We start from the raw sequence: 56,893 nt of genomic DNA, 5'->3' as shown, positions 1-56,893 counted from the left end.
GGCCGGTCTCGCCGCGCGGCAGGACCGGGACACCGAGGAGGGTGAAGCGGCGGCGGCCGGTGAGCCGCTGGTAGTTGCGGTCGCCTCCGCAGCCCGGGCAGAAGAACTCGCCGTCCCCTACGGGCGTCCACGCGGTGCGGGTGCCCAGGAGGCGCGCAGGCCTGGCGGCTCGGCCGTTTCGTCCCCGTACTGGCAGCACGTCGCACCTCCGTAACGGCACGGCAACATCGCCGTACTGGCGTGATGTTAGCCACATCGACCAGGCGTAGTCAGCACCCCGGAAGAGACCTTTCCGTGACCTCCACGTCGAGGTGGCCGAAAAAGAACGGGGCCCTGATCGCCGTATCCGATGATCAGGACCCCGAAACCGCCGGTCAGAGGGGCTATCGAGCCGCGCGGTTGACCGCCGAGACGACCGCCTTCAGGGACGCACGCGTCGTGTTCGCGTCGATGCCGATTCCCCACAGGACCTTGTCGTCGATCGCGCATTCGATGTAGGAGGCGGCCTGCGCGGAGGCGCCCTCGCTCATCGTGTGCTCCTGGTAGTCCAGCAGCCGGGCGTCGATGCCGACCTTCGCCAGCGCGTCGAAGAAGGCCGAGATCGGACCGTTGCCCGAGCCGGTCAGGACGGTGTCCTCGCCGTCGACGGTGGCCTCGACGCGCAGGGTGTCCACGCCGTCGGTGTCGGTGGTCGACTGGCCGTTCCTGACCTGGATGCGGCCCCACGGGTTCGCGGGGTTGGGCAGGTACTCGTCCTGGAAGACCGCCCAGATGTCGGAGCCGGTGACCTCGCCGCCCTCGGCGTCCGTCTTCGCCTGGATGAGCTTCGAGAACTCGATCTGCATCCGGCGGGGCAGGTCCAGCTTGTGGTCGTTCTTCAGGACGTACGCGACACCGCCCTTGCCGGACTGCGAGTTGACGCGGATGACGGCCTCGTAGGAGCGGCCGACGTCCTTGGGGTCGATCGGCAGGTACGGCACGGCCCACTCGATGTCGTCGACCGTGACGCCCTTGGCGGCCGCGTCGGCCTCCATGGCGTCGAAGCCCTTCTTGATGGCGTCCTGGTGGGAGCCGGAGAAGGACGTGTAGACCAGGTCGCCCACGTACGGGTGGCGCGGGTGGACCTCCATCTGGTTGCAGTACTCCCACGTACGACGGATCTCGTCGATGTCGGAGAAGTCGATCTGCGGGTCGACGCCCTGCGAGAACAGGTTCATGCCCAGGGTGACCAGGTCGACGTTGCCGGTGCGCTCGCCCTGGCCGAACAGGCAGCCCTCGATGCGGTCGGCGCCGGCCATCAGGGCCAGCTCGGCGGCGGCGACGGCGGTGCCGCGGTCGTTGTGCGGGTGGACCGACAGGCAGACGTACTCGCGGCGGGTCAGGTTGCGGCCCATCCACTCGAAGCGGTCGGCGTGCGTGGACGGCGTCGAACGCTCCACGGTGGCGGGCAGGTTGAGGATGATCTCGCGGCCCGGGCCGGGCTGGTAGACGTCCATCACCGCCTCGCAGACCTCCAGCGCGAAGTCCAGCTCGGTGTCGGTGAAGATCTCGGGGCTGTACTGGTAGCCGAACTCGGTCTCCGGGCCCAGCAGCTTCTCCGCGTACTCCATCACCAGGCGCGTGCCGTCGACGGCGATCTGCTTGATGTCGTCCCTGGAGCCGCGGAAGACCACACGGCGGAAGACGGGAGCCGTGGCGTTGTACAGGTGGACGGTGGCCCGCTTGGCGCCCTTCAGGGACTCCACGGTCCGCTCGATCAGGTCCTCGCGGGCCTGGGTCAGTACGGAGATGGTCACGTCGTCGGGAATCGCCCCGGGCTCTTCGATGATCGACCGCACGAAGTCGAAGTCCGTCTGGCCCGACGCCGGGAAGCCGACCTCGATCTCCTTGTAGCCCATTTTGACCAGCTGGTCGAACATCCGGCGCTTGCGCTCGGGCGACATCGGGTCGATCAGTGCCTGGTTGCCGTCGCGCAGGTCGGTCGACAGCCACCGGGGGGCCTGGGTGATCCGCTTGTTCGGCCAGGTGCGGTCCGGGATGTCGACCTGCTCGTAGCGGCCGTACTTGTGGATCGGCATGCTGCTGGGCTGCTGGCGGTTCGCCATGATTGCGGGGCTCCTCTTGGTGTCCGGAAGGACGGCCGACGACGCAACGCGAAGCTCCGCGGGGAGGGAGTCGACCTGGCTTACAGGCCCTCGCCGCGGCAGCTAAGAAGAAGCAGCCCGAAACGCATGATGCGAAGCATGCTAGCCGAGCCGGTCCGGACAGGGGGCCCCGTATCAATATGCGGGACCGCAGCGCCCCTGAAAGGGGCGCGGGAACTGCGCGAGCAACCACACACGGCTGGAGGTGCATAACACAGAGCAACCAACAACGGCGGGAGCATCCCCATATTTCACCAATCATGGTCGCACCTAGTGACACGCAGCTAACGCAGTGCAATGGTGCCGGGCATGACGAAGACCAACGGGGGCTTCGAGCCCGTCTTCTGCACCGTCGTACCGCCCCATGTCCTCGACAAGCTGGCCCAGCACGAGGACCCGGCGCTCGCGAATCCCGCTCGCAAGACCCTCGAGCGCGACGCCTACGAGCGCACCCACCGCCGGCTGACCACCGTCCTCGGCGCCCCGGCCGTCGCGGCGCCGCCCGGAGCCGCGTCCGACCAGCCGCACCGCACGATCTACGACGCCCGGCACGGCACCGACCTGCCCGGCCGCAAGGTCCGCGGCGAGGGCGAGGACCCCGGCAAGGACGCCACCGCCAACCGCGCCTACGCGGGCCTCGGCGCCACCTTCGAGCTGTACCTGAAGGCGTACGAGCGCCAGTCGATCGACGGCAACGGGCTGCCGCTCGACGCGTCGGTCCACTTCGACCGGGACTACAACAACGCCTTCTGGAACGGCGAGCAGATGGTGTTCGGCGACGGTGACGGGGAGATCTTCCTCGACTTCACCATCCCGATCGACGTCATCGGCCACGAACTCACCCACGGCGTCACGCAGTACACGGCCAACCTCACCTACTTCGGCCAGCCCGGCGCCCTCAACGAGTCGCTGTCGGACGTCTTCGGCACCCTCATCAAGCAGTACACGCTCGGTCAGACAGCCGCCGAGGCCGACTGGCTGATCGGCGCCGGGCTGCTCGCGCCGCGCGTCACGGGCAAGGCGCTGCGCTCCATGAAGGCGCCCGGCACGGCGTACGACGACGACGTCCTCGGCAAGGACCCGCAGCCGGCGACCATGGACGACTTCGTGCGCACGGGCCGCGACAACGGCGGCGTCCACATCAACTCCGGTATCCCCAACCACGCCTTCTACCTGGTGGCCACGGCCCTCGGCGGCCACGCCTGGGAGAAGGCGGGCCAGATCTGGTACGACGTTCTGACCGGCGGCGAGCTGAAGAAGGACGCCCTGTTCACGGACTTCGCGTCGCTGACCGTGAGGGCGGCCAAGGCCCGCTTCAGCGAGGGCGACGAACTTCAGGCCGTACTGAAGGCCTGGGAGCAGGTCGGGGTGCGCACGACGTAGTTCCGTACTAGACACGGACCCATGCGTATTCGAGTGAGGCGCACGGGTGGATTCGCGGGCATCGAGCGCTGCGCCGAGGTGGACACCTCGGGGCGGCCCGACGCCGTCGAGTGGCAGGCCCTGGCCGAGAAGGCGATGTCCGCCGGCCGGGGCCGGCCGTCCGTCGGGGTTCCCGACGGCTTCAACTACGAGATCACCGTGGACGGCAGGACGGTGTACGCCGCCGATCCGCGGCTGAGCGAGGAACAGCGGCAGCTGATCTCCAGGGTGCTGAAGGAAGGGGCATGAGCGCGTAACAGGTCGTTCATGCGCGGGCGTTGACTTCCGTTACCGCCGGTAAGGATGATCCGCGCATGACGAACCCGATACCTCAGTTCCCGGCCGGCTTCCTGTGGGGCGTGTCGACCTCGGCCCATCAGATCGAGGGGGCCGTCGACGAGCGCGAGCAGTCCGTGTGGGACGCGTTCACGGCCGAGCCGGGACGGGTGAAGGACGGCTCGACGGCCGCGGTCGCCTGCGACCACTACCACCGCTACCGCGAGGACGTGGCGCTCCTCGCCGACCTGGGCGTGGACGCCTACCGCTTCTCGGTGTCCTGGCCCCGGGTGCGCTCGCCCGAGGGCCTGGACTTCTACGACCGCCTCGTCGACGAACTGTGCGCGGCGGGCGTACGCCCCGTCCCGACGCTGTTCCACTGGGACCTGCCGGTCGCGCTGGACTGGCTGCGGCGGGACACCGCCGAGCGCTTCGCCGAGCACGTGTCGGTGGTCGCCGAGCGGCTGGGCGACCGGGTGACGAAGTGGATCACCCTCAACGAGCCCGCCGAGCACACCCTGCTGGGGCACGCCCTGGGCGCGCACGCACCGGGCCGGCAGCTGATGTTCGACGCGCTTCCGGTGGCCCACCACCAGTTGCTGGCCCACGGCCTCGCGGTACGGGCCCTGCGCGCGGCCGGCGCCGCCGACGTCGGGATCGCCAACTCCCACGGGCCGACCTGGCCCGCGTCCGAGGAACCCGCCGACGTCGAGGCGGCCGCCTTCTACGACCTGCTGCTCAACCGCCTCTTCGCCGACCCGCTGATCCTGGGCGAATACCCGGAGGGGCTGGGCGAGTTGATGCCGGGGGACGTCGAGGCGGACCTGAAGGTCATCGCGGAGCCGATCGACTTCTACGGCGTCAACTACTACGCGCCGACCCGGGTGGGCGCCCCGCAGGGCGCGGACATCGAGTTCGGCGGGCTGACCATACCGGCCGAACTCCCCTTCTCCGTCAGGCAGATCGAGGGCGTCCCGGTGACGGACTTCGGCTGGCCGGTCGTCCCGTCGGGGCTGACGGAACTGCTCACCGGGTTCCGCGAGCGCTACGGGGACCGGCTGCCGCCGGTCGTCGTCACCGAGAACGGGTGCAGCTACCCGGGCCTCGACGACCAGGACCGGATCGCGTACCTGGACGGGCACGTCCGGGCCCTGCACGACGCGGTCGAGGCGGGCGTGGACGTGCGCGGGTACTTCGTGTGGTCGCTGCTGGACAACTTCGAGTGGGCCGAGGGCTACGAGCGGCGGTTCGGGCTGGTGCACGTCGACTTCGAGACGCAGAAGCGCACCCCGAAGTCCTCGTACGACTGGTACCGGCAGCTGCTGCGGGCGCAGAGATGACGGCCCCGCCGCGGGACCGGGACGGCGACCGGGAGCAGGACCCCTCGGCGGCCCTCGCCGAGCCCGTCCTGCGCGTCGGCCGCGCCTGGACGGCGGCCCTCTCCCTGGCCAACGGGGCCATCTGGGTCGGCTGGTTCGGCCCCCTGCAGATCCTGCTGGCCTCGCAGGCGAAGGACTTCGCGCCGGGCACCGGCATGTCGAAGGAGACGATGCTGGCGTGGGTGACCGGGATCGGCGCCGCGGTGTCCCTGGTCGCCAACCCGCTCTTCGGCGCGCTGTCGGACCGGACGACGTCCCGCCGTGGCCGCCGTACGCCGTGGATCGTGGCCGGAGCCGCGGGCGGGGCGCTGTCGTTGCTGCTGCTCGCGGGCGCGGGCGGCCTGTGGACGATGACGCTCGGCTGGTGTCTGGTCCAGCTGACCCTGAACGCGGCCTTCGCGGCGGTCACGGCGGCCGTCCCGGACCAGGTGCCCCGGCTTCAGCGCGGCTCGGTCGGCGGCTGGCTGGGCGCGGCGCAGATCCTCGGCGTGGTCGGCGGCACGGGGCTGGCGACCGCCGCGGGCGGGACCGGCGCCGGGTACGTGGCGTGCGCGGTGTTCACGCTGGCGGGAGTGCTGCCGTACGTGCTCGGCCACCCGGACCTGCGGCTGGGGCCGGCGGACCGGCCGGCCTGGTCCTGGCGCTCCTTCCTCGCCGGGTTCTGGCTCAGCCCGCGCCGGTACCCGGACCTGGGCTGGGCCTGGCTGACCCGCTTCCTGATCAACCTGAGCAACGCGCTGGTGCTGCTGTACCTGCTGTACTACCTGCGCGACCGTCTGCACCACCACGACCCCGAGCAGGGCGTGCTGGTGCTGACCGCGGTGAACGGCCTCACCCTGCTCGCCACGGTCGTCGTCGGCGGGGTGTGGTCGGACCGGGTCGGGCGGCGCAAGCCCTTCGTGATCTGGTCCGGCGTGCTGATGGCGGTCGCGACGGGCGCGCTGGCCGGCTGGCAGACCTGGCCGGGCGCGGTCGTCGCCGCGGCGGTCCTCGGGATCGGCTTCGGCGTCTTCACCTCGGTGGACTTCGCGCTGATGACGGACGTCCTGCCCGCGGCCCTGGACCGCGGCAAGGACCTGGGCGTGATCAACGTGGCCAACGCCCTGCCCCAGGTGGCGGCCCCCGCCCTCGCCGCGCCGATCGTCACCTACCTCGGCGGATACCGGGTGCTGTACGTGGTGGCGGCGGTCATCGGGCTGGCGGGGGCGGTGCTGGTGGGCCGGATCAGGGGTGTGGAGTGACCGGGCGCCGGGTGACCTACAGGGCGCCGGCGTCGCGGGCCGCGTACACCGACGGGTACCGGGGCCGGTAGCCCAGCTCGCGGCGGATGCGGTCGGTGGACATGATCACCAGCCAGGGGTCGGGGTCGGTGCGCTCGTGCAGTTCGGCGGGCACCTCGGCCCCGTTGAGCTGGTGCAGCTCGACCGCCGTGACGGGGGCGTCGTCGGCGATGTTGTAGATCCGTCCGGCGATGCCGGGGGCGTGCAGGACGCGCAGCAGGCCCTGGGCGACGTCCGCGTGGTGGCCCATGTGCAGGCGCTGGGTCGCCGCCCACTGCCCGGCCCAGCGCAGCGACTGGGCGAGGTGCGGGTCGCCCTCGCCGTAGACGAAGGGCAGCCGGGCGATCCGCACGTCCAGGCCGTCCATCGCCAGCAGCTCCCGTTCGGCCTCCGCCTTCGACGCGGGGTAGGCGCCCCACATCGCGCCGCCGGGCCGGCTCTCGTCCTCCTCGGTCACCGGACGGCCCCGCCCCGTGCCGTACACCAGTCCGGTGCTGACCTGCACGAAGCGCCCGACGCCGGAGGCGAGCGCGGCCCGTCCCAGCTCCACCGCCGCGTCCCGGTTGACGGCCCGCGCCTCCTCGTCGGGCACCCCGCGGAAGGCGGCGGCGACGTTCACCACGGCGTCCGCCCCGGCCACCGCCTTGCCGAGCACGTCCGCGTCCCGCAGATCCCCGACCACCACTTCGGCGCCCAGCTCCGCGAACGGCTCCCCGCGCGCCGCGTCCCGTACCAGGACCCGCACGGTCTCCCCCGGGCGCAGCTGCGCCAGCAGCCTCGGCACGAAACGCCGTCCGACCTGCCCTGTCGTACCCGTGACCAATGTCAGCATGTTCTGCTCCTCTCGTCCCCACCCACCCTTCAGGGAGACGCCCGCCACCGGGAGAGACCTTCCGATCAGGGGACCGGCAGTCCCTGGATAAGCCGGACGGCGTCCCGCACGCTGGAGAGGTGAACCGAGCCGAACTCGCCGACTTCCTGCGCCGCGGCCGCGCCCGCCTGGAGCCCTCCGACGTGGGCCTCGCGCCCGGCGCCCGCCGCCGCACGCCGGGCCTGCGCCGCGAGGAGGTGGCCCAGCTGGCCGGCATGTCGGTCGACTACTACACGCGCCTGGAGCAGTCCCGGGGGCCGCGCCCGTCCCGCCAGATGCTGTCGGCGATGGCGCGGGCGCTGCGGCTGACGGCCGCCGAGCACGACCATCTGTTCCATCTGGCCGGGGAGGAGCCGCCGCGGCGCGAGACGGCGTCGGCGCACGTCCGGCCGGGGCTGCTGCTGATCCTGGACCGGCTGTACGACACCCCGGCGCAGCTGGTGAACGACTGCGGCGAGGTGCTGGCGCAGAACGCGATGGCGAAGGCGCTGGTCGGCGACGTCATGTCCCGGCCGCGGCGGGAGCGGAACCTGGTCCGGCGGTTCTTCCTGGACCCGACGGCCCGCTCGCTCTTCCTCGACGACGACCACGCACCGCACGCCCGCTCGCACGTGGCCAACCTCCGCGCGGTGACCGCGGCCCGCCCCGACGACCCGGAACCGGCCGCCCTGGTCGCCGAACTCCGCGCCTCCAGCGAGGAGTTCGCGCGGCTGTGGGACGAGCACGAGGTGTCCCTGCGCAACCGCGCGACCAAGCGGTTCCAGCACCCCCTGGTGGGCCTGCTGGAGCTCGACTGCGAGGTCATGCTCAGCCACGAGCACCACCACATGCTGATCGTCCACACGGCCCGCCCGGGCACGGAGTCGTACGAGCGGCTGCAGTTGCTGCGGGTGGTCGGACTGCAGGACATGGTCCCGCCGTCCAGCCCGTCCAGCGTTTGAGGGACCTACAGCGGCGGGACGAGGAAGGCTGTCAGAACCCCAGCCGACGCAGCTGCTTGGGGTCCCGCTGCCAGTCCTTCGCGACCTTCACATGCAGGTCGAGGAAGACGGGCGTGCCCAGCAGCGCCTCGATCTGCTTGCGGCTCTTGATGCCGACGTCCTTCAGGCGCTTGCCCTTGGGGCCGATGATGATGCCCTTCTGGCTGGGGCGCTCGATGTAGAGGTTGGCGTGGATGTCGAGCAGGGGCTTGTCGGCCGGGCGGTCCTCACGGGGGAGCATCTCCTCGACGACGACCGCGATGGAGTGCGGCAGCTCGTCGCGGACGCCCTCCAGGGCCGCCTCGCGGATCAGCTCGGCGATCATGACCTGCTCGGGCTCGTCGGTGAGGTCGCCCTCGGGGTAGAGCGCCGGGCCCTCGGGCAGGAGCGGGACGAGGAGGTCGGCCAGCAGGCTCACCTGCTTGTCCCCGACCGCGGACACCGGCACGATCTCCGCCCACTCGAAGCCGAGCTCCTTGCCCAGCTGGTCGATGGCGATCAGCTGCTCGGCGAGGGTCTTGGAGTCGACGAGGTCGGTCTTGGTGACGATCGCGATCTTGGGCGTCTTGCGGATCCCCGCAAGTTCCTTGGCGATGAAGCGGTCGCCAGGGCCGATCTTCTCGTTCGCGGGGAGGCAGAAGCCGATCACGTCGACCTCGGCCCACGTCGTGCGCACGACGTCGTTGAGCCGCTCCCCCAGCAGCGTGCGCGGCTTGTGCAGCCCGGGGGTGTCGACCAGGATGAGCTGGGCGTCCTCCCTGTGCACGATCCCCCGCACGGTGTGCCGCGTGGTCTGCGGCTGGTTCGCGGTGATCGCCACCTTCTGCCCGACCAGAGCGTTCGTGAGGGTGGACTTGCCCGCGTTGGGGCGGCCCACGAAGCAGGCGAAGCCGGCGCGGTGGACGGTCTCGCCCGACTCTTCGGATGACTGGGTACGAACACTCATGGCGTTCATTGTCCCTGATCCACGGAGCGCCGCCGCACCGTGAGATTCCGGTAACCCGAACGCAACGAAACGTCACGGAAACATCCTCGTACGCGTCCGGAAACGCGGGCCGGTGACCCTCTGACGAGCCCCCACCCCGTTGGAGACGAACGTGACGACCTTCGCCGCCGCGCACGCGGACACCGGTGACACCGCCTGGCTGCTCGCCGCCACCGCCCTCGTCCTGCTGATGACCCCGGGTCTGGCCCTCTTCTACGGCGGCATGGTCCGCACGAAGAGCGTCCTCAACATGCTGATGATGAGCTTCGTGTCGATCGCGCTCGTCACGGTGGTCTGGCTGCTCTGCGGCTACTCCCTGGCCTTCGGTGACGACGTCGGCGGCGGGCTGATCGGCGGTCTGAAGCACGCCGGGATGGCCGGTCTCGGCCCGGACAGCGTGCAGGGGACCGTCCCGACCCTCCTGTTCGCCACCTTCCAGCTGACCTTCGCGATCATCACGGCGGCGCTGGTCAGCGGCGCCATCGCGGACCGTGCGAAGTTCTCCGCCTGGCTGGTCTTCGTGCCCGTCTGGACGCTGCTCGTATACGTTCCCGTCTCCCACTGGGTGTGGGGCCCGGGCGGCTGGATCGCGCATCACCTCGACGCCCTCGACTTCGCGGGCGGTCTGCCCGTCGAGATCACCTCCGGTGCCTCCGGTCTGGCCCTGTGTCTGGTCCTCGGCCCGCGGCTCGGGTTCAAGAAGGACGCGATGCGGCCGCACAACCTGCCCATGGTGATGCTGGGCGCGGGCCTGCTGTGGTTCGGCTGGTTCGGCTTCAACGCGGGCTCGGCCCTCGGCGCGAACGGCCTCGCGGCCGCCGCGTTCCTCAACACCCTCGCCGCCGGCTGCACCGGCCTGCTGGGCTGGCTGTTCGTCGAGCAGAAGCGCGACGGCCATCCGACCACGCTGGGCGCGGCCTCCGGCGCGGTCGCCGGCCTGGTCGCGATCACCCCGTCCTGCGGGTCCGTCTCCCTGCTGGGCGCCCTGGTGGTGGGCCTCGCCGCGGGTGCCCTCTGCTCGTACGCCGTGAGCTGGAAGTTCAAGCTGAACTACGACGACTCGCTCGACGTCGTCGGTGTCCACCTGGTCGGCGGGATCGTCGGCACGCTCCTCATCGGCGTCTTCGCCGAGAAGGCGATGACCGGTGGCGCGCAGGGGCTCCTCTACGGCGGCGGGCTCGCCCAGCTCGGCAGGCAGGCGGTGGCCGTGATCGTCGTCGCCGCGTACACCTTCGGTGTCACCTACGCGCTCGGCAAGCTGATCGACAGGGCCATGGGCTTCCGGGCGACGGAGGAGCAGGAGCACACCGGCCTGGACCTTACGGTGCACGCCGAGACGGCATACGATCACGGCGTCCTGGGGCACGGCGCCCCGGTCAGCTCGTCCGTCGTCCACTCCGCGCAGAAGGTCCAGAGCCAGGCATGAAGCTCATCACCGCGATCGTCAAGCCCTACCGCCTCGACGAGGTGAAGACCGCCCTGCAGGAGCTCGGCGTGCACGGCCTGACCGTGACCGAGGCCAGCGGGTACGGCCGGCAGCGCGGCCACACCGAGGTGTACCGCGGCGCCGAGTACCAGGTCGACCTCGTGCCCAAGGTCCGTATCGAGGTCGTCGTCGAGGACGCCGTCTCGGAGGCCGTGATCGACGCGATCGTCAAGGCCGCGCAGACGGGGAAGATCGGGGACGGAAAGGTGTGGGCACTGCCCGTCGAGACGGTCGTACGGGTGCGGACGGGCGAGCGCGGCCCCGACGCGCTCTGAGCACCAGCACCGTTCCCACGGCCGTCACGGCCAGCAGCACCAGCGCCGCGACCCAGGGCAGGGCGAGGAAGGACGCGCTCGCCGACTCCCGGCTGTCCTTCGCGCTCGCCGTCAACTCCACCTTTCCCCAGTCGAGTTGGGGTGCACCGCGCCAGGGCTCGGTGAGGTGGACGCGCTGGCCGGGCAGCAGCTCGGAGGGGACGCGGGACAGGTCGCGGGCGAGGAGTGTGCGGCCGAACAGGCCCTTCGCGCGCAGTTCCACCTTGGGGTCCAGGGTGACGTTGCCGGTGTTGCGGAGGGTGTAGGAGACCGTCGCCGTGCTGTCGCCGAGGCCCGGGACGAGGGGCTGGTGGTGGACGACGTGGACGTTCTCGACGGCGATCGCGGGGAGGGTCGGGCCGCCGACGCGGAGGTAGACGCGGGCGGCCACGGCGCGCCGTACGCCGAGCGCGAGTGAGCCCGTGCCTTTCTCGATCCGCTCGTCGAGCGCCACCAACGCGCCCGCGTGGTCGCCCGGTTCGGCGCCCTCGGGCACGCGCAGGGTGAAGGGGACGGTGACCCGGCCGTGCGCCGGTACGGTCACGCGGGACTTCGCGGGCCGCGCCCAGGCACCCACCCCGCGCTGCCGCTCCTGCGCGCTCCGCACCGCGAACCCGCCGTCGCGGGGGGTGTTGTAGGCGTCGGCCCCGTAGAGCCGGAAGGTCAGGGGTCCGCCGGTCTTGTTGGCGACGACGACCTTGTCCGCGATCGTCGCCCCGGGGTCGGCGGAGAGGTAGAAGTACGGGCGCGCGGCGATCTCGGAGGAGACGGGGTAGACGGACCAGCTGCCGTTGTCGGCGGCGTGCGCGGGCGCGGTCAGGCCGGTCAGGAAGAGGGCCAGGAGCAGGGCGTACAGCTTGCGCATGGGTGCGGACCCCCACGTGGACGAGGTGATGGACGGGCGGGTGCGGACGCCCGTACGGTCAGCTGAGCGTGAGGGTGAGGACGCCGGAGTAGGAGCCGGGAGGCGTGAACGCCGGTACGTCCAGGGAGAGCTGGGCGTCCGCGGTGAACTCGCCGCCGGTGAGCGTGCCGTTGGCGGTGGAGGCGAGCGTCGCCCCCGAAGCGCCCACGGTGCCCGCCGAACCGGCCCGGCAGGTGCTCGGGCTGCCCGCCTTGGTGGCGCAGGCGGGTGTCCAGCTCAGCTTCCCGGCATCGATCTTGGCGCCGGGCCCGGTGAAGTCGGTGACCTTGCCGGTGAGCGACCAGCCTGCCGGCCCGCCGCGGAAGTCCTTGACGGTGACCGTCTGCAGCGCGCCGGTCGAGGCCCCGCCCTTGCCGAAGTCGACCGCCGACAGCGCGACGGAGTCCCCGGCCTGGGACATGGAGAGGGTCCCGGCCTTCACGGTGGTCGTCAGCTTCTGACTGCCGTCCGGGACGGGGGTGTTGTCGGTGACGGTGTAGACGGCGGGCCCGGCGCCCAGGGCGTCGCTCCACGCGCTGCCCTCGTACGCCACGATCCCGGTGGTCGTCTTGTCGTTGACGACGAGGGAGCCGCTGATCCTGCCGTCGCTGCCGGCGGTGACGGTGGCCTTGTCAGCGGTCTGGCTGCTCCCGGAGCGTCCGGCGAGGGTCACCGTGGCACCGGCGGTGAAGCCGCTGCCGCTGACGGTGACGCCGGCACCGGGCGCGCCGGAGGCCTTGTCGAGCTGGATGGCCCGGTTGTTGACCGGGGTGGAGTCGGTCGCCGTGATCGTCGCGGACGTCGGCGCGGGCGGGTTGGTCACCGTGCAGGGGGTGTCCAGCTCCAGGATGTAGCTGGTGTGGATGTTGTAGTCGCCGGGCGAGAGGGTGATGGAACCGGCGGTGGTGACCTTGAAGGTGCCGGTCATGGAGAACGACGGGAAGGCGCCGTTGCCCGGCACCGGATCGTTCTTCTTCGGACCGGCGACCGTGACGGCGCCCGTCTGCGCGCCCCCGAGGGTGACCTTGCCGGTGGGCGTCATGATGTCGGCCGGCAGGGCGATGGCGGTGGGGTTGCTGGCGGCGGGCTTGACGACCGTGTAGGTCACGGTGACGGTGTCGCCGACCTTCGGGGTGGGGTTGTCCACCGCGATGGCGGCCGTGGTGGTGCCGTCGATCGGCGGGATGCCCGCGACCGCGGGCGGGATGCAGTGCGTGGCGAAGTCCACGTTCGTGGCGGCGCCGGCCGGACAGGCCAGCGCGCCGCCCGCGGTGACCGCGAGCGCGGTCGCCCCGAGCAGAGACGCCCAGCGGCGTCTTCGGGTGATCGGACCCATGGGAGTGCCCCCTTCTCTGTGCGCTCACTGGGGGCATTGATGTGTGGATCGCGTGAGAAGTCAATGGAGACGCCGAAATGAACTGATGGACCGTCAATTCCTGTGTGATTGCCAGGAACTGACGGTCCATCGGCTGTGTGCGGGCTGGCTGCGACTGTCAGTCGAGGACGAAGGGTCCCGGGGACTGCGGACCGGTCGCGGTGCAGGTGATGGTGATGCCGAAGACGGTCATCTGCAGCGAGCCGCCGTAGGCGTCCAGGCTGTCACCGGAGGCGACGGTGCCCGAGAGGGGCCCGACGGTGACCGGGTCGCCGGCCGCCATGGCCGGGTTCTGCGTGCCGGTGAACGTGTCGGTGCCGCCGGTGGCGCTGTTCGCCATGGTGAGGGTGGAGGTGATCGAGTTCTCCGAGAGGGCGATCGGAGCGGTGATCGCGGACGACGTGAGGGTGAGGGTGGCCGACGTGCCGTCCTGGGTGGCCGTGAGCGTGGCCGCCCCGCCGCCGAAGGCGCCGCAGTCGGCGGTGATGGTCGCCGTGTCGGGGGTGACGGCGAGGGCGCTGGGCGCGAACGCGAGCGACGCGGCCGCGAGGGCCCCCACCGCCATGGCCGCACCTGTTGTCAGTCGTTCGACTCTCATGGGGATCCGGCTCCCTTACTGCCATGTGGGGATGGATGGGGAGAGATCCGCGGCCGTCAGGGGCGGCGTGGTGCGGTACGCCGCGTGGGGGGTGGATCTGACGGACCGTCGGAACTACCGGTTCCATTGATGCCGGTGGGGCGAGCGGACGACAAGGACGAATTCCGGACGGTTCTGAAACGGCCGGTATTCAACCTGCAACGATGCTGGTCCGTACCGTTCCGTCGGGCCCGGCCAGCAGGACCGGCGTCCCGGCCCCGCCCAGCTCCGCCACCGCCGCCCGGTCCGCGTCCTGCACCGACTCGGCCTCGGTCACCACGGCCGCCGCCTCCAGCGACTTCGCCCCCGAGGCCACCGCCATCGCCACCGCCGTCCGCAGGGCACTCAGTTTCAGTGACGGAAGGTCGACGGTCCCGGCGACATACGTACGGCCGGTCTCGTCCCGTACGGCCGCCCCCTCGGGCACGCCGTTGCGGGCCCGCGCGGAACGGGCCAGGGTGACGATCTTGCGGTCCTCGGGGTCGAGCGCGCTGCTGTCGGTCATGAGCCGAGCATACGTAGCGCGTGCGCCGGGGATGCGCTCAGGGACGGTCCAGACGCAGCCGCTCGGCCCGCGGCAGACCGGCCACGACCAGGTCGTACGAGTCCTCGACGAGCTCACGCACGAGCCGGTCGGGGAGATCGCCGTCGACCGTGACGGTGTTCCAGTGCCGCTTGTTCATGTGGTACCCGGGGATGATCAGGCCCGGATGGTCGGCGCGCAGCCGGACCGCGTCCTCGGGGTCGCACTTGAGGTTGACGGTCAGGGGGCGGGCGCCGAGGTTGCTCAGGGCGAACAACTTGCCCAGCACCTTGAAGACCGAGGTCTCCGGGTTGAAGGGGAAGTCCTCCTGCACCGCGTTGAAGGACAGACAGAGGTCGCGCAGTTCCTCGGGGCTCATTCGTCCTTCTCCTCCTCGGGCTCCTCCACCGGCGCCACCGGCTCCACCAGCACGGTCACGATCTTGTTCCGGCGGCCGGCCGCCGCCTCGGCCGTCAGCCGCAGCTCGCGGCCGTCCGGGAGTCCGACCACGCTGGAGGCGCCCGCGATGGGCACCCGGCCCAGGGCCTTGGCCAGCAGGCCGCCGACGGTCTCCACGTCCTCGTCGTCGTACTCGTCGAGGCCGTACAGCTCGCCGAGGTCGGTGATGTCGAGCCGGGCGGTGACTCGGTAGCGGTCGTCGCCGAGGTCCTCGACCGGAGGGAGCTCGCGGTCGTACTCGTCGGTGATCTCGCCGACGATCTCCTCCAGGATGTCCTCGATGGTGACGATGCCGGCCGTGCCGCCGTACTCGTCGATGACGACGGCGACGTGGTTGCGCTCCTGCTGCATCTCGCGCAGCAGGTCACCGGCGTTCTTGGTGTCCGGGACGAAAGCGGCCGGGCGCATCGCCGTCGAGACCAGCTCGGACTCGGCGTCCCGGCTGATGTGCGTCTTGCGGACCAGGTCCTTGAGATACACGATGCCGACGATGTCGTCCTCGCTCTCGCCGGTGACCGGGATCCGGGAGAAGCCGGACCTCAGGGCGAGAGTCAGGGCCTGGCGGATCGTCTTGTAGCGCTCGATGACGATCAGGTCCGTGCGCGGGACCATGACCTCCCGCACGAGCGTGTCGCCGAGCTCGAAGACCGAGTGCACCATGCGGCGCTCGTCGTCCTCGATCAGCGACTCCTTCTCCGCGAGGTCGACCAGCGCGCGCAGTTCCGCCTCGGAGGCGAAGGGGCCGCGGCGGAAGCCCTTGCCGGGGGTCAGCGCGTTGCCGATGAGGATCAGCAGGTTCGGGATCGGGCCCATGATCCTGGCCAGCGGCAGCAGTACGTACGCCGCCGCCGTCGCCGTGTTCAGCGGGTGCTGGCGGCCGATGGTGCGCGGGGAGACACCGACGGCGACGTACGACACCAGGACCATGACGCCGATCGCGGCGAGCAGGGCGCGCGTGGTGCCGTGGACGGACTGCAGACAGGCGTACGTCACCAGGGCCGCGGCCGCCATCTCGCAGGCGACGCGGACCAGGAGGGCGACGTTCAGATAGCGGGTGGGGTCGGCCGCCACCTGCGCGAGCTTGGCGCTGCCGCGGCGGCCGGAGCGGACCGCCTCCTCGGCGCGGAAGCTGGAGACGCGGGCGAGGCCCGCCTCCGCACAGGCGGCGAGCCACGCGACGACGACCAGGGCGACGGCGCCCGCGACGATCTGCCCACTCATGAGACGGTCGGGGCCGGGGACGGGCCGGTCAGGCCCTTCTCCGCGCGCCAGCCGTCCACGATGGCCGCCTGCAGGCCGAACATCTCGGCCTTCTCGTCCGGTTCCTCGTGGTCGTAGCCGAGCAGGTGCAGCACGCCGTGGACGGTGAGCAGCTGGAGCTCCTCGTCCATGGAGTGCTGCGTCGGCGCTTCCTCGCCCTGCTTCTTGGCGACCTCGGGGCACAGCACGATGTCGCCGAGGAGGCCCTGCGGGGGCTCGTCGTCGTCCTTCGACGGCGGACGCAACTCGTCCATCGGGAAGGACATGACGTCCGTCGGCCCCGGCAGGTCCATCCACTGGATGTGCAACTGCTCCATGGCGTCGGCGTCCACCACGATCACCGAGAGCTCGGAGAGCGGGTGGATGCGCATCCGCGCGAGTGCGTAGCGGGCGATGTCGAGGATCGCCTGCTCGTCGACCTCGGTTCCGGACTCGTTGTTGACGTCGATCGACATGGCGCTGTGGTCTTCTACTTCCCCTTGTGCCCGGACTGCCTGCCCCGGCCGCCCTTGTGGGAGCCGTTCTCGGTGCCGTGCTTGCTGTCGTACTGCTCGTACGCGTCGACGATACGGCCCACCAGCTTGTGCCGTACGACGTCGTGGGACGACAGCCGGGAGAAGTGGACGTCCTCGACGCCGTCGAGGATGTCCTGGACCTGGCGCAGACCCGACTTGGTGCCGTCGGGCAGGTCGACCTGGGTCACGTCACCCGTGATCACGATCTTCGAGTCGAAGCCGAGGCGGGTGAGGAACATCTTCATCTGCTCGGGCGAGGTGTTCTGGGCCTCGTCGAGGATGATGAAGGCGTCGTTGAGCGTGCGGCCGCGCATGTACGCCAGCGGCGCGACCTCGATCGTCCCGGCCGCCATCAGCCGCGGGATCGAGTCCGGGTCGAGCATGTCGTGCAGCGCGTCGTACAGCGGGCGCAGGTACGGGTCGATCTTCTCGTAGAGCGTGCCGGGCAGGAAGCCCAGGCGCTCGCCGGCCTCGACCGCGGGTCGGGTCAGGATGATGCGGTTGACCTGCTTGGACTGCAGGGCCTGCACCGCCTTCGCCATGGCGAGGTAGGTCTTGCCGGTACCGGCGGGGCCGATGCCGAAGACGATCGTGTGCTTGTCGATCGCGTCGACGTACCGCTTCTGGTTGAGGGTCTTGGGGCGGATGGTGCGGCCGCGGGAGGACAGGATGTTCTGCGTCAGTACCTCGGCCGGGGTCTCCTGGCCGTCGCTCGTCCCGTTCTCGCTCGCCTTCAGCATGGCGATCGAGCGTTCCACTGCGTCCTCCGTCATCGGCTGCCCGGTGCGGAGCACCAGCATCATCTCTTCGAAAACGCGCGAGACGAGGGCCACCTCGACCGGGTCGCCGACCGCGCTGATCTCATTGCCCCGGACGTGGATGTCGGCCCCCGGGAAGGCCTTCTCGATCACGCGCAGGAGGGAGTCGCCGGACCCCAGAACGGTCACCATGGGGTGCTGGGCGGGGACGGTGAACTGCGCTCTCGCCTGCTCCTGCGCGGGGGTGTGAGCTGTGGGTGTCTGAGTCATGGGCCGGCTCTGTAGGCCTTGCTCGTCCTCCTAGATACGGCACGCACGCCACTTGGGCGGCCTGGCGGTTTCCAGGGTACGCCGGGGAACTGACAACGCCGTAGGACTTTTCGGCGGCCCGCCTTCCGCACCCGGGCGCGGGACGGGACAGGGCCTAGGCCGGCCGGAACCCGATGGTCGGCACCGCCCGCCGCAGCGGCCACGGCCGCGCCGCCTCCTCCGGGATCAGGCGCTCCAGGAAAGCGTACCGGCGCAGGGCGGCGGGGTCCTGTCCCTCCACCGACTGCACCCTGCGCCACCAGGCCGCGATCTCCGACCAGCCCGGCGCCGACAGCGAACCGCCGAACTCCTGCACCGACAGGGCCGCGGTGAGCCCGGCGAAGGCCAGCCGGTCGGCGAGCGGCCAGCCCGCGAGGGTGCCGGTGACGAACCCGGCGACGAACACGTCCCCCGCGCCGGTGGGGTCCATGGCCTCCACGTCGATGGCGGGCACCTCGGCGCTCTCGCCGGTGCGCCGGTCGACGGCGTAGGCGCCCTCCGCGCCGAGGGTGACGACGGCGAGCGGCACGTGCTCGGTGAGGGCGTGGGCGGCGGCCCGGGGGCAGTCGGTGCCGGTGTACCGCATCGCCTCCTCGGCGTTCGGCAGGAAGGCCTCGCAGTGCTCCAGGTCGGCCAGTCCGGCCAGGTCCCAGGCGCCGGTGTCGTCCCAGCCGACGTCGCCGAAGACCCGGGTGCCGTGCGCGGCGGCCTGGGCGATCCAGGGCGCCCGCCGGCCCGGGGTGAGCGAGGCGACGGCGGCACGCGCGCGGGGCGGGCACTCGGGGGCGGGCTCCTCGGGGGGCGGCTCGTGGCCGTGGGAGACCATCGTGCGCTCGCCCTCGTACGCCATGGAGACGGTGACCGGGGAGTGCCAGCCGGGGACGGTGCGGGACGGCGAGAGGTCGATGCCCTCGCCCTGCTCGAGGGCGTCCCAGCAGTACTCGCCGTAGTGGTCGTCGCCGAACGTCGCCGCGAGGGAGGTCCGCAGGCCGAGGCGGGCGAGCGCGGTGGCCATGTTGGCGACGCCGCCGGGGCTCGATCCCATCCCGCGGGCCCAGGACTCGGTCCCGCGCACCGGGGCGGAGTCGAGCCCGGTGAAGATGATGTCCAGGAAGACGGTGCCGGTCAGATACACGTCCCAGGGCGGTTCGTCCGGCGCGCGCAGGGCGGCCAGGGGGTCGACCCGGGCCTGGCAGTGCGGCCCCTCGGTGATGGGCGACGGTCCCTTTCCGTTGGGCGCGATCACGGGCACTCCCCTGGCATGGTGCGGTTCAGGCCAAGTGTGCACCACATCACCCGTGACCGGCCGCCGCTCCCGCCCCGCCCGTCGCGTCCCGCGGGGGTCCGCCTACCAGCGCGGCACGGCCGGTGTCCGCCACCCGGGTTCGGCGACCCGCATCGCCGCCGCGTCGTCCCGGTCCCTCAGCGAACCGTCGTCGTCCAGCCACCGCCGGTGCAGGAACCGCAGCTTGTCGGGGTCGACCTCGACGCCGAGCCCGGGTGCGTCGGAGACCCGCACGGCGCCGTCGTCGAACGTCAGCCGCTCGGTGAGCACGTCCTCCGACTGCCAGGGGTAGTGGGAGTCGCAGGCGTGGTGGAGGTTCGGGACGGTGGCCGCCACGTGGGTCATCGCGGCGAGGCTGATGCCCAGGTGGGTGTTGGAGTGCATGGAGACGCCGACGCCGAACGTCCGGCAGATCGCGGCCAGTTGCTGGGTGTTGCGCAGCCCGCCCCAGTAGTGGTGGTCGGAGAGGACGACCTGGACGGCGTCCTTGGTGAACGCCTCCGCGATCTCGGCGAACGTCGTCACGCACATGTTGGTGGCGAGCGGCACGTCGGTGCCGGCGGAGACCTCGGCCATGGCGGCGGTGCCGAGCGCCGGGTCCTCCAGGTACTCCAGGACGTCTCCCAGTTCCTTCGCCACCTTCAGCGAAGTCTCCACGGACCAGGCGCCGTTGGGGTCCAGACGCAGGGGGTGGCCGGGGAAGGCCGCGGCCAGCGCGCGGACGGCGGCGATCTCCTCGTCCGGCGGGAAGACCCCGCCCTTGAGCTTGAACGAGGTGAAGCCGTACCGCTCGGTGAACCGCCGCGCCTGCTCCACGACCCCGGCCGGGTCGACCGCGGCCCCCCAGTCGTCCTGCTCGCAGGCCACGCCCTCGGGATGGCCGGCCCACTTGTAGAACAGGTAGGCGCTGTACTCGACGGCGTCCCGGACCTTGCCGCCGAGCAGGGCGTGCACGGGCAGTCCGAGCGCCTTGCCGAGGGCGTCCAGGCAGGCGACCTCGAAGCCGGAGACGACGGAGAGCCGCAGTTTGTCGGCGGTCTGCACACCGCGCAGCCCGCCGACGTCGACCTGCCCGGAGACCCGGGCGTCGTCCACGGCGACCTCGTCGGCGACGGTGAACAGGCCGTTCAGGTCGCTGACCGGCCGGCCCACGAGTCGCTCCGCGAAGGGCCGCGCCAACTCCAGGTACTTGGTGTCGCCGTAGGTCTCGCCGACCCCGGTGACCCCGTCGGCCGTGACCACCTCCACGATCAGCCGCGGGGTGTACGGCTGGTGCACGCCCTGCGTGTTGAGCAGCGGCGGGTCGGCGACCAGGATCGGGGTCAGCCGTACGTCCGTGATCGTGAGGTTCACAGGGTCGCTCCTACGAGGTCGAGTCCGGAGGCGAGCAGGGTCTTCAGGTCGGCGAGGTCGCCCGGTGAGGGGTCGGTGAGCGGGGCGCGGACGGGGCCGACGGGACGGCCGCGGAGCCGGGCCGCCGCCTTGACCAGGGACACGGCGTATCCCGGTACCCGGTCGCGGAGTTCGACGAGCGGGACGTAGAAGTCGCGCAGCAGCCGTTCCACGCCCTTGTCGTCGCCCGTGCGCAGGGCGGAGAAGAAGGCGTTCGCGATCTCGGGGGCGAAGGCGTGGACGGCCGAGGAGTAGGCGGGGACGCCGACGGTGGCGTAGGCGCGGGCCTGCATCTCGGCGGTGGCGGCGCCGTTGAAGAACAGGAAGCCCTCGGGGGCGGCGAGGGTGAGGCGCTGGAGGCGGTCGAGATCGCTGTGGCCGTCCTTGAGGCCGATCACGTTCGGGATGTCCGCGATCCGCCGCAACGAGGCGGGCGTGTAGGCGACCTGACCGCGCTGGTAGGCGATGAGCGGGAGCCGGGTGCGGGCGGCGAGCCGCTTCAGCTGGGCGACGAGGCCGTCCTGCGGGGCGGCGACGAGGTAGTGCGGGAGCACCAGCAGCGCGTCCGCGCCGGCGTCCTCGGCGACGCGGGCGAATCGGGCGGCCTGCGCCCAGCCGTAGCCGACCCCGGCGACGACGGGCACCCTCCCGCCCGCCTCCTCGACGGCGACGGTCACGACCTGCCGGTACTCCTCCTCGTCCAGCGAGAAGAACTCGCCGGTGCCGCAGGCGGGGAAGACGGCGCCGGGCGCGGTGGCGAGCTGGGCCGCGACATGGGCGCGGAAGCCGTCGGGGTCGAGGGAGCCGTCGTCGTGGAAGGAGGTGAGAGGGAAGGAGAGCACCCCGCTGTCCATGCCGTGCCGCAGCCTCCGCGCAGTCGTTTCCGTCTCGTCCGCCACACTGTCTCCCCATATAGATGACATCCACGTATGGAGACAGAGCCTAGGTATGCGAACCACGCCCGTCAACGGGCGCGCACCGGCGGACTACCATCGCCCCATGTCGGAGACAGGCGGTGGCGTACGCGAGGTGAAGTCCGCGGCGCGGACGGTCGAGCTGCTGGAACTCCTCGCCGCGCGCGGCGACCGGCCCGCCCGGCTGCAGGAGCTGGCCGAGGCGCTCCAGGTGCCGCGCAGCTCGATGTACGCCCTGCTGCAGACGCTGATCAGCCGCGGCTGGGTGCGCACGGACGTCACCGGCTCGCTCTACGGCATCGGCATCCACGCCCTGCTGACCGGCACCAGTTATCTGGACTCCGACCCGCGCGTACGGGCCGTACGGCCGTACCTGGACGAGGCGTCGGAGGCGCTGGGCGAGACGATCCACCTGGGGCGCCTGGACGGCCGGGACGTGGCCTATCTGGCCACCCGCGAGTCGCACGAGTACCTGCGCACCATCAGCAGGGTCGGCCGCCGCCTGCCGGCCCACGTGGGCGCCCTGGGCAAGGCGCTGCTGGCCGAACGCCCCGACGACGACCTGCCCGAGGGCCCCTACGAGGCGCTCACCCCCAACACCCGCACCACCAGGCATTCGCTCGCCGCCGATCTCGCCGAGGTGCGCGCCCGCGGCTACGCGATCGATCGCGAGGAGGGCGTCCTCGGCATCGTCGGCTTCGGCTTCGCGCTGCGCTACGAGACACCGGCGCAGGACGCGGTCAGCTGCTCGGTGCCGGTGGCCCGGCTGACACCCGAGCACGAGGAACGGATCGTGGCGGTGATGCGGGAGATCAGGGCCAAGATCGAGGCGACGGCACCGGGCGCGGGGGGCTCGGCGCACTGGCGTTGAGCCGCTGAACGAGGCCTGCTGCTACCCGGCCTCCCCCACCCCAAACACAACGTGCGCCACATCACACCCCCGCCCCTTCTTCCGCAACCGCGTGCTTGATACAACTTGCTCGCGCGTTCCTGTCCGTCGACGGCCTGCGCCCAACCCCCTTCTTGAGCCGCTCCTTTCGCATGCCCTGGGAACGCCCGTGTTCGCCCCCCGCACCATCGCCTGGCCCCTCGTCGCCCTTTTCACGGCCGGGTACCTCGCTCCCTACCTGCTGCCCACCACCGTGGGCCGGCTGGATTCGGGACTGCCGCTGACCACCACTCAGGCGGGCGCTCTCGGCAGCGCGCTGCTGCTGAGCTCGGCATCGGCCGGGTTCGTCCTGGCCTCGCGGGTGGAGCGGATCGGCGCCCGCACCCTGGCCCGCGTCGGCCTGACCCTGGCCGTCCTCGGCTACGGCACCGCCGCGCTGACCGGCAGCGTCCCGGCGGTCGTCGTCGGCGCCCTGATCGGCGGCCTCGGCTCCGGTACCGCGACGACGGTCGCCGCCACCGGAATCGCCGCCCAGCCGGACCCCCACCGCACGACCACCCTCGGCCTGCTCGGCGTCTCCGCGCTCGCCGGCGCCGTCTATCTGACGGTCCCCCACCTCGGCCCCGGCCACGGGCAGCCGCCGGCCGCGATCGCCCTCACCGCCCTGGCCGTCTGGCCGCTCACCGGCCGCCTCCCCGTCCGTACGGTCGCCGCACACAGCCCCCTGGACGGCACCCGCCTCCCCCACCGCCGCTCCGGCACGGTCCTCGCCGCCGCCATGCTCTGCTGGTCCCTCGCCCAGAACGCCCTGTGGGGCGTCAGCGGCCGGATCGGCCTGGCCCAGGCCCATCTGACGGAGGCCACCGTCGGCGCGGTCTTCGCGGTGGCGCTCGGCGCCGGACTGCTCGGCGTGACGGTCGCCGGCGCGGTCGGACCCCGCTTCGGACGGGCCGTACCGGTCGGCGGCGGCACGGCCGTCATCGCGGGCTGCATCGTGCTGAGCGCGTCCGCCGCCGACCTGACGTCCTTCGCGGCCGGCGAGATCGCCTGGAACCTGCTCTACCCGGTCGTCCTGTCGTACGTCATCGGCCTGGCCGCCTCCCTCGACCCGCGCGGCCGCTGGGCGGTCCTGGTCGGCTCGGCGTCCTCGCTGGGCACGGCGGCGGGCCCGCTGACGGGGAGTGTGCTGGCCGAGCGAGCCGGGTTCCCGGCGATGGGCGCGGTGCTGGCGGTCGGGCTGCTGGCGATCGCGGTACCGATGACGGTGGTCGCGCTGGGTGCCGGACGGCGGTCCCTGCCGGTCGTGGAGATCCCCGTGGAGACCACACGCGCCTACGACACCACGGCCGCCGCCTAGAACTCGTAGGCCTCCACCTCGGCGAGGTACCGGGCCCGACGCTCCTCGTCGTCCTCCAGGAAGGAGGCGAGGAAGGAGTTGCGGGCCAGCTCGCGCAGCCGGTCCCGCGACAGCCCCAGGGTCTGCCGTACGGCGTCGAAATTGTCGCCCGCGTAGCCGCCGAAGTAGGCCGGGTCGTCGGAGTTGACCGTGCACATCAGACCCGCGTCCAGCATGGCCGGGAGCGGGTGGTCGGCCAGGGTGTCGACGGTGCGGAGGCGGACGTTGGACAGCGGGCACAGGGTCAGCGGTATCCGCTCCCGCACCAGCCGGGCGACCAGCGCCGGGTCCTCCATGCAGCGCAGGCCGTGGTCGACGCGCTCGACGCCGAGCACGTCCAGCGCCTCGGTGATGTACTTCGGCGGCCCCTCCTCGCCCGCGTGCGCGACGCGCCGCAGCCCGAGCGCGGCGGCGGCCTCGTACACCTCGCGGAACTTCGCCGGCGGGTGGCCGACCTCGGCCGAGTCCAGGCCGACGCCGGTGATCCGGTCCAGGTACGGCTCGGCGGCCCGCAGGGTCTCCAGGGCCGACTCGGCGGACTCGTCGCGCAGGAAGCAGAGGATCAGCCGGGTGGATATGCCGTGGTGGGCCTCGCTGCTCCCCAGCGCCCGCCACAGCCCCTCCACCACCGTGCCCATGGCCACGCCCCGCGCCAGGTGGGCCTGCGGGTCGAAGAAGATCTCCGCGTGCCGCACGCCCTGCGCGGCGGCCCGGGCGAGGTAGGCGTTCGCCAGGTCCTCGAAGTCCCGCTCGGTGCGCAGGACGGCCATGAGCTCGTAGTACAGGTTCAGGAAGGACTGGAGGTCCTCGAAGTCGTACGCCTTGCGCAGCGCGTCCGTGTCGGCGTACGGCAGCTCGACGCCGTTGCGGTCGGCCAGCTCGAAGGCAAGCTCCGGCTCCAGCGTGCCTTCGATGTGGAGGTGCAGTTCAGCTTTGGGGAGGGGCATCGCAGTATCGTACGGGTGTTTTACCGACGTTTCGGAACCGGTACCCGGACCAGATCGTGCGCGACGGTCAGCTCCCCCTCGAAGCCCGCCGCCCTCGCCTGCCGCTCGAACTCCTCGGGGTCGGTGTAGCGCTGGCTGAAGTGCGTCAGCACCAGATGCCGTACGCCCGCGTCCCGGGCCACCGTCGCCGCCTGGCCGGCGGTCAGATGGCCGTGCTCCTCCGCGAGGTCGGTGTCCTCGTCGAGGAAGGTCGACTCGATGACGAGCAGGTCGCAGCCGTCGGCCAGCGTGTACACGCCCTCGCACAGGCGGGTGTCCATGACGAACGCGAACCGCTGGCCGCGGCGGACCTCGCTGACGTCGTCGAGCGAGACGCCGTCCAGCGAGCCCTCGCGCTGCAGTCGGCCCACGTCCGGGCCCTTGATGCCGTGCGCGGCGAGACGGTCGGGCAGCATGCGGCGGCCGTCGGGCTCGGTGAGGCGGTAGCCGTAGGACTCCACGGGGTGGGAGAGCCGGTGGGCGTCCAGGGTGTACGACGGGGTAGTGGCCAGGGGGCCGTCGCGGTCCACCGGCGCCTCGGTGAGGCCGACGGTCTCGCGGTAGGCCGTCGCGTACCGCAGACGGTCGAAGAAGCGCTGCCCGGACTTCGGGTAGTGGGCGGTCACCTCGTGCGGGACCTTGTCGAGGTTGATCCGCTGGATGACGCCGGCCAGGCCCAGGCAGTGGTCGCCGTGGAAGTGGGTGACGCAGACGCGGTTCAGGTCGTGCGCGGCGACCCCGGCGCGCAGCATCTGGCGCTGGGTGCCCTCGCCGGGGTCGAAGAGGATGCCCTCGCCGTCCCAGCGGAGCAGATAGCCGTTGTGGTTGCGGTGCCTGGTCGGGACCTGGCTGGCCGTGCCGAGGACCACCAATTCGCGTACGGACACGGTGCGTCGGCTAGCCGGGGGGCCACTGCAGGCCGCGGCCGCCGAGGACGTGGGCGTGCGCGTGGAAGACGGTCTGGCCGGCGCCGGGGCCGGTGTTGAAGACGACGCGGTAGCTGTCGAGCTTCTCCTCGTCGGCCACCTCCTTCGTCTCGCGCAGGACGTCGGCGGCGAGCTCGGGGGCGGCGGCGGCGAGTTCGGCCGCGTTCGGGTAGTGGGCCTTGGGGATCACCAGGACGTGGGTGGGTGCCTGGGGGTTGATGTCCCGGAAGGCGACGGTCGTCTCCGTCTCGCGGACGATCGTCGCCGGGACGTGCCCTGCGATGATCTTGCAGAACAGGCAGTCGTCCTGCGGTTCCCCGGCCATATCGGTTCCTCCAGGCGGTTGATCGTCTCTGTGGGCATCGTATCGTCGCCGAGCGCGGGCGGTCGGGGGCCGGCCGCGCCCACGCGCCGGAGCCGCGCAGCGCTACAGGCCCGCTAGGGCCTGTCGTTTGGATCAGGTCGGCAGTCCGGGCGGAGTCTTCGCGGGGCGCTCCTCCAGGGCCTCCAGGGCCAGGCGGATCGCCTCGTCCAGTTGGACGTCCCGCCCGGCCGCGTAGTCCTGGGGCCTCTGCACGACCTCCACGTCCGGGTCCACCCCGTGGTTCTCCACGCCCCACTCGTAGCCCTCCAGCCAGAACGCGTACTTCGGCTGGGTGACGAGCGTGCCGTCGACCAGGCGGTAGCGGCTGTCGATACCGATGACCCCGCCCCAGGTGCGGGTGCCCACGACCGGGCCGATGCCGAGGGCCTTGATGGCCGCGTTGACGATGTCGCCGTCGGAGCCGGAGAACTCGTTGGCGACGGCCACGACGGGGCCGCGGGGGGCGTCCTCGGGGTAGCTGTAGGGGCGCAGGCCGCGGGGAAGGTCCCAGCCGACGATCTTGCGGGCCAGCTTCTCGACGACGAGCTGGGAGGTGTGGCCGCCACGGTTCTCGCGGACGTCGACGACCAGGCCCTCGCGGGCGACCTCGATCCGCAGGTCGCGGTGGATCTGGGCCCAGCCCGGCGCCTGCATGTCGGGGACGTGCAGGTAGCCGAGGCGGCCGCCGGACTTCTCGTGGACGTAGGCGCGGCGGTCGCCGACCCAGGCGTGGTACCGAAGGGGTTCCTCGTCGGCGACGGGGACGACCACGGCGTGGCGGGGGTCGCCGCCGCCGGAGGGCAGCACGGTGAGTTCGACCGGCTTGCCCGCCGTGCCGACCAGGAGGGGGCCGGGGCCCGTCACCGGGTCGACCGGCCGGCCGCCCACCGCGACGATCGCGTCACCGGGGCGTACGGCGACGCCGGGCGCGGCGAGCGGGGAGCGCGCCTCGGGGTCGGAGGTCTCCGCGGGCAGGATCCGGTCGATGCGCCAACTGCCGTCCTCGTGACGGGAGATGTCGGCGCCCAGGAGCCCCTGGCGCTCGCCGTGGCCGTGGCCGCCGCGCGGGGTGACGTAGGCGTGCGAGGTGCCGAGTTCGCCCTGCACCTCCCACAGGAGGTCGACCAGGTCGTCGTGGGTGGCGACCCGGTCGAGGACGGGGCGGTAGCGGTCGAGTACGCCGGCCCAGTCGACGCCGCCGAGGTCGGGACGCCAGAAGTTGTCCCGCATGAGCCGACCGGTCTCGTCGTACATCTGGCGCCACTCGGCGGCCGGGTCGACGGTCTGGCGGATGCGGGAGAGGTCGACGGTGATGTTGCTGTCGCTCTCGTCGTCGTTCGAGGCCCGCCGGTCGCTGGGGACGACCTTGAGCTTGCCGTCGGTCCACAGCAGGACGCGCTTGCCGTCGCCGCTGACGGCGAAGTGGTCGGCGTCGGAGGCCAGGTGCTCGATGCGCTGCTGGGCCAGGTCGTAGCGTTCGAGCCGGCTCTCGGGATCGGGGTCGTCCGGGTTGGCCCGGGAGGCGCCGAGGACACCGCGCACCGGGTGGCGCAGCCACAGCACGCCGTCCTTGGCGGCGCGCAGCGTGGAGTAGCGGGCGGCCTCGACCGGGAAGGGCACGATCCGGTCGGCGAGGCCCTCGAGGTCGATACGGGTGCTGGGGGCGCCCTCGCTGTCCGGGGTCTCGTCCTTGTCCGGCGCCTCGAAGGGGCGGCCGTGGCGCTGCGGGCCGAACGGGGACGGGGTGGTCGCCGCCAGGGTGATCAGGTGCGGGCGGGACCCGCCGACGAACGCCAGGTCGAAGACGTGTTCGTCGTAGACGGGATCGAAGGAGCGCGCCGAGAGGAAGGCGAGGTGCTTGCCGTCCAGGGTGAAGGTGGGCGAGTAGTCCCGGAAGCGGAGCGGGGTCGCCTCGGTGACCGACAGGTCGGTGGTGTTGGCCAGCCGGAGCTGGCGCAGCGGGCGCGGCCCGGGGTGGGACCAGGCCAGCCAGCCGGAGTCGGGCGAGAAGACCAGGCCGGTCACGTCACCGTCGGCGCTGCGGTCGACCTCGCGGACCTCGCCGCTGTCCCGCTCGACGAGCAGCACGCGGCCGTCGTGGGTGGCGACCGCGACCCGGCTGCCGTCGGGGGCGACGGCGAGGCCGAGGACCCGGCCGAGCTGTCCGGCGGCCAGCCGGCGCGGGGTGGCTCCGGGCGCGGTGCCGGTGGCGGGCGCGAACTCCAGGGCGTCGTCGCCCTCGGCGTCGGTCACCCAGACGACGTGCTCCTCGCCGTCGGCGCGGAAGGTGCGCGGCAGCCGGGCGCGTACGCCCGGTTCGGCGGCGAGGGCGCGGGCGGGGCCGGAGCGGTGGGTGACCCAGTGGACCGAACCGCGGACGGCGACCGCGCTGCCGCGGGCGGTGTGGTCGGGGTAGGCGGAGCCGAACCAGCGGACGGTGTTCACCGGGAACGGCTGCAGGTCGACGCGGGGCCCGCCGAGCCGGACGTCGAGGCGGCGGGGCTCGGCGCCGTCGAGGTCGTCGAGGATCCACAGCTCACCGGCGGACATGTACACCAGCCGGCTGCCGTCGCCGGCCAGGTGGCGGGCGTAGAAGCCGTCGACGGGGGTGTGCCGGCGCAGGTCGGATGCGTCGGCGAGGGAGGAGTAGACGGCGCCGACGCCCTCGTGGTCGGAGAGGAAGGCGATGCGGTCGCCGACCCAGACGGGGCTCTCCAGATTGCCGTCCAGCTCCTCGTGCAGCCGTACGAACTCGCCGTCGCCCTCCCGGTCGATCCACAGCTTGCCCGCCGTTCCGCCGCGGTAGCGCTTCCACCAGGCGGCCTCGCGGCCCATCGGCGCGGACAGCAGGACGGTGGCGGGGCCGAAGGCGACGTCGCCGACGGGGCCGTGCGGGAGGGTGGTGGCCGGGCCGCCGTCGAGCGGGACGGCGCGGGCCCAGCTGCGGCGCAGGCTCGCCTGGCCGTAGGTGCTGATGGCGAGGACCTGGCCGTCCGGGGTCCAGCCGCGCACCTGGGTGCGTGAACTCCCCCAGTGGGTGAGGCGTTTGGCGGCGCCGCCGTCGACGGGGGCGACGTGCACCTCGGGGGCGCCGTCGCGGGCGGAGGTCCAGGCGACGGTGGCGCCGTCGGGCGAGATGCGCGGGTGGTCGACGGGGACGTTGTCGGCGCTGACCCGCCAGGCCCGGCCGCCGTCGAGGGGCGCGATCCACACGTCGTCCTCGGCGGTGAAGGCGATCAACTCGCCGTGCAGGTGCGGATGCCGGAGATACGCGGAGGCTGCGAGCTGAGTCACCCGATCACTCTAGGCAGCCGCACCGTCGCGGGACAGGGGTTTGGATCACTTGCCCTGGACCGGCCAGCACTTCGGGTCGCCCTTGCACCAGATGGTCCGGGTGACGGTCACGGTGACGGTCGGCCCGGGCTGGTTGCCGTTGCCGTTGCTCGGGTTGTTCAGGATGGGTGACGGGGTGGACGTGCAGTTGCCGAGGCCGCTCACGTGGAACCACGTCTTGCCGCCGACCTTGGCGGTGAGATCGCCGCGCACACAGGCGCCGTCGACGGCACGGGTGACCTTGCCGGTGACGGTGATCTCCTTGCCGTCCTTGGTCTGCCCCTGGCAGTCGACGTCGGCGACGGTGGTCTCGCTCGCCGAGGGCATCGAACTGCCGGACGTGGAGTTCTTGTTGTTGTTCCCGTAGTTGGCCGTGCAGCTGAGCCACTGGACGTTCACGTGCTGCCGCTTGAGCTCCGCGGTCGCCGTCTGGTCGGTCGTGTAGGCCACGGACGCGGCGCTGAGCCCGGCCGGATCACAGGCCACGACCCCGCCGAAGGTCAGCAGGGCAAGCCCCGCCGCGGCCGCCACCCGCCGTCCCCGTGGCCGCCGCCAGTTCCGCCTCAACACCCCCATGGAGGGCAGCCTGCCACTGACCGCGGTCGCGCGGTAGAGCGCATACGGCCACGAAAGCGCCCCCCGCGCCCCGTTCCCACGGAGCGCGGGTCCTGTGCGGCCGCTGTCACGACCAGCGGCCGGTGCGGCCGAGGAGCAGGGCGGTGGCCGCGGTGCCCGCGGTCGAGGTGCGCAGCACGCTGCGCCCGAGCCGGTACGCCTTCGCCCCCGCCTCCTCGAAGAGCGCCAACTCCTCGGGGGAGACGCCTCCTTCGGGCCCGACGACCAGCATGATCTCGCCCTGGGCGGGGAGTTCGGCGGTCGCCAGCGGCTCGCTGCCGTACTCCCGGTCCTCGTGCAGTACGGCGGCGAAGTCGGCTTTGGCGAGAAGTGCCGCAACCTGCTTGGTCGTCGCCGCGTCCGCGACCTCCGGGAAGCGCAGCCGGCGGGACTGCTTGCCGGCCTCGCGGGCGGTGGCCCGCCACTTGGCGAGCGCCTTCAGTCCGCGCTCGCCCTTCCACTGGGTGATGCAGCGGGCGGCCGACCAGGGGACGACGGCGTCCACGCCGGTCTCGGTCATCGTCTCGACCGCCAGTTCGCCGCGGTCGCCCTTGGGCAGGGCCTGGACGACGGTGATCCGCGGGGAGGGTTCGGGCTCCACCGGGAACTCGAAGGGCTCGACGACGAGACGGTCCTTGCCGGAGACGCTGCGGACGACTCCGGCCGCCCCGCGGCCCCTGCCGTCGGTCAGCACCACGTCCTCGCCGGCCTGCAGCCGCCGTACCGACACCGCGTGCCGCCCCTCGGGCCCCTCCACCTCGACGACCGAGCCGGGGCCGACGCCCTCCAGCGAGTCGACGACGAACACCGGCGCGGTCATCGCAGTCCTCCCTTGTCCGACAACGCTGTCCGGGCCGCGTCGAGTTCGGCGGCCAGGACCTCCACCAGCTGCCCGGCCGGCATCTCGCGCGCCATGCGGTGGCCCTGCCCGGCCCACAGCGCCATGCCCTGCGCGTCCCCGCCCGCGGCGGCCTTCTTGCGCAGCGGCGCGGTGAGGTGGTGGACGGCGGGGTAGGCGGCGGGGGCGTACGGGCCGTGCTCGCGCAGGAAGCGGTTGACCAGGCCGCGGGCGGGGCGGCCGGAGAAGGCGCGGGTCAGCTCGGTGCGCACGAACAGGGGGTTGGTCAGGGCCTGCTTGTGGACGGGGGCCGCACCGGACTCGGGGGTGGCGAGGAACGCGGTGCCGAGCTGGGCCGCGGTCGCGCCCGCCGCGAGGACGGCGGCGATCTGGCTGCCGCGCATGATGCCGCCGGCGGCGACGATCGGCAGGCCCACGGTCTCGCGGATCTGCGCGACGAGGGAGAGCAGGCCGATGCCGGACCCGTCGTTCTCGGGGAGGTCGCGGTGGGTGCCCTGGTGGCCGCCGGCCTCCACGCCCTGCGCGATCACCGCGTCGGCGCCGGCCCGCTCGACGGCGAGGGCCTCCTCCGCGGTGGTCGCGGTGACGAGGGTGTAGGTGCCGAGGCGGTGCAGCGAGTCGATGACCTCCCGGCTCGGCACGCCGAAGTGGAACGACACCACCGGCACCGGGTTGTCGAGCAGCACGGCGAGCTTGGCGTCGTAGCCGTCGTCCCGGCCGCTGTCGGGGTCGCCCAGCTCGGTCTCGTACCAGGCGGCCTCGCCGGCCAGCTGGTGGGCGTAGACCTCGACGGCGGACCGGTCGGTGTGGTCGGGCTGCGGCATGAAGAGGTTGACGCCGAAGGGGCGCTTGGTCAGTCCACGGAGCTGCTTGATCTCCTGGTACATGCCGTCGGCGGTCTTGTACCCGGCGGCCAGGAACCCCAGCCCTCCGGCCTCGGACACGGCCTGCGCGAGATGCGGTACGGAAACGCCACCCGCCATGGGGGCCTGCACGATCGGGTGAGGGAAGAGATCGGTCAGCGCGGAGGACATGCCCGCATGTTGTCACGTCCCCCGAACAAGTCCGAATCGGGTCGTCCCTGTCACCTGGGTGACAGGGACGACTACGACTCAGCGACCGTTGAAGGCATCCTTGAGCCTCGAGAACAGCCCCTGCTGCCCGGGCTGGAACTGGCCCTGAGGGCGCTCCTCACCACGCAGCTTCGCCAGCTCGCGCAGCAGCCGCTCCTGCTCGGGGTCGAGCTTCGTCGGGGTCTGGACCTCGACATGGACGATGAGGTCGCCCCGGCCGCCGCCGCGCAGATGCGTGACGCCCCGGCCGTGCAGCGGGATCGACTGGCCGGACTGGGTGCCGGGCCGGATGTCGACCTCCTCCATGCCGTCCAGCGTCTCCAGCGGCACCTTGGTGCCGAGGGACGCCGCGGTCATCGGGATCGTCACCGTGCAGTGCAGATCGTCGCCGCGCCGCTGGAAGGTGGAGTGCGGGAGCTCGTGGATCTCGACGTACAGGTCGCCGGCCGGGCCACCGCCCGGACCGACCTCGCCCTCGCCCGCGAGCTGGATGCGGGTGCCGTTGTCCACACCGGCGGGGATCTTGACCGTCAGCGTGCGGCGGGAGCGGATGCGGCCGTCGCCGGCGCACTCCGGGCACGGCGTCGGCACGACCGTGCCGAAGCCCTGGCACTGGGGGCAGGGCCGGGAGGTCATGACCTGGCCCAGGAAGGACCGGGTCACCTGCGAGACCTCACCGCGGCCGCGGCACATGTCGCACGTCTGCGCGGAGGTGCCGGGGGCCGCCCCCTCGCCGTTGCAGGTGTTGCAGACGATGGCCGTGTCGACCTGGATGTCCTTGGTCGTGCCGAAGGCCGCCTCGTCCAGCTCGATCTCCAGCCGGATCATCGCGTCCTGGCCGCGCCGGGTGCGCGAGCGCGGGCCGCGCTGGGACGCCGTACCGAAGAAGGCGTCCATGATGTCCGAGAAGTTCCCGAAGCCGCCGGCGCCGAAGCCGCCCGCGCCGCCGCCGCCCGCCTGCGAGAGCGGGTCGCCGCCGAGGTCGTAGACCTGCTTCTTCTGCGGGTCCGACAGCACCTCGTAAGCGGCGTTGATCTCCTTGAACCGCTCCTGGGTCTTCGGATCGGGGTTGACGTCCGGGTGCAGCTCGCGTGCGAGCCGCCGGAAGGCCTTCTTGATCTCTTCCTGCGACGCGTCGCGGCGCACGCCGAGAACGGCGTAGTAGTCCGTGGCCACTTACGACTCCGCCAGGATCTGTCCGACGTACCGTGCCACTGCGCGTACCGCTCCCATCGTTCCCGGGTAATCCATGCGGGTCGGTCCGACCACGCCGAGCTTGGCGACTGCCTCGCCGCCCGAACCGTAGCCGACCGAGACCACGGACGTGGAGTTGAGTCCCTCGTAGGCGTTCTCATGACCGATGCGTACGGTCATGCCCGAATCCCCGGCCTCGCCAAGCAACTTGAGGAGCACGACCTGCTCCTCCAGCGCCTCGAGCACGGGCCGGATGGTGAGGGGGAAGTCATGTCCGAAGCGGGTCAGATTGGCGGTTCCGCCGATCATCAGCCGCTCCTCGTTCTCCTCGACGAGGGTTTCGAGGAGGGTGGAAAGCACTGTCGAGACGGTGCCCCGGTCCTCCACGTCGAAACCCTCGGGCAGGTCCTCGACCAGCCGCGGCACGTCCGCGAACCGGCGTCCCGCGACCCGGCTGTTCAACCGCGCCCGCAGATCCGCGAGCGAGGCCTCCCCGAAGGGCGCCGGGCAGTCGACCATCCGCTGCTCCACCCGCCCGGTGTCCGTGATCAGCACGAGCATCACGCGCGCGGGGGCGAGCGAGAGCAGCTCCACGTGCCGCACGGTCGAGCGGGTCAGCGACGGATACTGCACGACGGCGACCTGCCGCGTCAGCTGCGCGAGCAGCCGCACGGTACGGGCCACCACGTCGTCCAGGTCGACGGCGCCGTCGAGGAAGTTCTGAATCGCGCGCCGCTCGGGCGCGGTCATCGGCTTGACGCCGGCGAGCTTGTCGACGAACAGGCGGTAGCCCTTGTCGGTCGGGATGCGCCCGGCGCTGGTGTGCGGCTGGGCGATGTACCCCTCGTCCTCCAGGGCCGCCATGTCGTTGCGGACCGTGGCCGGGGACACGCCGAGGTTGTGCCGCTCGGTCAGGGCCTTGGACCCGACCGGCTCCTCGGTGCCGACATAGTCCTGGACGATGGCGCGCAGTACCTGGAGCCGTCGTTCACTCAGCATCGCGCACACCTCCAGATGTCGTCCCCTGGTGCCTGGCCTGGCACTCTGTCCGTCCGAGTGCCAGCACTCCCCGGCCCAGTGTACGGCGGTCGGGTACCGGCAGGGCAAGGTCGGTCCCGCCTCGCGGGCTCCTGCCGCTAGCGTCGCGGTATGACGGTGACTTGGGAAGAGCTCGGGTGGGAGCGGGTGGCGGCCGGGGTCGGGCGGTGCCGGATGCCCGGCTGGGACTGCACGGTGGGGCTGGTCGTCGGGGACGGCACGGCCCTGGTGATCGACGCGGGGTCGAGTCTCGCGGAGGGCGCGCTGCTGCGTTCGCAGGCCGGGGAACTGGCCGGTCATCGTGTGACCCATCTCGCGCTGACCCACCCGCATTTCGACCATGTCCTCGGTGCTGCGGCGTTCGCGGGCGCGGAGGTGTACGGCGCGGTGGGCGTGGACGCGCTGCTCGGCGCCCGGCACGCGCGCGAGGAGCTGCGCGAGGACGCGGTGCGCAACGGGCTGGACGCGCGCGTGGCCGAGGAGGCGGTGGACTCGCTGGTCCCGCCCCGGCATCACGTCTCCGGCGAGTGGACCCTGGACCTGGGCGGCGACCGGCAGGTGCTGCTGGCGAACGTGGGGCCCGGCCACACCGCCCACGACCTCGCCGTCCTGGTGCCCGGCTCCCCCGAGGTGGTCTTCTGCGGCGACCTGGTCGAGGAGTCCGGCGATCCGCAGGCGGGTCCCGACGCCGTGCCCTCCCAGTGGCCCGCCGCCCTCGACCGCCTGCTCGACCTGGGCGGCGAGGACGCGTTGTACGTGCCCGGTCACGGAGCGGTGGTGGACGCGGGGTTCGTCCGGGCGCAGCGGGACGCGCTGGCGGCGCGTTTCGGCGTGTCGCGGTGATCGCCGGGACGCTTCTCCTATCGTCATGCGAATGCGCCAGTACTCTCCGGACCTGACCCCGCCGTGGAAGAAGCCCAAGCCCGTCGCCGAGGTCCCGGCGGAGCCCGGTCTGGTGGTCGAGGAGGCGGGTACCGGTTTCTGCGGCGCGGTGATCCGCTGCGAGGCGGGCACGGTGACCCTGGAGGACCGCTTCGGCAAGCACCGGGTGTTCCCGATGGAGCCGCGCGGGTTCCTGCTGGAGGGCCGGGTGGTGACGCTCGTCCGTCCTTCGGGCGGTGCTCCGGTACGACCCACTCGTACGGCATCCGGTTCGGTCGCCGTCCCCGGCGCACGCGCGCGTGTGGCCCGCGCCGGGCGGATCTACGTCGAGGGCCGGCACGACGCCGAGCTGGTGGAGAAGGTCTGGGGCGACGACCTGCGGATCGAGGGTGTGGTCGTGGAGTACCTGGAGGGCGTGGACGACCTGCCGTCGATCGTGGCCGAGTTCGCGCCGGGGCCGGACGCGCGGCTGGGCGTCCTGGTGGACCATCTGGTGCCGGGCACGAAGGAGTGGCGGATCGCCCAGGAGGTGACCAGTGAGCACGCGCTGGTCGTCGGGCATCCGTACATCGACATCTGGGAGGCGGTGAAGCCGTCGTCCCTGGGCATCGAGGCGTGGCCGCGTGTCCCGCACGGCCAGGACTGGAAGACGGGGGTGTGCCGGGCGCTGGGCTGGCCGTCGGAGAACACGGGTGCCGTGTGGCAGGCGATCCTGAAGCGGGTGGGTTCCTACAAGGACCTGGAGCCGGAGCTGCTGGGCCGCGTGGAGGAGCTGATCGACTTCGTCACCGCTCCGGAGTGAACCGGGCGTCGGTCAGTCGACGAGGTCCCTGACCACCGCGTCCGCCAGCAGCCGCCCCCGCAGCGTCAGCACGGCCCGGCCCTGCTCGTACGGGTCCTGCCGCAGCAGTCCGTCGGCCAGGGCCCGGCGCGACGCCGCGAGTCCGGCCGGCTTCAGCAGTTCCAGGGGCGCCCCGTCCCGCAGGCGCAGCTCCAGCAGGATGCGTTCCACCCGCCGGTCCTCCTCCGACAGCACCTCGCGGCCCGCCCCCGGGGACCTGCCCGCGGCCAGGGCCGCCGCGTAGGCGCCGGGGTGCTTCACGTTCCACCAGCGCACCCCGCCGACGTGCGAGTGCGCTCCGGGGCCCGCGCCCCACCAGTCGGCGCCGCGCCAGTACAGCTCGTTGTGCAGGCACCGGGCGTCGGCAGCGGTCGCCCAGTTGGACACCTCGTACCAGTCGAAGCCCGCGCCGGACAGGACGTCCTCCGCGATCAGGTACCGGTCCGCGTGGACGTCGTCGTCGGTCATCGGGACCTCGCCCCGCCGGATCCGGCGGGCCAGCTGCGTGCCCTCCTCGACGATCAGCGCGTACGCCGACACATGGTCCGGGCCGGCGCCGATCGCCGCCTCCAGCGACGCCCGCCAGTCGTCGTCCGACTCGCCCGGGGTGCCGTAGATCAGGTCCAGGTTGACGTGCTCGAAGCCCGCCGCCCTCGCCTCCGCGACGCACGCCTCGGGGCGGCCGGGCGTGTGGGTGCGGTCCAGGACCTTCAGCACGTGCTGCCGCGCGCTCTGCATGCCGAAGGAGATCCGGTTGAAGCCGCCCTCGCGGAGGGCGGAGAGGTAGGCGGGGTCGACCGACTCGGGGTTCGCCTCCGTGGTGACCTCGGCGTCCGCCGCGAGCCCGAACTCGTCGCGGATCGCGCCGAGCATCCGGACGAGGTCGCCCGCGGCCAGCAGCGTCGGGGTGCCGCCGCCGACGAAGACCGTGCTCACCTGCCGCGGGTCGTCGCCCAGGACCTTGCGGGCCAGGCGGATCTCGTCGATCAGGGTGTCCGCGTAGTTCTCGCGGGAGGCCAGGACGCCTCCCGTGCCGCGCAGCTCGGTGGCGGTGTAGGTGTTGAAGTCGCAGTAGCCGCAGCGGGTCGCGCAGTACGGCACGTGCAGGTAGAAGCCGAGGGGTCGGGTGGCGGCCCCGGCGAGTGCGGACGCGGGCAGTGCGCCGTCGGCGGGGACCGGCTCGCCGTCGGGGAGTGCGGAAGGCATGCCTTCCATTGTCCCGTACCGCCGCGGCTGCTCACTCCGCCTGGAGCACCAGCAGCGCCAGGTCGTCCTCGGGCGGCCGTCCGCCGAACTCGTGCACCAGGCGTCTGATGCGCTCCGCGATCAGCTGGGCGCTCAGGCCCGCGCAGCCGGCCAGGGCGGCGGCGAGGCCGTCGGCGTCGTCGAACTGGGCGGAGCCCGAGCGCCGCTCGGTGACGCCGTCGGTGACGCACAGCAGGCTGTCGCCGGGGCGCAGTGCGAAGCTCTCGCTGCTGTACGTCTCGTCCTCGACGACGCCGAGGAGGGTCTGCGGCCGGGCGGCCGTACGGACGTCCCCGTCGGCTCCGAGCAGCAGCGGCAGCGGGTGGCCGGCGGAGGCGAGGGTGCAGCGGACTCCGCCGTCGAAGGGGGTCAGCTCGCCGTAGAGGAGGGACAGGAAGCGGGTCTGCGGGCCGTCGGCGGGGCCGACCGGCTGGACCAGGGCCCGGGCCGCCGCGTCCGCGGCCTCGGTCGCGTCGTCGAGGAGGAGCCGGTTGAGGCGGTCGAGGACGCCGGCGACGCCGTATCCCTCGCGGGCCAGCAGCCGCAGCCAGGGGCGGGCGAGGCCGATGACGACGGCGGCTTCGGGGCCCTTGCCCTGGACGTCCCCGACGGCGAAGCACCAGCGGCCGTCGCCGGCCGGGAAGAGGTCGTAGAAGTCGCCGCTGGGGCCGCCCTTGTCGCACGGCTCGTAGACGAGGGCGCTGCGCACGCCGGGGATCTCGGCGACGGCGGCGGGCAGCAGGCCGCGCTGCAGGACCTTGCTGATGGTGGCCTGGCGGGCGTACTGCCGGGCCGCGCCGATGGCCAGCGCCACCCGGCGGCTGAGGTCCTCGACGAGCCCGGTGACCTCGTCGGGGAAGCGCAGGAGTCCGGCGCGGCCGATGACGAGGGTGCCGAGCGGTCGGCCGCCAGCGATCAGGCGGTAGGCGAGCGCCGCGCCGTGGGCGTCGCGCGGGTCGAGCGCCCCGGCAGGCCAGGGGTGGGCGACGGGCCCCGACTGCAGGACGCCCGGCGGGAGCGGCGGCTCCTTCTCCAGAACCCGGCGCAGTTCCTCCATGTGGTTCTCGCTGCCGTGCCAGACGCGGGCCAGCCGCGGCCCGGTGCCGCCGCCTCCGTGCGGCGGCGGGCCGGCGTCGAGGGTCTCCCAGCGGCCCATCACCTCGTCCTCCAGCCATACGGCGCACCAGTCGGCGAGCCGCGGCACGATCAGCTGTCCGGTGAGGGCGGCGACCAGGTTCTCGTCGAGCTGCCCGGCGAGCAGGTCGGAGGCCTCGGCGAGGAAGGACAGGGCGCCCCGGTTGAGCCAGTCCGCGTCGCGGTCGGCCCGCAGGGGCTCGGGGGCGAGGAATCCGGCGACGTCGAGGCCGTACTCCACCGCGCCGCTCGCGGTCCCGTCGGCGCTCGCGCCCTCCTCGGCCGACAGCCGCGCCCACACCGTCTTGGCGCCCCTGCTGTAGGTGACGCCCCAGGACTCGGCGAGCTCGGCGACCAGGCGCAGTCCGCGGCCGTACTCGTGCGTCCCGCGCGAGGGTTCGGCGTCGGTGCCGCGGGGCGGCCGGGAGGGGTGGTGGTCGCGGACCTCGACGAGGAGGGTGCCGGCCGTCTCCTCCAGCCGGCAGGTCACGTGGACGTCGGTGCCGGCGTGCACGACGGCGTTGGTGACGAGTTCGCTGACGACGAGCAGCGCGTCCTCGGCGAGCCGGCCGTCGAGGCCCTCGGCGCCGGGCAGTTCGGCCTCCGTCCACCGGTCGAAGGCGGCTCGCAGGAGCGAGCGGGCGGATGCGGGCGCGACGGAGCTCCCGGGCAGGGTGGCGTGCGCCCGCGCACTCGCGTCCGCGCGCGCTTCTCCGTGCGCGGGCACGTCGAGGGCACGGGCAGCGGTCTTCCGTTGCATCGGAACGGCCCCCATGTCCAGCTCCCCGAGCAGTTCGGACGAATACGCCTCGGTCGATGCGGACAGAGTGACAGACTGACCACGCCCATAAGCGCCGAGTTACCGAAGTGGGCCGCCATGAGTGAGAACAGTGCTATGCGTACGCTCGAAGACGGACAAAAACCGGAACAAGTCCGAGCATCGGAGCTGCGCCCGCTGCTCGCGGCGATGACGGCGGCCCGGGACGGCGACTTCACGAAGGTGCCCGAGACGGGGCACGGCATGGTGGCCGAACTGACCGCCGTCTTCAACCAGATCGCCGACCGGAACATGCACTTCAACCGTGAGGTGCAGCGGGTCAAGCGGGAGCTGGTGCGGCACGGCCGGCTCGACGAGCGGCTGTCGGCGAGCCCGGGCCAGGGCGCCTGGGCCGCCCGGGTCACCGATGTCAACCAGCTGCTGGACGCCCTGGTGGCCCCGGCGGCGAACGCGACCCGGGTGCTGGACGCGGTGGCCGGGGGCGATCTGACGCAGCGGGTCGACCTGCACGACGGCAACCGCCAGCTGAGGGGTGACCTGCGGCGGCTGGGCCGGGCCGTGAACAAGATGGTCGACCAGCTGTCGCTGTTCACCGGCGAGGTGACCCGGGTCGCACGCGAGGTGGGCACCGAGGGGCGGCTCGGCGGTCGGGCCAAGGTGCAGGGCCTGTCCGGGAGTTGGCGGGATGTGACCGAGGCGGTCAACACGATGGCCGCCCGGCTGACCGCTCAGGTGCGGGACATCGCCCTGGTGACGACGGCGGTGGCGCGCGGCGACCTGACCCGTACGGTGACGGTCGAGGCGACCGGCGAGCTGCTGGAACTGAAGCTCACCGTGAACACGATGGTGGACCAGCTCTCCGCCTTCGCCGACGAGGTCACCCGCGTGGCCCGCGAGGTCGGCACCGAGGGCCAGCTGGGCGGCCGGGCGCAGGTGCGCGGGGTCTCCGGGGTCTGGAAGGACCTCACGGACAACGTCAACTTCATGGCGTCGAACCTCACTTCGCAGGTCCGGAACATCGCGCAGGTGACGACGGCCGTGGCCAACGGCGACCTGTCGCAGAAGATCACCGTGGACGCGCAGGGCGAGATCCTGGAGCTGAAGTCGACCATCAACACGATGGTGGACCAGCTCTCCGCGTTCGCCGACGAGGTCACCCGGGTCGCCCGCGAGGTCGGCACCGAGGGCAACCTCGGCGGCCGGGCGCAGGTGCGGGGCGTCTCGGGCGTCTGGAAGGACCTCACCGACAACGTCAACTTCATGGCGGACAACCTGACCTCGCAGGTCCGTAACATCGCCCTGGTGTCGACGGCCGTCGCCCAGGGCGACCTCGGCAAGAAGATCACGGTGGAGGCGAAGGGCGAGATCCTGGAGCTGAAGTCCACCATCAACACGATGGTGGACCAGCTCTCCGCCTTCGCCGACGAGGTCACCCGCGTCGCCCGCGAGGTCGGCACCGAGGGCAACCTCGGCGGTCAGGCGCAGGTGCGGGGCGTCTCGGGCGTCTGGAAGGACCTCACCGACAACGTCAACTTCATGGCGCTGAACCTGACGTCGCAGGTGCGGAACATCGCGCAGGTGACGACGGCCGTGGCCAACGGCGACCTGTCGAAGAAGATCACCGTCGACGCGCGCGGCGAGATCCTGGAACTGAAGGACACCGTCAACACGATGGTGGAGCAGCTGCGCGCCTTCGCCGACGAGGTGACCCGCGTGGCCCGCGAGGTCGGCACGGACGGCCGGCTGGGCGGGCGTGCCCAGGTGCTGGGCGTGTCCGGCGTCTGGCGGGATCTGACCGACAACGTCAACTACATGGCGGACAACCTCACTTCGCAGGTCCGCAACATCGCGCAGGTGACGACCGCGGTGGCCAACGGCGACCTGTCGAAGAAGATCGACGTGGACGCGCGCGGCGAGATCCTGGAACTGAAGACCGCCATCAACACCATGGTCGACACGCTGTCGTCCTTCTCGTCGGAGGTCACCCGTGTCGCCCGCGAGGTCGGCTCGGAGGGCCAACTCGGCGGCCAGGCACGGGTGGAGGGCGTGTACGGCACCTGGAAACGTCTGACGACCAACGTGAACGAACTGGCGTCGAACCTGACCACCCAGGTCCGCGCGATCGCCGAGGTGGCCTCCGCGGTGGCGCAGGGCGACATGTCCCGCTCGATCACCGTGGAGACCCAGGGCGAGGTCGCCGAGCTGAAGGACAACATCAACCTGATGGTGGCCAACCTCCGCGAGACGACCCGCGCGAAGGACTGGCTGGAGTCCAACCTGGCCCGCCTCGCGGCCCTGATGCAGGGCCACCGCGACCTGATGGAGGTCGCCGACCTGATCCTGCGGGAGCTGACGCCCCTGGTGAACGCCCAGTACGGGGCGTTCTTCCTGGCCGACCCGGACGAGGACGGAGCCTCGATCCGCACCACCGTCCCCGCGAAGGGACTGGCGTTCATCGCGGGCTACGGCTCGGCGCAGGGGGCGACCGTCGAGACCGGCGGCCTGCCGGTGCACGGCCTGGTCAGGCAGGCGGCCCGGGAGAAGAAGCGGATCCTGGTCGAGGAGGCCCCGCCGGACTACATCAAGATCAACAGCGGTCTCGGCGAGGCGGCCCCGACCAGCGTCGTGATCATCCCGATCCTCTTCGAGGACAAGCTCCTCGGCGTGATCGAACTGGCCTCGTTCTCCCGCTTCTCCGACGTCCATCTGGCGTTCTTCGACCAGTTCGTGAACACCATCGGCGTCGCGATCAACACCATCATCGCCAACTCCCGCACCGAGTCCCTACTCGGCGAGTCCCAGCGGCTGGCGATGCAGCTGCAGGAACGCTCCGACGAACTGCAGAAGCAGCAGGCCGAGTTGCAGCGCTCGAACGCCGAACTGGAGGAGAAGGCCGCCCTGCTGGCCACCAGCTCGCAGTACAAGTCGGAGTTCCTGGCGAACATGTCGCACGAGCTGCGGACGCCGCTGAACTCCCTGCTGATCCTGGCCCGCCTGCTGTCGGACAACCCCGACGGCCATCTCTCGGACCAGGAGGTGCAGTTCGCGACGACGATCCACCGCTCCGGCTCCGACCTGCTGCAACTGATCAACGACATCCTGGACCTGTCGAAGATCGAGGCCGGCCGGATGGACGTACGCCCGAAGAAGCTGCCGCTGATCAAGCTCCTCGACTACGTCCACGCCACCTTCCGCCCGCTCACCCTGGACCGCGGGCTCGCCTTCGAGGTGGCGGTCGGCGAGGACGTGCCGCGCGAGATGTACTCGGACGAGCAGCGCCTGCAGCAGATCCTGCGCAACCTGCTCTCCAACGCGATCAAGTTCACCGCGAGCGGCCGGGTGGAGCTGCGGGTGACCCGGGTGCAGGACCCCGAGCACCGCTACGTCCAGGGCAGCGACCAGGTGATCGCCTTCGCCGTCTCCGACACCGGCATCGGTATCGCGCCGGAGAAACTCCCGGTGATCTTCGAGGCGTTCCAGCAGGCCGACGGCACCACCAACCGCAAATACGGCGGCACCGGCCTCGGCCTGTCCATCAGCCGGGAGATCGCCGGCCTGCTGGGCGGCCGTATCGTCGCCGAGAGCGAACCCGGCAAGGGCTCCACCTTCACGCTCTACGTCCCCGTCGTCAGCCCCGGCCACCCGGCCACCGGACCGGTCGCCGAGGACCGTCCGCTGCCGGTGCCCGAGCAGCTGTCGGCCGAGCCGTACCCGGCCACGCACGACGTGGACGACTCCTGGCCCGCCCCCACCAAGCTGGAGGCCTGGAAGTCGGGCCGGGCCGGTCAGGTCCTGCCGGGACGCCGGGTGCTGATCGTCGACGACGACATCCGCAACGTCTTCGCCCTCACCCATGTCCTCGGCCGCGTCGGCATGCCGGTGCTGTACGCGGAGAACGGCCGCGAGGGCATCGAGACCCTGGAACGCAACCCGGACGTCGAACTGGTCCTGATGGACATCATGATGCCGGAGATGGACGGCTACGAGACGATCTCCGCCATCCGCCGCGCCCCGCGCTGGACCGGCCTGCCGATCGTCGCGCTCACCGCCAAGGCGATGCCCGGCGACCGCGAGAAGTCCATCGCGCGGGGCGCGAACGACTACGTACCGAAGCCGGTGGACGTCGACCAGTTGCTGACCGTCGTCTGCGGCCTGCTGGATCCGGAGGGCGCGGGGGCCGCGGAACAGACGGACGTCGAGGAGGCGGCGGCGACACCGACGCCCGAAACCGAATGAGGCACAGTCACCATGAGGCTTGAGGAAACGACCTACGAGCGCGCCGGCATCCTCCTCGTCGACGACATGGAGGACAACCTGATCGCACTGGAGGCCGTCCTGGGGTCCCTCAACGAGCCGCTGGTACGGGCCCGTTCCGGCGAGGAGGCGATGAAGGCGCTGCTGCGGCAGCGGTTCGCCCTGGTCCTGCTCGACGTCCGGATGCCGGGCATGGACGGCTTCGAGACGGCCGCCAACATCAAACGGCTCGACCAGACCAAGGACGTCCCGATCATCTTCCTGACCGGCGCGGACGACGACTCCGGCTACGCCTTCCGCGGCTACGCCACCGGGGCCGCGGACTACCTGACCAAGCCGTTCGACCCCTGGGTGCTGCGGGCCAAGGTCTCCGTCTTCCTGGACCTGCACCGCAAGAACCAGCAACTGGAGCGGCTGCACGGAGAACTCAGCCACCGGCTGGCGGAGTTGGAGGAGCAGTTCACCGGAGAGCGGCCCCCGGACCTGGAACGCCTGCACGCACAGGTCCGGGAGTTACGCCGCCTGGTACCCCCAGGCCACCCGGTGTGACCGCCTACGCCTCGCGGGTACCCGCGTACATCTCGTCGATGAGGTGCTTGTACTCCCGTTCCACGACCGGTCGCTTCAGCTTCAGGCTCGGGGTGATCTCGCCGTGCTCGACGTCGAGGTCGCGCGGCAGGAGCCGGAACTTCTTGATGGTCTGCCACTTCTGCAGGCCCGCGTTGAGCTCCTTGACGTAGCCCTCGACCATCGCGACCGTGGCCGGTGCGGCGACGACGTCGGCGTAGGAGCGGCCCTCCAGGCCGTTCTCCTTGGCCCACTCCAGGATCGACGGCTCGTCCAGCGCGATCAGCGCGGTGCAGAAGTTCCGGTCGGCGCCGTGCACCAGGATGTTGGACACGTACGGGCACACCGCCTTGAACTGTCCCTCGACCTCGGCGGGCGCGATGTACTTGCCGCCGGACGTCTTGATGAGGTCCTTCTTGCGGTCGGTGATGCGCAGGTACCCGTCGGGCGAGAGCTCGCCGATGTCGCCGGTGTGGAACCAGCCGTCCGCCTCCAGCACCTCGGCGGTCTTCTCGGGCAGCCCGTGGTAGCCCTGCATGATGCCGGGGCTGCGCAGCAGGATCTCGCCGTCGTCCGCGATGCGCACCTCGGTGCCGGGCAGCGGCTTGCCGACCGTGCCGGTGCGGTAGGCCTCGCCGGGGTTGACGAAGGAGGCCGCGGAGGACTCGGTGAGGCCGTAGCCCTCGAGGATGTGGATGCCGGCGCCGGAGAAGAAGTAGCCGATCTCGGGCGCGAGCGCCGCCGAGCCGGAGACGCAGGCCCGCAGGTTTCCGCCGAACGCCTCCCGGATCTTGGCGTACACCAGCGCGTCGGCGGCCTTGTGCTTCACGCCGAGCGCGAACGGCACCGAGGCCGTCCCGGTGCGCCGGAAGTTGTCCTGGGAGACCTTCGCGTACTCGCGGGCGATCTCCGCGGCCCACTGGAAGATCTTGTACTTGGCGCCGCCTCCCGCGCGGGCCTTCGCGGCGACCCCGTTGTAGACCTTCTCGAAGATCCGCGGCACGGCGGCCATGTACGTCGGCTGCACGATCGGCAGATTCTCGATGATCTTGTCGACGCGGCCGTCCACGGCGGTGACGTGGCCGACCTCGATCTGCCCGGAGGTGAGCACCTTGCCGAAGACGTGCGCGAGCGGCAGCCACAGGTACTGCACGTCCTCGCTGCTGACCAGCCCGGTCGCGGCGATCGCCTTCGCCATGTACGACCAGCTGTCGTGCGCGAGCCGCACGCCCTTGGGGCGGCCGGTGGTGCCGGAGGTGTAGATCAGCGTCGCGAGCTGGTCCTTGGTGATCGAACCGACCCGCTCCTTGATCAGCTCGGGGTCCTTCTCCAGCCGGGCGGCACCCCGGGCCTCCAGCTCGGCGAGGGTGAGGATCCAGTCACCGGTCTCCACACCCGCCGCGTCGATCACGACGACGTGCGTGAGGGCGGGCAGCTCGGCGCGCTTCTCCACGGCCTTGGCGAGCTGGGCCGCGTCCTCGGCGATCAGCACCCGGCTCTCGGAGTCGGAGAGGATGAACGCCGACTCGTCGGCGTTGGTCTGCGGGTACACGGTGGTGGTCGCCGCGCCGGCGCACATGATGCCGAGGTCGGCGAGGAGCCACTCGACGCGGGTGGAGGAGGCGAGCGCGACACGCTGCTCGGGCTGCACCCCCAGCTCGATGAGGCCCGCGGCGATCGCGTACACCCGCTCGGCCGCCTCGGCCCAGGTCAGCGACTTCCACTCGTCCGGGCCCTGCCCCGAGGCCGGCGGTACGGGATAGCGGTAGGCCTCGGCCTCCGGTGTGGCCGCGGCGCGCTCCAGGAAGAGGTTCGCCACGCTCGGCGGACGGTTCTCGATCAGTGTCTGTGTGTCGCTCACGACATCCTCCGGGGCCCGCGACTGTGCGGCTGGCTCAAAAGCGGCGGTATTGGCGGCGGTATTTACTGCGGCGGTCTGACTACGGCTGACTCGCTAGCGAGCCGTTGTTTAACTCGCGAGTAACCATCGAGCAGAGATCAGGGTAGAGCCCGACCGGCCGGTTCGTAAGGGGCGACGGCCTGTCACTTCCTACAGAGAGCGACCCTACGCGCGCGTAGGGGCCCGTCACGCTTTCGCACGACGGGCCCCTGTTGTGCCCGGTTTGCGGACGTGAGCCTCGGTTACCCGCGGTTACTTCTTGCTCTTGGCCGACCCCGCGCCGTCATCACTGCTCAGTACGGCGATGAAGGCCTCCTGCGGAACCTCCACGGAACCCACCATCTTCATCCGCTTCTTGCCCTCCTTCTGCTTCTCCAGCAGCTTCCGCTTACGGGAGATGTCACCGCCGTAGCACTTGGCGAGGACGTCCTTGCGGATGGCGCGGATGGTCTCGCGGGCGATGACCCGGGAGCCGATGGCGGCCTGGATGGGCACCTCGAAGGCCTGCCGCGGGATGAGCTCACGCAACTTGGCCACGAGCCGCACGCCGTAGGCGTAGGCGGCGTCCTTGTGCGTGATCGCGGAGAAGGCGTCCACCTTGTCGCCGTGCAGCAGGATGTCGACCTTGACCAGGCTGGAGGTCTGCTCGCCCGTGGGCTCGTAGTCCAGCGAGGCGTAACCGCGGGTCTTCGACTTCAGCTGGTCGAAGAAGTCGAAGACGATCTCCGCGAGCGGCAGCGTGTAGCGGATCTCGACCCGGTCCTCGGACAGGTAGTCCATGCCCAGGAGGGTGCCGCGCCGGGTCTGGCACAGCTCCATGATCGAGCCGATGAACTCGGTCGGCGCGAGGATCGTGGCCCGTACGACGGGCTCGTACACCTCGTTGATCTTCCCCTCGGGGAACTCGCTCGGGTTGGTGACGATGTGCTCGCTGCCGTCCTCCATCACGACCCGGTAGACCACGTTGGGCGCGGTCGCGATCAGGTCGAGCCCGAACTCGCGCTCCAGCCGCTCCCGGATCACGTCCAGGTGCAGCAGCCCCAGGAAGCCGACACGGAAGCCGAAGCCCAGCGCCGCCGAGGTCTCCGGCTCGTAGACGAGCGCGGCGTCGTTGAGCTGGAGCTTGTCGAGGGCCTCACGCAGCTCCGGGTAGTCGGAACCGTCCAGCGGATAGAGCCCCGAGAAGACCATGGGCTTGGGGTCCTTGTAGCCGCCGAGCGCCTCGGTGGCCCCCTTGTGCTGGCTGGTGACAGTGTCACCGACCTTGGACTGCCGCACGTCCTTCACACCGGTGATGAGGTAGCCCACCTCACCGACGCCGAGACCGTCGGCGCCCAGCATCTCGGGCGAGTTCGTCCCGATCTCCAGCAGCTCGTGGGTGGCGCCGGTCGACATCATCCTGATCCGCTCACGCTTGTTGAGCTGACCGTCGATGACACGGACGTACGTCACGACGCCGCGGTAGGAGTCGTAGACGGAGTCGAAGATCATCGCGCGGGCGGGGGCGTCGGCGACACCCACCGGCGCCGGGACGTCCCTGACCACCTTGTCGAGCAGCGCGTCGACGCCGACGCCGGTCTTGGCGGAGACCCTGAGCACGTCCTCGGGGTCGCAGCCGACCAGGTTGGCCAGCTCCTCCGCGAACTTCTCGGGCTGCGCGGCCGGCAGGTCGATCTTGTTCAGCACGGGGATGATCGTGAGGTCGTTCTCCATCGCCAGGTAGAGGTTGGCGAGGGTCTGCGCCTCGATGCCCTGGGCGGCGTCGACGAGGAGGATGGTCCCCTCGCAGGCGGCGAGCGACCGCGAGACCTCGTAGGTGAAGTCGACGTGCCCCGGGGTGTCGATCATGTTGAGGATGTGCGTGTTGCTCTTGTCGTGGGTCGGGGCCCACGGCAACCGCACCGCCTGGGACTTGATCGTGATGCCGCGCTCGCGCTCGATGTCCATGCGGTCGAGGTACTGGGCACGCATCTGGCGCTGCTCGACGACGCCGGTCAGCTGGAGCATCCGGTCGGCGAGCGTGGACTTGCCGTGGTCGATGTGCGCGATGATGCAGAAATTGCGGATCAGAGCCGGGGCGGTACGGCTCGGCTCGGGCACATTGTTAGGGGTCGCGGGCACGCAGGGTCCTGTCTCTTGAGGCGCCTTATGCCTCGGGTCGGATCGATACGTAGGCTCCATGGTCCCACGGCGGGCGACCGGGGACCGTTTTGGGCCGTCGGCCGAGCCACTGGTAGCCTGGGTGGCTGTGCCTCATGCCCTCTCAGCGCGAGGCGCACCTCAGAAAATCACCTGGCCCGGGTCCCGTGCGGTCCCGTGCCTGAACCTGAAAAGGCTCAATCAGTGGCGAACATCAAGTCCCAGATCAAGCGGATCAAGACCAACGAGAAGGCCCGGCTGCGCAACAAGGCCGTCAAGTCCTCCCTGAAGACCGCGATCCGCAAGGCCCGCGAGGCCGCTGCCGCGGGTGACGTCGAGAAGGCCACCGAGTACCAGCGCGCTGCTGCGCGTCAGCTCGACAAGGCCGTCTCGAAGGGCGTCATCCACAAGAACCAGGCCGCCAACAAGAAGTCGGCGCTTGCTTCCAAGGTCGCGTCCCTCAAGGGCTGACACCTTCCTTTGATCTGACCGCCGGAGGGACCCAGAGCGGGCCCTCTCTCATCCGCTCCCGTCCGGCACCCAGAGCCTGTACGCGGCCTGCGTTCGCCACGCGGGTACAGGCTCACCAGCTTGAACCGAAGACCCCGCTCCCGCCCTTCCCCAGGGTGGGGGCAGGGTCTTTGTTTCGTTGTGGCTCGGGGTGGGGGCGTCAGTCGTCGGGCCGGGGCGGGGCCACGGTTTTCGCTGGTCGTGGGCGGGCCGGCCCTGGATCGCGCCGGTGCGGACATCTCAGCCCGTCCGGCGTTTGAGGACGAGGCCCCTTCAGGGCCGAACGGGGGCCCGGGGGCAGAGCCCCCGCCAACAGCGCCCCGCCCTGGGCGAGCCCAGAGAAGAGCCCCTTACCCGCGCCCCCGCGACCGCGCGGCCCGCGCGATCGTCACCACGGCCTTCTCCAACGCGTACTCGGGATCGTCCCCCCCACCCTTCACTCCCGCGTCCGCCTCAGCCACCGCCCGCAGGGCGACCGCGACCCCGTCCGGCGTCCACCCCCGCATCTGCTGCCGCACCCGATCGATCTTCCACGGCGGCATCCCCAGCTCCCGCGCCAGGTCCGCCGGCCGCCCCCCACGCGCCGACGACAGCTTGCCGATCGCCCGCACTCCCTGGGCCAGCGCACTGGTGATCAGCACCGGCGCCACGCCCGTGGACAACGACCACCGCAGCGCCTCCAGCGCCTCCGCCGCCCGCCCCTCCACGGCCCGGTCGGCCACGGTGAAGCTCGACGCCTCCGCCCGGCCGGTGTAGTAGCGCCCCACGACCGTCTCGTCGATGGTCCCCTCGACGTCGGCGACCAGCTGGGAGACCGCCGAGGCCAGCTCTCGCAGATCGCTCCCGATGGCATCGACCAGCGCCTGGCAGGCCTCGGGCGTCGCGGATCTCCCGACCGTCCGGAACTCCCCGCGCACGAAGGCCAGCCGGTCCGCCGGCTTGGTCATCTTCGGACAGGCCACCTCACGCGCCCCGGCCTTACGGGCGGCGTCGAGCAGCCCCTTGCCCTTGGCGCCGCCCGCGTGAAGCAGCACCAGGGTGATCTCCTCGGCCGGCGCCCCGAGGTACGCCTTCACGTCCTTGACCGTGTCGGCCGAGAGATCCTGCGCGTCGCGTACGACCACGACCTTGCGCTCGGCGAAGAGCGACGGGCTGGTCAGCTCGGCGAGCGTGCCGGGCTGCAACTGGTCCGGGGTCAGGTCACGTACGTCCGTGTCGGCGTCGGCGGCCCTGGCAGCGGCCACCACCTCCCGCACGGCCCGGTCGAGCAGCAGGTCCTCCTGGCCCACGGCGAGCGTCACCGGGGCGAGAGGGTCGTCATTCGCAGTCTTCTTGGCCATCGGGTCAAGCATGGCACGCACCACTGACAACCCGCCCCGCGCAGGTCCGCCGCACGACCGGAGCGACTACGGCTGGGACCACGCCCCTTCCCGCCCGGGTCGGCTACGGCTCCTCCCGCCACCCCTCCCACTCCCCCGCGAACGCGTCCAGCTCGCCGGGATCCAGCCGCCCCTCCTCGTCCCGCAGGACGAGCAGCCACTGCGCGTCCTCGGCGTCGTCCTCACCGGCCAGCGCGTCCCGTACGAGCTGTGGCTCCTCCCTGACCCCGAAACGCTCTCCCAACGCCTCGGCCGCCTCCTCGGCGGCGTCCCGGTCGGGCAGCACCAGCACATGTCTCACATCGCTCACCCGCCCATTCTCGGCCACCCGACCGACCTCACTCCTCCCGCACAGTCGGCACCCGCCCCAGCTCGATCCCGAACGACTCCCGGTACACCGCGAGCACCTCCTCGTCCGTGCCCAACTCGCGCTCCTCGCGCCGCCCGTCGCCTCCCGTCACCTTCAACGTGCGCCCGCCGAGCGTGATCCGCCCTCCGTCCTCCGTCACCCGGGAGCACACCAGCGACCGCACGAAGTGGGAGGCCGGCGAAGTGCTGTGCCACCACGCCCCGGCCACGAAGTCACCGAGCTCACGCGGCCGCGTCTCCAGCCGGTACTGCGGCTCACCGTTCATGACGACGTCCAGATCCGGCCCCCTCTCGACGATCCGGAACACCCCACCGGGGTCCTCCTGTTCACCCCTCTCCCCGAAGGCCAGCGGGAAGTGGCTGAACGCCCCGAACCCCACGTCGGCCAGCCACTCGCTCCCGTCCACCGCCCGCACCCGCAGCGCGAGATGGTCGTACGGGATCCCCAGCCGCCCCTCGCCCCCGTGCACCCGCGCCGCGAGCAGCGTGACCTCGAACCCCAGCGCGCCCAGCAACGCCGCGAAGGACCCGTTGAGTTCGTAGCAGAAGCCGCCTCGCCGCGCCCCCACCACCTTGTCCCACAGCCGTTCCTCCTCCAGCACGATCTCCTCGCCCAGGTGGACGGAGAGGTTCTCGAAGGGCACGGTCCGCAGATGGCGCAGTTGCAGCGCGCGCAGCGCGGCGGGGGTGGCGGTGGCGTCGGCGGGGGGCTCCGGGTGCTCGACTCCCAGCCGGCGGAGGTAGGCATCGACCTGTGAGGACTTCATGCCCTCAGTCTCGCGCCACGCTCAGCCGCCCGCCCGTGTCCGCGACGGCGAGCGCCCCGTCCCGGTCGGTCCGCAGCACCACGGCGCCCAGTGCGCGCAGCGCCGCCACGGTGCCGGGGGCGGGATGCCCGTACGGGTTGTCCTCCCCGCAGCTGATCAGCGCGACCCGCGGCGCCACCCGGCGTATCAGCTCCGGATCCTGGTACGCGGACCCGTGATGGGCCACCTTGAGGACGTCCACGCCGCCCAGCAGCCCACCCTGCGGGGACCTCAACAGGGCCTGCTGGGCCGGTGGTTCGAGATCTCCGAGCAGCAGCAGCCGCAAACCCGCCGAGCGGACGAGCATGGCCACGCTGGCGTCGTTCGGCCCGTCCTGCTCCGGTGCCGTGTCCGCCGGGGGCCACAGCACCTGCCAGGACAGCGCGCCGGTGCGCCGCTGCTCCCCGGCGACCGCACGGGTGACCGGGATGTGCCGCGCCGCCGCCTTCCCGCGCACGAACGCGACCTGGTCCGCGGGCTCCTCCAGGCCCGTCGTCTCGATCGCCCCGACGGAACGCCCCCGCAGCACACCGGGCAGTCCGGCCACGTGATCGGCGTGGAAGTGGGTGAGCACGACGAGCGGAATCCTCGTGATCCCCAGCTCACGCAGGCAGTGGTCGACGAGCTCGGGGTCCGGCCCGGCGTCCACGACCACCCCGCTGCCCGGTCCGGCCGCGAGCACCGTCGCATCGCCTTGACCCACGTCGCACACGGCGAACCGCCAGCCGGGCGGCGGCCAGCCGGTGATCACCCTGGTCAGCGGCGGCGGCTGCACGACCACCAGCACGAGCAGCGTCAGGCAGACCCCGCACAGCCAGGGATGCCTCAGCAGCCGTCGGCCGATCAGCAGGACGGCCACCGTGACCAGGGCGAGCAGCAGCGCCCCCGCCCAGCTGCCCGGCCAGTCCACTCCCCCGCCCGGCAACGCCGCCCCGGTCCGCGCGATCTCCGCGATCCACCCCGCCGGCCAACCGGCGCCCCACGCCAGCGCCTTGGCCACCGGCATCACCACCGGCGCCGTCGCCAGCGCCGCGAAGCCCAGTACCGTGGCCGGCGCCACCGCGACCTCCGCGAGCAGATTGCACGGCACCGCCACCAGGCTCACCCGCGCCGACAGCACGGCGACGACCGGCGCGCACAGCGCCTGCGCCGCGGCCGCCGCGGCGAGCCCCTCGGCCAGCCTTGGCGGAATCCGGTGCCGCCGCAGCGCCTCGCTCCACCGCGGGGCGAGGGTGAGCAGCGCGCCGGTGGCCAGTACCGAGAGCAGGAAGCCGTAACTGCGGGCCAGCCAGGGGTCGTAGAGCACCAGCAGCAGCACCGCCGTCGCCAGCGCCGGGATCAGGGATCTGCGGCGCCCGGTGGCCAGGGCCAGGAGCACCACCGCCCCGCAGGCCGCGGCTCGCAGCACGCTCGGATCCGGTCTGCACACGATCACGAACCCGAGCGTGAGGACCCCGCCGAGCACCGCGGTCGCCCGCAGCGGAATGCCCAGCCGGGGTGCGAGCCCCCGCCGCTCCACCAGTTGCGCCATGCCCGGCGGCCCGATGAGCAGGGCGAGGATGATCGTGAGGTTGCTCCCGGACACGGCGAGGGTGTGCGCCAGGTCCGTCTCCTTGAACGCCTCGTCCAGCTCCGGTGTGATGCGCGAGGTGTCCCCGACGACCAGGCCGGGCAGCAGCGCCCGCGCGTCCGCCGGCAACCCGTCGGTCGCCTCCCGCAGCCCGGCCCGCAACCGGCCCGCGAAGCGCTGCGCTCCCGAAGGTCCGCCCACCACTTCCGGCGCGGCCCTCCCCCGCACCCGCAGCACGCCCGCGACCCGGTCTCCGCCCAGCAGCGCCGGAGCCATCCGCGCCTCGACACGCACCCGCGTGGAGGGCAGCAACTCCAGCCAGGGCGACCGCGTCCGGTCTCCAGAGGCGGGCCCTACTCCGCCGGGCGCCCCCGCGGAGACGATCACCAGCACCGGCGTCCGCGTCACCACCGCCGCCCCGTCGCCCTCCCGCACCCGTCGCACCTCGCCCTCGACCAGGACGGAGGCCGGGGCGGCGTGATCCCCTCTGATCCGGGGCCGGGTCAGTCGTGGATCGGAGGTCACCTCGACCTCGGCGGTCACCATGGCGTAGCGCCGGGCCAGTTCGGGCACGGGCCCACGTCGTACATCGGCTCCATGCAGCCCGGCGGACACGGCGGCCGCGGCGACGCAGAGCAGCACGGCGGCGACCGAGATCCGCGGCCACGCCCCTTTCACCGCCGGTCCGGCGCGCGCCCTCCCCCGTCGCGCCCCCAGCAGAAGCACCGCCGCGCTCAGACAGCCGACGGCGACACCCGCGACCCACCCGGCGGTCGCGTCAAGCATCAGCGCAGCCGTAGCCCAGGCCGCGAGCGCGGGCGGCACGAGCCGTAGATCCGTCGGCCCTTCCTGCCGAGGATGAGCGGCCCCGAGACGCTTCCCGGAGGTGCTGTGGACGGCCGGACGCTCACCACGGCGGTCGCGCGGGGGCCCATCGTCCGGGCGCTCAGCACGGCGGTCGCGCGGAGGCACATCTGTCGTGCGGTCAGTCCTGCCATCACGCCGCCTGAGCTCCGCCGGACGGTCAGTGCGGCCATCACCCGGCCCAACCTCAGTCCGGCGGTTCATGGCCGTACGAGATTCCGTAGATCGGCGAACCGGCGGTCGCCGATGCCGTTGACTTCGCGCAGCTCGTCCACCGTGCGGAAACCGCCGTGCCGCGTGCGGTAGTCGACGATGTGCTGGGCCAGCACCGGGCCGACACCGGGCAGGGTGTCGAGCTGTTCCGCGGTCGCCGTGTTGAGGGAGACGGGAGCCACGGGAGCCCCGGGTGCCGCTCCCGCCGGGCCTCCCCCTGCCGCGCCGACCGGTCCGGGTGCCGGGGCGGCTGGACCCCCGACGACGACCTGCTCCCCGTCCACGAGGAAACGTGCCCGGTTGAGTCCCTGAAGGTCGGTGCCGGGCCGTACGCCGCCGGCGGCCCGCAGCGCGTCGGTGACCCGTGAGCCGGGTGGCAGGCGATGGATGCCGGGCCTGCGGACCTTGCCGCTGACGTCCACGACGATCTCGGCCCCGCCCCCGGCCGTTCCCACCGGGCCCGACGCCCCGCCCGAAACCCCCGGCCCGGGCTCCCCACTCGTCTTCTCCGCGCCGAACGGCACCGCCGCCCGCACCACTTCGGGCGCTCGCACGGACTGTGTCCGCCCGGCCCAGAAGTGCTGCACGGCAAGGACGGCGGCGACGACGAGCAGCACCGAGAGCGCCACGACACTGCGCCGCTCCAGCCCGCACCTGGTCTGCATCCACAGCGGCATCCGCTCCCGGACGGCCAGCCCGGCGCGCGCCCGCCAAGCGTCCCCGCCCCGCCGAGGCTCCGCTTCCCCGACCGCGCCCTCCGCCGACACGAGGTCCTGCATGTCCGGTACCGACCCGAGGTCTTGCACTCCCGCTACCGAGGCAAGGTCCTCCCCCTCCCGCACCGAGACGCCGAGATCCCGCTCGTCGGCCTCTTCCATGGGCGCAGCCGGCGGCGGCCCCGCCCCCGACTCCCGGCCGTCAGGCGCCCGTTCCGGGAACAACAGCTGCGCACGCCGCCGGAGTTCCACCGACGCGTGCCGACGCCCGGCCCGGCCCCGTACCGGCGCCCGGCGGTGCCGGACCCGGCCGTCGGAGGCGGGGGCGCGCCCCGGTCCACTGGTCGCTGTCGCTGTGCGTGTACGTGATCGAGATGCCATGCGACGAGGATGGGACATCCACCGCCCTCGCGATGATCTTGCTCAATTCCCGTGGACAACCGCCCGGTTGTGGATATCTCCACCACCCACACGAGTGAGTGAGCCGCCCCCCTCACACCGCTCCCTCACACCGCCCCCTCACCGCTGCGAGATCACAACCCCCAGCAGACCGGGTCCGGTGTGAGCCCCGATCACCGCTCCGACTTCGCTCACGTGCAGGTCGCCCACCGAGGGCACCCTCGCCCGCAGCCGGTCCGCCAGGGCCGACGCCCGCTCGGGGGCGGCGAGATGGTGGACGGCGATGTCGACCTCCGCGCTGCCGGCCCGGTCAGCGGCGATCTCCTCGAGGCGGGCGATCGCCCTCGACGCCGTCCGGACCTTCTCCAGCAGTTCGATACGGCCGCCGTCCAGCTGCAGCAGGGGCTTGACGGCGAGAGCGGAACCCAGCAGTGCCTGCGCGGCGCCGATCCGGCCGCCGCGGCGCAGATAGTCGAGGGTGTCGACGTAGAAGTAGGCGGACGTGCCCGACGCCCGTTTCTCGGCGGCGGTGACGGCCTCGTCCACCGTGCCGCCGGCCTCCGCCACCTCCGCCGCGGCGAGCGCACAGAACCCGAGGGCCATCGCGACCGTCCCGGTGTCCACCACCCGCACCGGCACGGGCGCCTCGCGCGCCGCGAGGACCGCCGCGTCGTAGGTGCCCGACAGTTCGGCGGAGAGGTGCAGGGAGACGATGCCGCAGGCGCCGGACTCGGCGACCCTGCGGTACGTGTCGGCGAAGAGCCGGGGGCTGGGCCGCGAGGTGGTGACGGGGCGTCGCTTCTGCAGGGCCTGAGCCAGGGAACGGGTCGAGATCTCGGTGCCCTCGTCCAGGGCCTGGTCGCCGAGGACCACCGTCAGGGGGACCGCTGTGATGCCGTGGCGCTCCATCGTCCGGGGCGGCAGGTAGGCCGTTGAATCGGTGACGATCGCGACATGGCGGGACATGAGCTGGAGGTTACCTGGCGTAGCGGTCGGAGGGCAGCCCGGCCCCTCTCACCTGGTCTGTCCTTGACCGGATCAAGTGGTGCTCTCGGGACGGGGTTTCTTCTGCCACGGGTAGGTGGGGCGCTGCGCGGGCGGGTCGATGGCGGCCCGCGTGGGCTCCTCGGCCGGGTCGGACCGGGGCGTCTCCGGCCAGGTCTGCCCGGCGGCCCCGCCTTCGGCCGCGGGGGCTTCGGGCCACGGCGGCGCGGCGGCGGACGGCTCGTCCTTCGTCCAGTGCCGCAGGGCGCCGGCCTCGACGTCTATCTGCGCGCTGAGCGAGTCCAGGTCGTCGGCGGCGAAGCGGCGGGCCCGGTCGCGGGCCGCCCAGCGCAGGGAGTCGGACGACTGCGTGATGCGCTCCGTGCGTGCGCGCAGATCGGGCAGCCGCTGGGCGAGCGTGGCGCGGTCGGGTTCGGACTCCAGCCGCTTGAGCTCGCCGTCCAGTTCGTGGCCGTGTGCGCTCAGTCGCTGGAAGAGCTGCAGGGACTCCTTGAGGGATTCGTCCTCGGGCGCGCCCGCGTCCAGCGCGGCCTGCGTGGCCCGCATGGAGGTGCGCAGCCTCAGGCGCAGCTGGGCGACGTCGCTCACCGGGCCCGGCACGTACGTCTTGGCCCGCAGCGTGTGGTCCTCGACCGTGCGCCGGGCCTGGTCGATGGTGCGGTCCACACCGCGCTTGGCGGCGCCGACCGCCTTCACCGCGGCGTAGGTGCCCAGCGCCAGGAAGAGGACGAAGAGCAGGACGAAGACCGCGATCACTGCTTCCACCGTGCTCCTCCTCCGGCCCGCGCGGCCTGTTCCGCGTCTTCTTTCACCGTAAACGAGACGGGCAGGCCCGGAGTTCCAGAAGAACCCCGAACCTGCCCGTAGAAGACCCTGATCCGGCCCGTAGGGGACGACCCGGAGACGAAGCCGCTTGCAGCGCGAACCGCTCCACCTCGCCGCTTACGCGGGAACGCTCGCGGCCCGCTCCACCTCCCCGCTTACGCAGGAACGATATTGACCAGCTTCGGCGCCCGCACGATCACCTTGCGGATGCCCGCCCCCTCCAGCGCCGCGACGACCTTCTCGTCGGCCAGGGCGATCTTCTCCAGCTCCTCCTCGGAGATGGACGGCGGCACCTCCAGGCGCGCCTTCACCTTGCCCTTGATCTGCACCACGCAGGTCACGGCCTCGTCCACGAC

General features: G+C 71.9%; 50 protein-coding genes (2 of these 50 cut by a window edge). 14 read left to right on the top strand and 36 right to left on the bottom strand.

The annotated features are described in order from the left end of the window. Both ACIGDI_RS02485 and leuA read right to left on the bottom strand, forming a co-directional pair. Positions 1–199 carry the beginning of a TerB family tellurite resistance protein gene (locus ACIGDI_RS02485; RefSeq protein WP_399889365.1) on the bottom strand. The gene continues 497 nt to the left of window position 1, outside the view, so only the first 199 of its 696 coding nucleotides appear in the window; its start codon is at positions 197–199; its stop codon lies beyond the left edge, outside the window. Positions 200–383: 184 nt separating this feature from the next. Continuing rightward, positions 384–2,105: a 2-isopropylmalate synthase gene (gene leuA / locus ACIGDI_RS02480; protein WP_399889362.1), complete on the bottom strand. Its 1,722-nt coding sequence runs from the start codon at positions 2,103–2,105 to the stop codon at positions 384–386. 348 nt (positions 2,106–2,453) lie between these two features. Here leuA and ACIGDI_RS02475 point away from each other — a divergent pair, with 348 nt between their 5' ends. The 4 genes from ACIGDI_RS02475 (at position 2,454) to ACIGDI_RS02460 (ending at position 6,462) form a co-directional block, all read left to right on the top strand. Next, positions 2,454–3,527, top strand: a complete 1,074-nt coding sequence (locus tag ACIGDI_RS02475; RefSeq protein WP_399889358.1) for a M4 family metallopeptidase — start codon at positions 2,454–2,456, stop codon at positions 3,525–3,527. 21 nt (positions 3,528–3,548) lie between these two features. Further along, positions 3,549–3,815, top strand: coding sequence for a protealysin inhibitor emfourin (locus tag ACIGDI_RS02470; protein ID WP_399889355.1), 267 nt, complete (start codon positions 3,549–3,551; stop codon positions 3,813–3,815). 65 nt (positions 3,816–3,880) lie between these two features. Beyond that, positions 3,881–5,182 (top strand): GH1 family beta-glucosidase, encoded by a 1,302-nt coding sequence (locus ACIGDI_RS02465; protein WP_399889352.1) that lies wholly within the window; start codon positions 3,881–3,883, stop codon positions 5,180–5,182. Further along, the gene (locus tag ACIGDI_RS02460; RefSeq protein ID WP_399889349.1) at positions 5,179–6,462 is read left to right on the top strand and encodes an MFS transporter; all 1,284 of its coding nucleotides are present in this window, start codon (positions 5,179–5,181) and stop codon (positions 6,460–6,462) included. The genes ACIGDI_RS02465 and ACIGDI_RS02460 overlap by 4 nt, the downstream gene beginning before the upstream one ends. A gap of 16 nt (positions 6,463–6,478) precedes the next feature. Here the strand turns inward: ACIGDI_RS02460 and ACIGDI_RS02455 are convergent, their stop codons facing one another. Continuing rightward, a complete protein-coding gene (locus tag ACIGDI_RS02455) occupies positions 6,479–7,333 on the bottom strand; it encodes an NAD-dependent epimerase/dehydratase family protein (protein WP_399889346.1) in 855 nt (284 codons plus the stop codon). A 119-nt stretch (positions 7,334–7,452) separates the two neighbouring features. Here ACIGDI_RS02455 and ACIGDI_RS02450 point away from each other — a divergent pair, with 119 nt between their 5' ends. Then, a complete protein-coding gene (locus ACIGDI_RS02450) occupies positions 7,453–8,313 on the top strand; it encodes a helix-turn-helix transcriptional regulator (protein WP_399889343.1) in 861 nt (286 codons plus the stop codon). A 31-nt stretch (positions 8,314–8,344) separates the two neighbouring features. Here ACIGDI_RS02450 and era read toward each other — a convergent pair whose 3' ends face one another. Then, entirely contained in the window at positions 8,345–9,298 is a 954-nt protein-coding gene (era, locus tag ACIGDI_RS02445; RefSeq protein WP_399889340.1) for a GTPase Era, read from the bottom strand. A gap of 139 nt (positions 9,299–9,437) precedes the next feature. On the opposite strand from era, the gene ACIGDI_RS02440 reads away from it, so the two are divergent. After that, positions 9,438–10,763 (top strand): ammonium transporter, encoded by a 1,326-nt coding sequence (locus tag ACIGDI_RS02440; RefSeq protein ID WP_399889337.1) that lies wholly within the window; start codon positions 9,438–9,440, stop codon positions 10,761–10,763. Next, positions 10,760–11,098: a P-II family nitrogen regulator gene (locus ACIGDI_RS02435; protein ID WP_200704934.1), complete on the top strand. Its 339-nt coding sequence runs from the start codon at positions 10,760–10,762 to the stop codon at positions 11,096–11,098. The genes ACIGDI_RS02440 and ACIGDI_RS02435 overlap by 4 nt, the downstream gene beginning before the upstream one ends. Here the strand turns inward: ACIGDI_RS02435 and ACIGDI_RS02430 are convergent. The 11 genes from ACIGDI_RS02430 to ACIGDI_RS02380 form a co-directional block, all read right to left on the bottom strand. Continuing rightward, entirely contained in the window at positions 10,992–12,002 is a 1,011-nt protein-coding gene (locus ACIGDI_RS02430; RefSeq protein WP_399889334.1) for a DUF916 domain-containing protein, read from the bottom strand. The genes ACIGDI_RS02435 and ACIGDI_RS02430 overlap by 107 nt on opposite strands. 58 nt (positions 12,003–12,060) lie before the next feature. After that, complete coding sequence (locus ACIGDI_RS02425; protein ID WP_399889331.1) at positions 12,061–13,377, bottom strand: beta-xylosidase; 1,317 nt, start codon at positions 13,375–13,377, stop codon at positions 12,061–12,063. Between the two features lie 157 nt (positions 13,378–13,534). After that, positions 13,535–14,014, bottom strand: a complete 480-nt coding sequence (locus ACIGDI_RS02420; protein ID WP_399889329.1) for a hypothetical protein — start codon at positions 14,012–14,014, stop codon at positions 13,535–13,537. A gap of 190 nt (positions 14,015–14,204) precedes the next feature. Further along, positions 14,205–14,558, bottom strand: a complete 354-nt coding sequence (locus ACIGDI_RS02415) for a cytidine deaminase (RefSeq protein WP_399889326.1) — start codon at positions 14,556–14,558, stop codon at positions 14,205–14,207. A 37-nt stretch (positions 14,559–14,595) separates the two neighbouring features. Beyond that, complete coding sequence (locus ACIGDI_RS02410; protein ID WP_399889323.1) at positions 14,596–14,955, bottom strand: MmcQ/YjbR family DNA-binding protein; 360 nt, start codon at positions 14,953–14,955, stop codon at positions 14,596–14,598. Continuing rightward, positions 14,952–16,256, bottom strand: coding sequence for a hemolysin family protein (locus ACIGDI_RS02405; RefSeq protein ID WP_399889320.1), 1,305 nt, complete (start codon positions 16,254–16,256; stop codon positions 14,952–14,954). The genes ACIGDI_RS02410 and ACIGDI_RS02405 overlap by 4 nt, the downstream gene beginning before the upstream one ends. After that, complete coding sequence (ybeY, locus tag ACIGDI_RS02400; protein WP_142151884.1) at positions 16,253–16,750, bottom strand: rRNA maturation RNase YbeY; 498 nt, start codon at positions 16,748–16,750, stop codon at positions 16,253–16,255. Before ybeY ends, ACIGDI_RS02405 begins: the two co-directional genes overlap by 4 nt. Positions 16,751–16,764: 14 nt before the next feature. Further along, positions 16,765–17,838, bottom strand: a complete 1,074-nt coding sequence (locus ACIGDI_RS02395; protein WP_399889317.1) for a PhoH family protein — start codon at positions 17,836–17,838, stop codon at positions 16,765–16,767. A gap of 154 nt (positions 17,839–17,992) precedes the next feature. Continuing rightward, a complete protein-coding gene (locus ACIGDI_RS02390; protein WP_399889314.1) occupies positions 17,993–19,123 on the bottom strand; it encodes a carbohydrate kinase family protein in 1,131 nt (376 codons plus the stop codon). Between the two features lie 102 nt (positions 19,124–19,225). Beyond that, a complete protein-coding gene (locus tag ACIGDI_RS02385; protein WP_399889311.1) occupies positions 19,226–20,515 on the bottom strand; it encodes a glucarate dehydratase family protein in 1,290 nt (429 codons plus the stop codon). Continuing rightward, complete coding sequence (locus ACIGDI_RS02380) at positions 20,512–21,477, bottom strand: 5-dehydro-4-deoxyglucarate dehydratase (protein ID WP_399889310.1); 966 nt, start codon at positions 21,475–21,477, stop codon at positions 20,512–20,514. Before ACIGDI_RS02380 ends, ACIGDI_RS02385 begins: the two co-directional genes overlap by 4 nt. A gap of 76 nt (positions 21,478–21,553) precedes the next feature. On the opposite strand from ACIGDI_RS02380, the gene ACIGDI_RS02375 reads away from it, so the two are divergent. Beyond that, the gene (locus ACIGDI_RS02375; RefSeq protein WP_399889307.1) at positions 21,554–22,339 is read left to right on the top strand and encodes an IclR family transcriptional regulator; all 786 of its coding nucleotides are present in this window, start codon (positions 21,554–21,556) and stop codon (positions 22,337–22,339) included. Between the two features lie 187 nt (positions 22,340–22,526). Then, positions 22,527–23,714 (top strand): MFS transporter, encoded by a 1,188-nt coding sequence (locus ACIGDI_RS02370; protein ID WP_399889304.1) that lies wholly within the window; start codon positions 22,527–22,529, stop codon positions 23,712–23,714. On the opposite strand, the gene ACIGDI_RS02365 is transcribed toward ACIGDI_RS02370, so the two are convergent. The 9 genes from ACIGDI_RS02365 to hrcA form a co-directional block, all read right to left on the bottom strand. Then, on the bottom strand, positions 23,711–24,700 hold the full coding sequence (locus ACIGDI_RS02365; protein WP_399889301.1) for an adenosine deaminase: 990 nt from the start codon (positions 24,698–24,700) through the stop codon (positions 23,711–23,713). The two genes, ACIGDI_RS02370 and ACIGDI_RS02365, sit on opposite strands and share 4 nt — an antisense overlap. Positions 24,701–24,720: 20 nt before the next feature. Further along, positions 24,721–25,626 carry a ribonuclease Z gene (locus tag ACIGDI_RS02360; protein ID WP_399889298.1) on the bottom strand — a complete coding sequence of 302 codons (906 nt, stop codon included), beginning with the start codon at positions 25,624–25,626 and terminating at the stop codon, positions 24,721–24,723. 10 nt (positions 25,627–25,636) lie between these two features. Continuing rightward, entirely contained in the window at positions 25,637–25,990 is a 354-nt protein-coding gene (locus ACIGDI_RS02355) for a histidine triad nucleotide-binding protein (RefSeq protein ID WP_399889295.1), read from the bottom strand. A gap of 132 nt (positions 25,991–26,122) precedes the next feature. Beyond that, on the bottom strand, positions 26,123–29,323 hold the full coding sequence (locus ACIGDI_RS02350) for a S41 family peptidase (RefSeq protein WP_399889292.1): 3,201 nt from the start codon (positions 29,321–29,323) through the stop codon (positions 26,123–26,125). A gap of 45 nt (positions 29,324–29,368) precedes the next feature. Then, on the bottom strand, positions 29,369–29,938 hold the full coding sequence (locus tag ACIGDI_RS02345) for a hypothetical protein (protein WP_399889289.1): 570 nt from the start codon (positions 29,936–29,938) through the stop codon (positions 29,369–29,371). A gap of 106 nt (positions 29,939–30,044) precedes the next feature. Then, on the bottom strand, positions 30,045–30,797 hold the full coding sequence (locus ACIGDI_RS02340; RefSeq protein ID WP_272173928.1) for a 16S rRNA (uracil(1498)-N(3))-methyltransferase: 753 nt from the start codon (positions 30,795–30,797) through the stop codon (positions 30,045–30,047). Then, the gene (locus ACIGDI_RS02335; RefSeq protein WP_399889286.1) at positions 30,794–31,870 is read right to left on the bottom strand and encodes a nitronate monooxygenase; all 1,077 of its coding nucleotides are present in this window, start codon (positions 31,868–31,870) and stop codon (positions 30,794–30,796) included. The genes ACIGDI_RS02340 and ACIGDI_RS02335 overlap by 4 nt, the downstream gene beginning before the upstream one ends. A gap of 78 nt (positions 31,871–31,948) precedes the next feature. Beyond that, positions 31,949–33,085, bottom strand: coding sequence for a molecular chaperone DnaJ (dnaJ, locus tag ACIGDI_RS02330; protein ID WP_399889283.1), 1,137 nt, complete (start codon positions 33,083–33,085; stop codon positions 31,949–31,951). Further along, positions 33,086–34,102, bottom strand: coding sequence for a heat-inducible transcriptional repressor HrcA (hrcA, locus tag ACIGDI_RS02325; RefSeq protein WP_399889280.1), 1,017 nt, complete (start codon positions 34,100–34,102; stop codon positions 33,086–33,088). It abuts the gene before it with no gap. A gap of 150 nt (positions 34,103–34,252) precedes the next feature. Between hrcA and ACIGDI_RS02320 the strand changes: the two genes are divergently transcribed. Further along, positions 34,253–34,984, top strand: coding sequence for an MBL fold metallo-hydrolase (locus ACIGDI_RS02320; protein WP_399889277.1), 732 nt, complete (start codon positions 34,253–34,255; stop codon positions 34,982–34,984). A 31-nt stretch (positions 34,985–35,015) separates the two neighbouring features. Further along, positions 35,016–35,825 carry a DUF3097 domain-containing protein gene (locus tag ACIGDI_RS02315; RefSeq protein ID WP_399889274.1) on the top strand — a complete coding sequence of 270 codons (810 nt, stop codon included), beginning with the start codon at positions 35,016–35,018 and terminating at the stop codon, positions 35,823–35,825. Between the two features lie 12 nt (positions 35,826–35,837). On the opposite strand, the gene hemW is transcribed toward ACIGDI_RS02315, so the two are convergent. Further along, the gene (gene hemW / locus ACIGDI_RS02310; protein ID WP_399889271.1) at positions 35,838–37,070 is read right to left on the bottom strand and encodes a radical SAM family heme chaperone HemW; all 1,233 of its coding nucleotides are present in this window, start codon (positions 37,068–37,070) and stop codon (positions 35,838–35,840) included. Between the two features lie 31 nt (positions 37,071–37,101). Then, positions 37,102–39,018 carry a SpoIIE family protein phosphatase gene (locus tag ACIGDI_RS02305; RefSeq protein ID WP_399889268.1) on the bottom strand — a complete coding sequence of 639 codons (1,917 nt, stop codon included), beginning with the start codon at positions 39,016–39,018 and terminating at the stop codon, positions 37,102–37,104. Between the two features lie 102 nt (positions 39,019–39,120). On the opposite strand from ACIGDI_RS02305, the gene ACIGDI_RS02300 reads away from it, so the two are divergent. Together ACIGDI_RS02300 and ACIGDI_RS02295 are read left to right on the top strand one after the other, a co-directional pair. Next, entirely contained in the window at positions 39,121–43,257 is a 4,137-nt protein-coding gene (locus ACIGDI_RS02300; RefSeq protein WP_399889265.1) for a HAMP domain-containing protein, read from the top strand. A gap of 12 nt (positions 43,258–43,269) precedes the next feature. Next, the gene (locus ACIGDI_RS02295; protein WP_200702895.1) at positions 43,270–43,824 is read left to right on the top strand and encodes a two-component system response regulator; all 555 of its coding nucleotides are present in this window, start codon (positions 43,270–43,272) and stop codon (positions 43,822–43,824) included. A 4-nt stretch (positions 43,825–43,828) separates the two neighbouring features. Here ACIGDI_RS02295 and ACIGDI_RS02290 read toward each other — a convergent pair whose 3' ends face one another. Both ACIGDI_RS02290 and lepA read right to left on the bottom strand, forming a co-directional pair. Next, complete coding sequence (locus ACIGDI_RS02290) at positions 43,829–45,703, bottom strand: AMP-dependent synthetase/ligase (RefSeq protein ID WP_399889262.1); 1,875 nt, start codon at positions 45,701–45,703, stop codon at positions 43,829–43,831. 291 nt (positions 45,704–45,994) lie between these two features. After that, complete coding sequence (gene lepA / locus ACIGDI_RS02285; RefSeq protein WP_200702893.1) at positions 45,995–47,863, bottom strand: translation elongation factor 4; 1,869 nt, start codon at positions 47,861–47,863, stop codon at positions 45,995–45,997. 222 nt (positions 47,864–48,085) lie between these two features. Here lepA and rpsT point away from each other — a divergent pair, with 222 nt between their 5' ends. Further along, complete coding sequence (rpsT, locus tag ACIGDI_RS02280; protein ID WP_015660447.1) at positions 48,086–48,352, top strand: 30S ribosomal protein S20; 267 nt, start codon at positions 48,086–48,088, stop codon at positions 48,350–48,352. Positions 48,353–48,741: 389 nt separating this feature from the next. Here the strand turns inward: rpsT and holA are convergent, their stop codons facing one another. The 8 genes from holA to leuS form a co-directional block, all read right to left on the bottom strand. After that, on the bottom strand, positions 48,742–49,731 hold the full coding sequence (gene holA, locus ACIGDI_RS02275) for a DNA polymerase III subunit delta (RefSeq protein WP_399889257.1): 990 nt from the start codon (positions 49,729–49,731) through the stop codon (positions 48,742–48,744). 103 nt (positions 49,732–49,834) lie between these two features. After that, positions 49,835–50,080 carry a hypothetical protein gene (locus ACIGDI_RS02270; protein WP_142151908.1) on the bottom strand — a complete coding sequence of 82 codons (246 nt, stop codon included), beginning with the start codon at positions 50,078–50,080 and terminating at the stop codon, positions 49,835–49,837. A gap of 28 nt (positions 50,081–50,108) precedes the next feature. Further along, positions 50,109–50,906 (bottom strand): arylamine N-acetyltransferase, encoded by a 798-nt coding sequence (locus ACIGDI_RS02265; protein ID WP_399889253.1) that lies wholly within the window; start codon positions 50,904–50,906, stop codon positions 50,109–50,111. A gap of 4 nt (positions 50,907–50,910) precedes the next feature. After that, positions 50,911–53,301 (bottom strand): ComEC/Rec2 family competence protein, encoded by a 2,391-nt coding sequence (locus tag ACIGDI_RS02260; protein ID WP_399889250.1) that lies wholly within the window; start codon positions 53,299–53,301, stop codon positions 50,911–50,913. A gap of 278 nt (positions 53,302–53,579) precedes the next feature. Further along, complete coding sequence (locus tag ACIGDI_RS02255) at positions 53,580–54,707, bottom strand: helix-hairpin-helix domain-containing protein (RefSeq protein WP_399889247.1); 1,128 nt, start codon at positions 54,705–54,707, stop codon at positions 53,580–53,582. A gap of 120 nt (positions 54,708–54,827) precedes the next feature. Further along, positions 54,828–55,673: a DegV family protein gene (locus ACIGDI_RS02250; RefSeq protein ID WP_200700824.1), complete on the bottom strand. Its 846-nt coding sequence runs from the start codon at positions 55,671–55,673 to the stop codon at positions 54,828–54,830. A 72-nt stretch (positions 55,674–55,745) separates the two neighbouring features. After that, positions 55,746–56,477 (bottom strand): hypothetical protein, encoded by a 732-nt coding sequence (locus ACIGDI_RS02245; RefSeq protein ID WP_399889244.1) that lies wholly within the window; start codon positions 56,475–56,477, stop codon positions 55,746–55,748. Positions 56,478–56,692: 215 nt separating this feature from the next. Beyond that, positions 56,693–56,893, bottom strand: partial view of a leucine--tRNA ligase gene (gene leuS, locus ACIGDI_RS02240; protein WP_399889241.1) — the end only. It continues 2,682 nt past the right edge of the window; the window shows 201 of its 2,883 coding nt (coding positions 2,683–2,883); its start codon lies off the right edge, out of view — the gene reads right to left on this strand; it ends in the stop codon at positions 56,693–56,695.

The sequence above is a fragment of the Streptomyces sp. NPDC085900 genome (genome assembly GCF_044540925.1).
Taxonomy (GTDB): Bacteria; Actinomycetota; Actinomycetes; order Streptomycetales; family Streptomycetaceae; genus Streptomyces; species Streptomyces gilvifuscus.
The sequence above is the reverse complement of the archived record's forward strand: the minus strand, read 5'-3'. Positions and strand labels throughout refer to the sequence as shown.

What these genes read in the sequence shown, in the direction of transcription:
- ACIGDI_RS02335 (WP_399889286.1), bottom strand. Translation starts at nt 31,870, where the DNA reads ATGTCCTCCGCGCTGACCGATCTCTTCCCTCACCCGATCGTGCAGGCC.
- ACIGDI_RS02305 (WP_399889268.1), bottom strand. Translation starts at nt 39,018, where the DNA reads ATGGGGGCCGTTCCGATGCAACGGAAGACCGCTGCCCGTGCCCTCGAC.
- leuA (WP_399889362.1), bottom strand. Translation starts at nt 2,105, where the DNA reads ATGGCGAACCGCCAGCAGCCCAGCAGCATGCCGATCCACAAGTACGGC.
- ACIGDI_RS02295 (WP_200702895.1), top strand. Translation starts at nt 43,270, where the DNA reads ATGAGGCTTGAGGAAACGACCTACGAGCGCGCCGGCATCCTCCTCGTC.
- holA (WP_399889257.1), bottom strand. Translation starts at nt 49,731, where the DNA reads ATGGCCAAGAAGACTGCGAATGACGACCCTCTCGCCCCGGTGACGCTC.
- ACIGDI_RS02415 (WP_399889326.1), bottom strand. Translation starts at nt 14,558, where the DNA reads ATGACCGACAGCAGCGCGCTCGACCCCGAGGACCGCAAGATCGTCACC.
- ACIGDI_RS02380 (WP_399889310.1), bottom strand. Translation starts at nt 21,477, where the DNA reads ATGTCATCTATATGGGGAGACAGTGTGGCGGACGAGACGGAAACGACT.
- era (WP_399889340.1), bottom strand. Translation starts at nt 9,298, where the DNA reads ATGAGTGTTCGTACCCAGTCATCCGAAGAGTCGGGCGAGACCGTCCAC.
- ACIGDI_RS02465 (WP_399889352.1), top strand. Translation starts at nt 3,881, where the DNA reads ATGACGAACCCGATACCTCAGTTCCCGGCCGGCTTCCTGTGGGGCGTG.
- ybeY (WP_142151884.1), bottom strand. Translation starts at nt 16,750, where the DNA reads ATGTCGATCGACGTCAACAACGAGTCCGGAACCGAGGTCGACGAGCAG.
- ACIGDI_RS02420 (WP_399889329.1), bottom strand. Translation starts at nt 14,014, where the DNA reads ATGAGAGTCGAACGACTGACAACAGGTGCGGCCATGGCGGTGGGGGCC.
- ACIGDI_RS02410 (WP_399889323.1), bottom strand. Translation starts at nt 14,955, where the DNA reads ATGAGCCCCGAGGAACTGCGCGACCTCTGTCTGTCCTTCAACGCGGTG.
- ACIGDI_RS02405 (WP_399889320.1), bottom strand. Translation starts at nt 16,256, where the DNA reads ATGAGTGGGCAGATCGTCGCGGGCGCCGTCGCCCTGGTCGTCGTCGCG.
- ACIGDI_RS02430 (WP_399889334.1), bottom strand. Translation starts at nt 12,002, where the DNA reads ATGCGCAAGCTGTACGCCCTGCTCCTGGCCCTCTTCCTGACCGGCCTG.
- hrcA (WP_399889280.1), bottom strand. Translation starts at nt 34,102, where the DNA reads ATGCTGAGTGAACGACGGCTCCAGGTACTGCGCGCCATCGTCCAGGAC.
- ACIGDI_RS02475 (WP_399889358.1), top strand. Translation starts at nt 2,454, where the DNA reads ATGACGAAGACCAACGGGGGCTTCGAGCCCGTCTTCTGCACCGTCGTA.
- ACIGDI_RS02460 (WP_399889349.1), top strand. Translation starts at nt 5,179, where the DNA reads ATGACGGCCCCGCCGCGGGACCGGGACGGCGACCGGGAGCAGGACCCC.
- ACIGDI_RS02300 (WP_399889265.1), top strand. Translation starts at nt 39,121, where the DNA reads ATGAGTGAGAACAGTGCTATGCGTACGCTCGAAGACGGACAAAAACCG.
- ACIGDI_RS02340 (WP_272173928.1), bottom strand. Translation starts at nt 30,797, where the DNA reads ATGACCGCGCCGGTGTTCGTCGTCGACTCGCTGGAGGGCGTCGGCCCC.
- ACIGDI_RS02375 (WP_399889307.1), top strand. Translation starts at nt 21,554, where the DNA reads ATGTCGGAGACAGGCGGTGGCGTACGCGAGGTGAAGTCCGCGGCGCGG.
- ACIGDI_RS02345 (WP_399889289.1), bottom strand. Translation starts at nt 29,938, where the DNA reads ATGGGGGTGTTGAGGCGGAACTGGCGGCGGCCACGGGGACGGCGGGTG.
- ACIGDI_RS02425 (WP_399889331.1), bottom strand. Translation starts at nt 13,377, where the DNA reads ATGGGTCCGATCACCCGAAGACGCCGCTGGGCGTCTCTGCTCGGGGCG.
- ACIGDI_RS02320 (WP_399889277.1), top strand. Translation starts at nt 34,253, where the DNA reads ATGACGGTGACTTGGGAAGAGCTCGGGTGGGAGCGGGTGGCGGCCGGG.
- ACIGDI_RS02255 (WP_399889247.1), bottom strand. Translation starts at nt 54,707, where the DNA reads ATGTCCCATCCTCGTCGCATGGCATCTCGATCACGTACACGCACAGCG.
- ACIGDI_RS02455 (WP_399889346.1), bottom strand. Translation starts at nt 7,333, where the DNA reads ATGCTGACATTGGTCACGGGTACGACAGGGCAGGTCGGACGGCGTTTC.
- ACIGDI_RS02355 (WP_399889295.1), bottom strand. Translation starts at nt 25,990, where the DNA reads ATGGCCGGGGAACCGCAGGACGACTGCCTGTTCTGCAAGATCATCGCA.
- ACIGDI_RS02250 (WP_200700824.1), bottom strand. Translation starts at nt 55,673, where the DNA reads ATGTCCCGCCATGTCGCGATCGTCACCGATTCAACGGCCTACCTGCCG.
- ACIGDI_RS02470 (WP_399889355.1), top strand. Translation starts at nt 3,549, where the DNA reads ATGCGTATTCGAGTGAGGCGCACGGGTGGATTCGCGGGCATCGAGCGC.
- ACIGDI_RS02265 (WP_399889253.1), bottom strand. Translation starts at nt 50,906, where the DNA reads ATGAAGTCCTCACAGGTCGATGCCTACCTCCGCCGGCTGGGAGTCGAG.
- ACIGDI_RS02395 (WP_399889317.1), bottom strand. Translation starts at nt 17,838, where the DNA reads ATGACTCAGACACCCACAGCTCACACCCCCGCGCAGGAGCAGGCGAGA.
- ACIGDI_RS02435 (WP_200704934.1), top strand. Translation starts at nt 10,760, where the DNA reads ATGAAGCTCATCACCGCGATCGTCAAGCCCTACCGCCTCGACGAGGTG.
- ACIGDI_RS02260 (WP_399889250.1), bottom strand. Translation starts at nt 53,301, where the DNA reads ATGCTTGACGCGACCGCCGGGTGGGTCGCGGGTGTCGCCGTCGGCTGT.
- hemW (WP_399889271.1), bottom strand. Translation starts at nt 37,070, where the DNA reads ATGCCTTCCGCACTCCCCGACGGCGAGCCGGTCCCCGCCGACGGCGCA.
- ACIGDI_RS02315 (WP_399889274.1), top strand. Translation starts at nt 35,016, where the DNA reads ATGCGCCAGTACTCTCCGGACCTGACCCCGCCGTGGAAGAAGCCCAAG.
- ACIGDI_RS02365 (WP_399889301.1), bottom strand. Translation starts at nt 24,700, where the DNA reads ATGCCCCTCCCCAAAGCTGAACTGCACCTCCACATCGAAGGCACGCTG.